At 63.7% G+C, this 57098-nt stretch carries 51 protein-coding genes (2 of these 51 only partly in view); 33 read left to right on the top strand and 18 right to left on the bottom strand.

The features are described 5' to 3' along the window. A protein-coding gene (locus U4Y88_RS32440; protein ID WP_224012189.1) for an AraC family transcriptional regulator crosses the window boundary here: on the bottom strand, positions 1-284 show its 5' end (the start). It extends 754 nt beyond the left edge of the window; the window shows 284 of its 1038 coding nt (coding positions 1-284); the start codon lies at positions 282-284; its stop codon lies off the left edge, out of view. A 119-nt stretch (positions 285-403) separates the two neighbouring features. Here U4Y88_RS32440 and U4Y88_RS32435 point away from each other — a divergent pair, with 119 nt between their 5' ends. The 4 genes from U4Y88_RS32435 (at position 404) to U4Y88_RS32420 (ending at position 4414) form a co-directional block, all read left to right on the top strand. Beyond that, complete coding sequence (locus U4Y88_RS32435; protein WP_321788924.1) at positions 404-1357, top strand: 3-keto-5-aminohexanoate cleavage protein; 954 nt, start codon at positions 404-406, stop codon at positions 1355-1357. 84 nt (positions 1358-1441) lie between these two features. After that, positions 1442-2788 carry an MFS transporter gene (locus tag U4Y88_RS32430; RefSeq protein ID WP_224012187.1) on the top strand — a complete coding sequence of 449 codons (1347 nt, stop codon included), beginning with the start codon at positions 1442-1444 and terminating at the stop codon, positions 2786-2788. A 41-nt stretch (positions 2789-2829) separates the two neighbouring features. Beyond that, positions 2830-3570 carry a 3-oxoacyl-ACP reductase FabG gene (gene fabG, locus U4Y88_RS32425; RefSeq protein ID WP_321788922.1) on the top strand — a complete coding sequence of 247 codons (741 nt, stop codon included), beginning with the start codon at positions 2830-2832 and terminating at the stop codon, positions 3568-3570. A 52-nt stretch (positions 3571-3622) separates the two neighbouring features. Further along, positions 3623-4414 (top strand): SDR family oxidoreductase, encoded by a 792-nt coding sequence (locus U4Y88_RS32420; RefSeq protein WP_321788921.1) that lies wholly within the window; start codon positions 3623-3625, stop codon positions 4412-4414. A 72-nt stretch (positions 4415-4486) separates the two neighbouring features. Here U4Y88_RS32420 and U4Y88_RS32415 read toward each other — a convergent pair whose 3' ends face one another. The 4 genes from U4Y88_RS32415 to U4Y88_RS32400 all read right to left on the bottom strand — a co-directional run bounded on the left by U4Y88_RS32415 (position 4487) and on the right by U4Y88_RS32400 (position 9541). Beyond that, positions 4487-5962 carry an MmgE/PrpD family protein gene (locus U4Y88_RS32415; RefSeq protein WP_321788919.1) on the bottom strand — a complete coding sequence of 492 codons (1476 nt, stop codon included), beginning with the start codon at positions 5960-5962 and terminating at the stop codon, positions 4487-4489. Between the two features lie 81 nt (positions 5963-6043). Then, a complete protein-coding gene (locus tag U4Y88_RS32410; protein ID WP_321788917.1) occupies positions 6044-6781 on the bottom strand; it encodes an MmgE/PrpD family protein in 738 nt (245 codons plus the stop codon). After that, positions 6774-8129 (bottom strand): MmgE/PrpD family protein, encoded by a 1356-nt coding sequence (locus tag U4Y88_RS32405; RefSeq protein ID WP_321788915.1) that lies wholly within the window; start codon positions 8127-8129, stop codon positions 6774-6776. The genes U4Y88_RS32410 and U4Y88_RS32405 overlap by 8 nt, the downstream gene beginning before the upstream one ends. Then, the gene (locus U4Y88_RS32400; protein ID WP_321788913.1) at positions 8126-9541 is read right to left on the bottom strand and encodes an MFS transporter; all 1416 of its coding nucleotides are present in this window, start codon (positions 9539-9541) and stop codon (positions 8126-8128) included. The genes U4Y88_RS32405 and U4Y88_RS32400 overlap by 4 nt, the downstream gene beginning before the upstream one ends. A 234-nt stretch (positions 9542-9775) precedes the next feature. Here U4Y88_RS32400 and U4Y88_RS32395 point away from each other — a divergent pair, with 234 nt between their 5' ends. Together U4Y88_RS32395 and U4Y88_RS32390 are read left to right on the top strand one after the other, a co-directional pair. After that, complete coding sequence (locus U4Y88_RS32395) at positions 9776-10444, top strand: GntR family transcriptional regulator (protein WP_415774528.1); 669 nt, start codon at positions 9776-9778, stop codon at positions 10442-10444. A 45-nt stretch (positions 10445-10489) separates the two neighbouring features. Continuing rightward, positions 10490-11224: an SGNH/GDSL hydrolase family protein gene (locus U4Y88_RS32390; protein WP_321788909.1), complete on the top strand. Its 735-nt coding sequence runs from the start codon at positions 10490-10492 to the stop codon at positions 11222-11224. Positions 11225-11244: 20 nt separating this feature from the next. Here the strand turns inward: U4Y88_RS32390 and U4Y88_RS32385 are convergent, their stop codons facing one another. Beyond that, positions 11245-12564 carry a sensor histidine kinase gene (locus tag U4Y88_RS32385; RefSeq protein ID WP_321788907.1) on the bottom strand — a complete coding sequence of 440 codons (1320 nt, stop codon included), beginning with the start codon at positions 12562-12564 and terminating at the stop codon, positions 11245-11247. Between the two features lie 31 nt (positions 12565-12595). Then, positions 12596-13279, bottom strand: a complete 684-nt coding sequence (locus U4Y88_RS32380; protein WP_321788905.1) for a response regulator transcription factor — start codon at positions 13277-13279, stop codon at positions 12596-12598. 598 nt (positions 13280-13877) lie between these two features. Between U4Y88_RS32380 and U4Y88_RS32375 the strand changes: the two genes are divergently transcribed. The 10 genes from U4Y88_RS32375 (at position 13878) to hutG (ending at position 26013) form a co-directional block, all read left to right on the top strand. Further along, positions 13878-16037 (top strand): TonB-dependent siderophore receptor, encoded by a 2160-nt coding sequence (locus U4Y88_RS32375; RefSeq protein WP_321788903.1) that lies wholly within the window; start codon positions 13878-13880, stop codon positions 16035-16037. A gap of 13 nt (positions 16038-16050) precedes the next feature. Further along, the gene (locus tag U4Y88_RS32370) at positions 16051-16857 is read left to right on the top strand and encodes a hypothetical protein (protein WP_321788902.1); all 807 of its coding nucleotides are present in this window, start codon (positions 16051-16053) and stop codon (positions 16855-16857) included. 725 nt (positions 16858-17582) lie between these two features. Next, entirely contained in the window at positions 17583-18506 is a 924-nt protein-coding gene (dapA, locus tag U4Y88_RS32365; RefSeq protein ID WP_224012174.1) for a 4-hydroxy-tetrahydrodipicolinate synthase, read from the top strand. A 37-nt stretch (positions 18507-18543) separates the two neighbouring features. Further along, the gene (locus U4Y88_RS32360; RefSeq protein WP_321788900.1) at positions 18544-19614 is read left to right on the top strand and encodes an ABC transporter substrate-binding protein; all 1071 of its coding nucleotides are present in this window, start codon (positions 18544-18546) and stop codon (positions 19612-19614) included. Positions 19615-19692: 78 nt separating this feature from the next. Continuing rightward, a complete protein-coding gene (locus U4Y88_RS32355; protein WP_224012172.1) occupies positions 19693-20526 on the top strand; it encodes an ABC transporter permease in 834 nt (277 codons plus the stop codon). Then, positions 20523-21371 carry an ABC transporter permease gene (locus tag U4Y88_RS32350; RefSeq protein WP_321788898.1) on the top strand — a complete coding sequence of 283 codons (849 nt, stop codon included), beginning with the start codon at positions 20523-20525 and terminating at the stop codon, positions 21369-21371. The genes U4Y88_RS32355 and U4Y88_RS32350 overlap by 4 nt, the downstream gene beginning before the upstream one ends. Before the next feature lie 134 nt (positions 21372-21505). Beyond that, a complete protein-coding gene (locus tag U4Y88_RS32345) occupies positions 21506-22564 on the top strand; it encodes an ABC transporter ATP-binding protein (RefSeq protein ID WP_415774527.1) in 1059 nt (352 codons plus the stop codon). A 7-nt stretch (positions 22565-22571) separates the two neighbouring features. Further along, positions 22572-24032 (top strand): FAD-binding oxidoreductase, encoded by a 1461-nt coding sequence (locus tag U4Y88_RS32340; RefSeq protein WP_321788894.1) that lies wholly within the window; start codon positions 22572-22574, stop codon positions 24030-24032. Between the two features lie 8 nt (positions 24033-24040). Next, positions 24041-25213 carry an alpha-hydroxy acid oxidase gene (locus U4Y88_RS32335; protein ID WP_321788892.1) on the top strand — a complete coding sequence of 391 codons (1173 nt, stop codon included), beginning with the start codon at positions 24041-24043 and terminating at the stop codon, positions 25211-25213. Then, on the top strand, positions 25210-26013 hold the full coding sequence (hutG, locus tag U4Y88_RS32330; protein ID WP_321788890.1) for an N-formylglutamate deformylase: 804 nt from the start codon (positions 25210-25212) through the stop codon (positions 26011-26013). The genes U4Y88_RS32335 and hutG overlap by 4 nt, the downstream gene beginning before the upstream one ends. 191 nt (positions 26014-26204) lie before the next feature. On the opposite strand, the gene U4Y88_RS32325 is transcribed toward hutG, so the two are convergent. The 4 genes from U4Y88_RS32325 to U4Y88_RS32310 are packed head-to-tail and all read right to left on the bottom strand — an operon-like array spanning position 26205 to position 29667. Then, positions 26205-27134, bottom strand: coding sequence for an electron transfer flavoprotein subunit alpha/FixB family protein (locus U4Y88_RS32325; protein ID WP_224012166.1), 930 nt, complete (start codon positions 27132-27134; stop codon positions 26205-26207). Further along, entirely contained in the window at positions 27135-27884 is a 750-nt protein-coding gene (locus U4Y88_RS32320) for an electron transfer flavoprotein subunit beta/FixA family protein (protein ID WP_321788888.1), read from the bottom strand. A 33-nt stretch (positions 27885-27917) separates the two neighbouring features. Continuing rightward, positions 27918-28469: a HutD family protein gene (locus U4Y88_RS32315; RefSeq protein WP_321788886.1), complete on the bottom strand. Its 552-nt coding sequence runs from the start codon at positions 28467-28469 to the stop codon at positions 27918-27920. Positions 28470-28479: 10 nt separating this feature from the next. Then, on the bottom strand, positions 28480-29667 hold the full coding sequence (locus tag U4Y88_RS32310; protein WP_253074405.1) for an NAD(P)/FAD-dependent oxidoreductase: 1188 nt from the start codon (positions 29665-29667) through the stop codon (positions 28480-28482). A gap of 352 nt (positions 29668-30019) precedes the next feature. Between U4Y88_RS32310 and U4Y88_RS32305 the strand changes: the two genes are divergently transcribed. Then, a complete protein-coding gene (locus U4Y88_RS32305) occupies positions 30020-31693 on the top strand; it encodes an electron transfer flavoprotein-ubiquinone oxidoreductase (RefSeq protein WP_321788884.1) in 1674 nt (557 codons plus the stop codon). A gap of 79 nt (positions 31694-31772) precedes the next feature. Here the strand turns inward: U4Y88_RS32305 and pruA are convergent, their stop codons facing one another. The 4 genes from pruA to U4Y88_RS32285 all read right to left on the bottom strand — a co-directional run bounded on the left by pruA (position 31773) and on the right by U4Y88_RS32285 (position 36866). Next, positions 31773-33383 carry an L-glutamate gamma-semialdehyde dehydrogenase gene (pruA, locus tag U4Y88_RS32300; RefSeq protein ID WP_224012162.1) on the bottom strand — a complete coding sequence of 537 codons (1611 nt, stop codon included), beginning with the start codon at positions 33381-33383 and terminating at the stop codon, positions 31773-31775. Positions 33384-33600: 217 nt separating this feature from the next. Next, on the bottom strand, positions 33601-34602 hold the full coding sequence (locus U4Y88_RS32295; RefSeq protein ID WP_224012161.1) for a LysR family transcriptional regulator: 1002 nt from the start codon (positions 34600-34602) through the stop codon (positions 33601-33603). Positions 34603-34676: 74 nt separating this feature from the next. After that, complete coding sequence (locus U4Y88_RS32290) at positions 34677-35534, bottom strand: N-formylglutamate amidohydrolase (protein ID WP_321788882.1); 858 nt, start codon at positions 35532-35534, stop codon at positions 34677-34679. Positions 35535-35711: 177 nt separating this feature from the next. After that, entirely contained in the window at positions 35712-36866 is a 1155-nt protein-coding gene (locus U4Y88_RS32285; protein ID WP_321788880.1) for a porin, read from the bottom strand. A gap of 265 nt (positions 36867-37131) precedes the next feature. Here U4Y88_RS32285 and U4Y88_RS32280 point away from each other — a divergent pair, with 265 nt between their 5' ends. Then, a complete protein-coding gene (locus U4Y88_RS32280) occupies positions 37132-38433 on the top strand; it encodes an MFS transporter (RefSeq protein WP_321788878.1) in 1302 nt (433 codons plus the stop codon). A gap of 425 nt (positions 38434-38858) precedes the next feature. After that, positions 38859-40034 carry a porin gene (locus U4Y88_RS32275; RefSeq protein WP_321788876.1) on the top strand — a complete coding sequence of 392 codons (1176 nt, stop codon included), beginning with the start codon at positions 38859-38861 and terminating at the stop codon, positions 40032-40034. A 98-nt stretch (positions 40035-40132) separates the two neighbouring features. On the opposite strand, the gene U4Y88_RS32270 is transcribed toward U4Y88_RS32275, so the two are convergent. Together U4Y88_RS32270 and U4Y88_RS32265 are read right to left on the bottom strand one after the other, a co-directional pair. Beyond that, entirely contained in the window at positions 40133-40936 is an 804-nt protein-coding gene (locus U4Y88_RS32270) for a hypothetical protein (RefSeq protein ID WP_310632114.1), read from the bottom strand. Between the two features lie 100 nt (positions 40937-41036). After that, complete coding sequence (locus U4Y88_RS32265; RefSeq protein WP_321788874.1) at positions 41037-41390, bottom strand: BON domain-containing protein; 354 nt, start codon at positions 41388-41390, stop codon at positions 41037-41039. A gap of 384 nt (positions 41391-41774) precedes the next feature. On the opposite strand from U4Y88_RS32265, the gene U4Y88_RS32260 reads away from it, so the two are divergent. From U4Y88_RS32260 to U4Y88_RS32250, 3 genes are all read left to right on the top strand, one after another. Continuing rightward, on the top strand, positions 41775-42272 hold the full coding sequence (locus U4Y88_RS32260; protein WP_321788872.1) for a lactate/malate family dehydrogenase: 498 nt from the start codon (positions 41775-41777) through the stop codon (positions 42270-42272). Continuing rightward, positions 42262-42444 (top strand): anion permease, encoded by a 183-nt coding sequence (locus U4Y88_RS32255; RefSeq protein ID WP_321788943.1) that lies wholly within the window; start codon positions 42262-42264, stop codon positions 42442-42444. Before U4Y88_RS32260 ends, U4Y88_RS32255 begins: the two co-directional genes overlap by 11 nt. 124 nt (positions 42445-42568) lie before the next feature. Further along, on the top strand, positions 42569-43036 hold the full coding sequence (locus tag U4Y88_RS32250) for a nuclear transport factor 2 family protein (RefSeq protein WP_321788870.1): 468 nt from the start codon (positions 42569-42571) through the stop codon (positions 43034-43036). A gap of 259 nt (positions 43037-43295) precedes the next feature. Here U4Y88_RS32250 and U4Y88_RS32245 read toward each other — a convergent pair whose 3' ends face one another. Continuing rightward, positions 43296-44549 carry a serine hydrolase domain-containing protein gene (locus U4Y88_RS32245; protein WP_321788868.1) on the bottom strand — a complete coding sequence of 418 codons (1254 nt, stop codon included), beginning with the start codon at positions 44547-44549 and terminating at the stop codon, positions 43296-43298. 637 nt (positions 44550-45186) lie between these two features. Here U4Y88_RS32245 and U4Y88_RS32240 point away from each other — a divergent pair. The 11 genes from U4Y88_RS32240 to U4Y88_RS32190 form a co-directional block, all read left to right on the top strand. Beyond that, on the top strand, positions 45187-45909 hold the full coding sequence (locus U4Y88_RS32240) for an IclR family transcriptional regulator (protein WP_224012150.1): 723 nt from the start codon (positions 45187-45189) through the stop codon (positions 45907-45909). Beyond that, positions 45906-47630, top strand: a complete 1725-nt coding sequence (locus U4Y88_RS32235) for a hypothetical protein (protein ID WP_321788866.1) — start codon at positions 45906-45908, stop codon at positions 47628-47630. The genes U4Y88_RS32240 and U4Y88_RS32235 overlap by 4 nt, the downstream gene beginning before the upstream one ends. Positions 47631-47653: 23 nt before the next feature. Then, positions 47654-48382 (top strand): hypothetical protein, encoded by a 729-nt coding sequence (locus U4Y88_RS32230; protein ID WP_321788864.1) that lies wholly within the window; start codon positions 47654-47656, stop codon positions 48380-48382. Then, positions 48376-49341, top strand: a complete 966-nt coding sequence (locus tag U4Y88_RS32225; RefSeq protein WP_321788862.1) for a dipeptidase — start codon at positions 48376-48378, stop codon at positions 49339-49341. Before U4Y88_RS32230 ends, U4Y88_RS32225 begins: the two co-directional genes overlap by 7 nt. A 38-nt stretch (positions 49342-49379) precedes the next feature. After that, positions 49380-50462 carry an extracellular solute-binding protein gene (locus U4Y88_RS32220; protein WP_321788861.1) on the top strand — a complete coding sequence of 361 codons (1083 nt, stop codon included), beginning with the start codon at positions 49380-49382 and terminating at the stop codon, positions 50460-50462. 69 nt (positions 50463-50531) lie between these two features. Then, positions 50532-51434 carry an ABC transporter permease gene (locus U4Y88_RS32215; RefSeq protein WP_321788858.1) on the top strand — a complete coding sequence of 301 codons (903 nt, stop codon included), beginning with the start codon at positions 50532-50534 and terminating at the stop codon, positions 51432-51434. Positions 51435-51438: 4 nt separating this feature from the next. Then, positions 51439-52248: an ABC transporter permease gene (locus U4Y88_RS32210; protein ID WP_321788856.1), complete on the top strand. Its 810-nt coding sequence runs from the start codon at positions 51439-51441 to the stop codon at positions 52246-52248. A gap of 68 nt (positions 52249-52316) precedes the next feature. Then, the gene (locus tag U4Y88_RS32205) at positions 52317-53381 is read left to right on the top strand and encodes an ABC transporter ATP-binding protein (protein ID WP_321788855.1); all 1065 of its coding nucleotides are present in this window, start codon (positions 52317-52319) and stop codon (positions 53379-53381) included. Positions 53382-53450: 69 nt separating this feature from the next. Then, the gene (locus U4Y88_RS32200) at positions 53451-54854 is read left to right on the top strand and encodes an aspartate aminotransferase family protein (RefSeq protein ID WP_321788853.1); all 1404 of its coding nucleotides are present in this window, start codon (positions 53451-53453) and stop codon (positions 54852-54854) included. Then, the gene (locus tag U4Y88_RS32195) at positions 54841-56310 is read left to right on the top strand and encodes an NAD-dependent succinate-semialdehyde dehydrogenase (protein ID WP_321788851.1); all 1470 of its coding nucleotides are present in this window, start codon (positions 54841-54843) and stop codon (positions 56308-56310) included. Before U4Y88_RS32200 ends, U4Y88_RS32195 begins: the two co-directional genes overlap by 14 nt. Positions 56311-56345: 35 nt before the next feature. Continuing rightward, positions 56346-57098 carry the 5' portion of a histone deacetylase family protein gene (locus tag U4Y88_RS32190; RefSeq protein ID WP_321788847.1) on the top strand. 270 nt of this gene lie beyond the right edge of the window, so the window shows 753 of its 1023 coding nt (coding positions 1-753); the start codon lies at positions 56346-56348; the stop codon falls past the right edge of the window.

Raw genomic sequence — 57098 nt, 5'->3', positions numbered from 1 at the left:
ATCAGCGCGTAGCCGTACATGCCATAGGCGGCGAGATGCAGCCGCCTGCCGACCTTGAACGGCGTGGCCGGGTCGCACGACAGCGACACCGCATTCCGGCACACCGTCGCGTACTGGCCGATCGACGTCATGACCGACGCGTCGTAAATCTCGCCGATCTCGACGCCCGTGCCCTTGAGGCTGTCCGCGGGCGCAATGCCCTGTTCCGACAAGACCTCCACCAGCGCGGCGATTTTGTACGGCGCGTAGATGCGTTCGTTGAGCGGTGGCCGCGTCGATGCCATGTCAAAGCCTCAATTTGTCCCCGAGGGACAGCGGGATGTCCGAAAATGACCTTATCGGCGCGATCCTACCTGACTACCATCGCTATCACAAGACAAGCTGAATCGAACCAGGAGACGCAATGATCGAAGCGAGCCGAAAGGTCATCATTTCATGTGCTGTGACGGGCGCAACGCACGTACCGTCGATGTCCGAGCATCTTCCGCTCACGCCCGCATCGATCCGCGAGCAGGCCATCGACGCAGCGCGCGCGGGCGCGGCGATCATCCATCTGCACGCGCGCCATGCCGAAGACGGACGCCCGACGCCGGACCCGGAAGTCTTCGCCGAATTTGTCCCCGAGATCGCCCACGCCACCGACGCCGTCATCAACATCACGACGGGCGGCAGCACGCGCATGACGCTCGAGGAGCGGCTCGCGTATCCGCGCTTGCTGAAGCCGGAAATGTGCTCGCTGAATATGGGCTCGATGAACTTCTCGATTCATCCGCTCGCGCAGAAGATTACGTCGTGGCGCTACGGCTGGGAAAAGGACTTCGTGGAAGGCATGGAGGACATGATTTTCCGTAACACCTTCCGCGACATCAAAAAGATCATGCTCGAACTCGGCGAGCACGGCACGCGTTTCGAGTTCGAGTGCTACGACCTCGGGCATCTGTACAACCTTGCGCATTTCGTCGACGAAGGGCTCGTGAAGCCGCCTTTCTTCATTCAGTCGGTGTTCGGGATTCTGGGCGGCATGGGCCCGGACCCGGAGAACATGAGCGTCATGCGCACGACAGCGGACCGCCTGTTCGGCCGCGAAAACTATCAGTTCTCCGTACTAGGCGCAGGCCGACATCAGATGCCACTCGTGACGATGGCGGCCATCATGGGCGGCAACGTGCGCGTCGGGCTCGAAGACAGCGTGTATCTGTCGAAAGGCGTCAAAGCCGAATCGAACGCGCAGCAGGTCGCGAAGATCCGGCGGATTCTGGAAGAACTGTCGTTCGAGATCGCGACGCCGGCCGAAGCGAGAGCGATGCTGGGTTTGAAGGGCGCCGACAAGGTGTCCTTCGAGGCCGCGTTAGCCTGAGACGCAGGCGCGGACCTCGGTCAAGGCAGTTGGCAATAGCAGTCAGTCACAACAAGAAAAGCCAGTTAATCAGGAGACACGGTTATGACGAGCGCTTCCGGTATTGAAAGCGCCGATGCCTTGCATCGGCTGGCCACGCGCAAGGCAATGGCGCGGCTCATTCCCTTGATGTGCGCGATCTACTTCATGTCGTTTCTCGATCGCACGAACGTTGCGCTCGCGAAAACGCAGCTCGCGATCGACGTGGGCATTCACGCGGCCGCTTACGGCCTGGGCGCGGGCATTTTCTTCATCGGCTATGCGCTGCTCGAAGTGCCGAGCAATCTCGCCGCGCACCGCTTCGGGCCGCGTCGCTGGATCGCGCGCATCGCCGTGAGCTGGGGCGTGCTCTCGACGCTCATGATGTTCGTGCAGGGTCCGTGGTCGTTCTACGTGCTGCGCGTGCTGCTCGGGATCGCCGAAGCCGGGCTCTTTCCGGCCCTCATGTACATGGTGACGCTGTGGTTCGCGACGCAGGACCGGCCGGTTGCCGTGGGCTGGATCTACACGGCGCCGGCGCTCGCGCTCGTCATCGGCAGTCCGCTGGGCGGCGCGCTGATGCAGCTTTCCGGGCTTGGTGGCCTGCATGGCTGGCAGTGGATGTTCATGATCGAAGGCTTGCCGAGCATCGTCGTCGGCGTGCTGCTGTACTTCAAGTTGCCCGACCGTCCGCGCGACGCGCGCTGGCTTTCGCACGACGAGGCCAGCGTGCTGGAAACGCGCGCGGTCATCGACACGCACGGACACGCCGATCTCACGTCGGCCGACTGGGTCGCCGCGCTCAAGCGGCCGAGCACGGTGCTGATCGGCCTGATCTATTTTCTGAATCAGGTGGCGTTCGTCGGGCTCTACTTCTTCGCGCCCGCCATGATTCACCAGATGAACGTGACGTCGCCGTTCATGGTCGGGGTGCTGTCCGCGAGCGTGGGCGTCGGCTTCCTGCTGGGCGTGCTCGTGCTGCCGCGCATTCATCGGCGCGTGTCGAACGATTGCGGCTTCCTCGCCTGGCTCACGACCGGCGCGGTCGTGGGCGCGGCCGCTTATATGAGCGCGCACAGTCCGGCGGCGCGCATCGCGTGCCTCGTCGTCACGGCGTTCTTCGGCGGCGGCGTGCTGCCTTCATACTGGTCGATCGCGATGAAGCGCGTGCAAGGCATCCAGGCTGCGGCGGCGCTCGCCTTCATCAATACGCTGGGCCTGCTGGGCGGATTCGCGGGACCGTATCTGTTCGGTCTCGCGGAAGCGGTCTCGGGCCGTAGCGACGCAGGCTTCACGGTGATACTCGTGGCGTCGATCGGCGGACTCGCGCTCGTGCCGCTGCTCGCCCGCGTGATACGCCAGGAGAGCGGCAGGCCGTCACTGGCGGTGCCGGTCAGCGGCGCGCAACATTGAAATCGGACACACGCAATCCTGATTCAAACAAGGGAACCAGAATGAGATTGAAGGGCAAGGTGGCGATCGTCACCGGAGCGGGGCAGGGAATCGGCGCGGCAACGGCGCTCAAGTTCGCGCGCGAAGGCGCGGTCGTCGCGATCTGCGATCTGAACGCGGACGCCGTGGCGCACGTGGAAAGCGCGTGCCGGGAGGCGGGAGCGCAGGCGCAGGGTTATGTGCTCGACGTCGCGAACCGGGACGCCATGGTGGCGATGGTCGCGGACGTGATCGCGCGTCATGGCCGGATCGACGTACTCGTGAACAACGCGGGCATCACGCGCGACGCGCGTCTGCAGAAGATGACGCTCCAGCAATTCGACGACGTGATCGATGTGAATCTGCGCGCCGTGTTCAACGCTACGCAGATCGTCGCCGACATCATGGTCGAGCAGGGCGCGGGCGTCGTGCTCAATGCGAGTTCGGTGGTGGGCATTTACGGCAACTACGGGCAGACGAATTACGCGGCCTCGAAGTTCGGCGTGATCGGTTTTACGAAAACATGGAGCCGCGAACTCGGGCCGAAGGGCGTGCGCGTGAACGCGGTGGCGCCGGGCTTTGTCGATACGCCGATTCTGTCGACGGTGCCCGATACGGTGCTCGACAAGATGCGCAGCCAGGTGCCGCTCGGCCGCCTCGCGCAGCCCGAGGAAATCGCCAACGTCTACGCGTTTCTCGCGAGCGACGAAGCCAGCTATATCAACGGCGCGGTGCTGGAAGTGTCGGGCGGGATGACGCTTTGAACCGGGCCGCGGTCCGGATCGATTCACAAGAGAACACTGAACGAGGTCATGAATGGGTACGCTGGATCTTCTGAAACCGAGGCCCGGTTTGCGGGTGCTCGTCACGGGCGCGGCGACGGGCATTGGCGCGGCGATTGCCGATGCGTTTCTCGAAGCGCAGGCGCAGGTCACGATCTGTGACGTGGACCCGGTTGCCGTCGAAGCGGCGCAATCGCGCCATCCCGCGTTGCGCGCGCACGTGGCCGATGTCTCGAAGCGCGAGCAGGTCGATCGCGTGGTGGACGCCGCGGCGAGCGCGATGGGCGGCATCGATGTACTCGTCAATAACGCGGGCATTGCGGGGCCGACTGGCGGTATCGAAGATCTGGACTCCGAACAATGGGAGCGCACGGTATCGACCAATCTCGACAGCCAGTTTTATTTTCTGCGGCGCGCGGTGCCGGTGCTCAAGGCGTCGTCGGATTGCGCGAGCATCGTCGCGCTTTCGTCGGTGGCGGGGCGGCTCGGGTATGCGTTTCGGACACCTTACGCATCGACGAAATGGGCGATTGTGGGGCTCGTGAAGTCGCTCGCGGTCGAACTCGGACCGAGCGATATTCGGGTGAACGCGATTTTGCCCGGCGTGGTGGAGGGCGAGCGGATGAACCGCGTGATTGCCGCGCGCGCCGACGCGCTGGGCATTCCCTTCGAAGCAATGCGCGAAGAGTATCTGAAGAAGATCTCGCTACGGCGCATGGTGAGCGTCGACGATATCGCGGCGACCGCGTTGTTTCTCACCTCGCCGGCAGGCCGCAACATTACGGGGCAGGCGATCAGCGTGGATGGAAACGTCGAGTATCTGTGAGACGAAATTTGTGCGGCCGCTTCCGCCTGGATGACGCACGCGCCCGACGCAAGGCGACCGCATGTGACGCGATCAAACGGTGAACAACCCGCGCAAGGCGCGAATATCGCGTACGTCTTCCAGATGATTGATCTGCGCGATCAACCGCTGCGTCTTGTCCTTGCCGAGCACGGGCGCCATCAGGTCGCGCGCCTTGTCGTTCACGCCTTCCACGCTCAATGGATTTTCTTTCGTGCCCGGCGGAAAGCGCGTCGTGTGCGAAAGCGTGCGGCCGTCCGTGAGCGTCACATCCACGCGCGCACCGCGCGGCGCGGCCGGATCATCCAGCGTTTTATCGGCGACGACGCTGATCTTGCTGCGTAGCGCGATCATTTGCGGATCGCGCATCAGCGCCGCGTTGTGGCTGTCCGCGAACGACACCGCGCCTCTGACGAGCGCGACCGCCACCATATGCGCGCAATTCACGTCGGGCATCGAACTGTCGCCGACGATACCGACTGCATCGCTCGGCACATGCACGTCGATCTTGCTGACGTTTTCCGGCGTGAGACCGTTCTGCTTGCGGAGCGTGAGAAAGGCATCGAGCGGCGACTGAATCGGATAACCGACCGAGTACGTTTTAATCGCGGTTTCGGTGACGAAGAAGCGCTGGCCGAGACCGTCGAGCATCGCCTGCGGATTCGGCTGCGTCGAGAGCGCGATGAACAGGTTGTGCGTGCCGTCGAGCACGTCGGCGACACCCGTCATGCCCGATTGCACCATCGTCACCGCCTGCACGCCGTTGCGCGCGCCCATGCCCGCGAAGTCGAAGGCCTTTTCGATGTGGTCCTTGTCTTTCACCCAGCTCCACAAGCCCGATTCCTGCTGCGCGGCATACGAAATGGCAAAGCGCGTTTCGCGTTCGTCGAGTGACGCGAGCGCGGCGGCCGCGCCGACCGCGCCGAATGTCGAGGCCGTGCCTTCGGCGCTGCGATGCGAGGCCCGCACGCGGTCGGGGCCAAGCGCCATCAGCAGGCGGCACGCCATGTCGTAGCCCAGCACGACCGCGCGAATGAAGGCTTCGCCGCTACAGCCCGCGTGTTCGCCGATGGCGAGCGCGGCGGGCACGACCGAGCTGCCCGGATGCGCCTTGGTGACGGGCTCGAAGTCGTCGGTTTCGTCGGAGTGCGCGCACATCGCGTTGGCGAGCGCGGCGTTCACGCAGGTCGTGCGCAGATCCGAGGCGATCACCGACGCTTGCGGCGTGCCGCCGAGGCTGCGGACGTAGCGCGTAGCGAGTTCGCCGGGACGCATGCGCGAGCCGGAGACCATCGCGCCGAAAGTGTCGAGGATGTGGTTCTTGCACGCGGTGGCGACGGCCTCGGGCAGCGCCTGGCCGCGCGACGCCACGATGTAGCGCGCGAGTTGCGCAGTGACGCCGGTGGTGGCGTCGCCGGAGGCGAGGGTATCGTCGGCGGCGAACGCGTTGCGCCAGCCCGGCAGCGACGTGGCGGCGAGCGCCGCCGCTGTTTGTAGAAAGCGCCGCCGTTCGAGCGGAAATCGCGCCATGCTTGTCTCCTGTTGTTGTTTTCGCCGATGCGCGCGCGTCGGCGTGCATCGGCGTGCATCGGCATTGAGCGTGCGATCGTGCTATTGCACGGACATCCAGCGTGAGCCGATACCGTCGACGATACTCGCCGCGTCGAAGCGATAGGCCATCAACGCGGCAAGGCCGCGCCGACCGTCGATGGAAGCGGGCGCGCTCGTAAAGCCGTGCTTCGCGATCAGCGCGGCTTCGATGGCGTCGGCGGCCGCCTTGCCGGTCTCGATCGCGCGCATGGCGTGCGTGCCGTTGTGCGCGAGTCCGGCGGCTTGCGTGGCGGCCACACCCAGCGCATAACGCGCGCGCGTCGCGTCGAGTCCATAGAGCCGCGCGGCGGCGAGCACCGCGCCCAGTATCCCGAGCGACGACGCCACGTTCCAGCGCGCGCGGAATTCGCTGCTGTCCACGGCGGCGAGCACACGCGTGGCCGCTTCGATGCCGATTGCGCTGGCTTCGGCGATAGCCGCTTCGCTTGCGCCTGTCGCTTCGCCAATCGCGATCGCCACGGCGAGCACCGGCGCGTCGAACGTGGACGCTTCGATATGAGCAAGCGTTGCGCCGAGCGTCCACGCACGTACGCGAAGATCGGTGGCTGCGCTGCCTTGCGATTGCAACAGCGCGGACAGTTGCGCAGCGACGGCGCTTTCATCGCGCAGATGCGAGCGGGCTTGCGCGAGCCGTGTATTCGCGGCTTCAATCGCAGCGTTAGCGGAGGCGTCGAGCGAACCGCAGGCCAGCGCGGCCAGCGCATCGGAGACGGCGGAATGGTGTACGGCTTCATGCATGGTTCAGTTCCTCTTGCGGCGCGCAGAGCGCGAACAACGTATCGAGCGACGGCGCGGCGTCGATCGTTTCGACGACCGTGGCCAGCCTAGCAGCAACGCCATCGCCCAGCAGCGGATCGATCAGCAGGCGCACTTTCTCCATCAGTTCTTTGTCGGTGAGCGGGCGGGCGAGACTGCCGCGCGCGTGCTCGACGTGATGTTCGAGCACCTCGCCGCGCTTGAGCGTTGCGCGAATGAAAACCTCGTCGCGATTCACCGAGGCATCGGGTGCGAGCGTCGTCAGCGCACGCACGCGCCGCACGTCGTCCTGCACCACGCGCGCGTCCTCATACTGCGCGAGGCCCACGCGCTTGTCGCACAGCGCGGCGGCCACGCCGTGGATCGCGGAGAAGCGCGCCTGCAAGCCGTCCTTCGGCTGTGGATTGCCCATCAGTTCCGGCACGAGCGGATGGCAGCGCAGCACGATTGTTTCGATATCCTCAGCGTTGTCGATGCGTGGCGCAAGCGCGAGCCCCGCATCGATGGCCGGATGCGCGACGATCCCGCATGGATACGGTTTATACGTGTTGAACAGCAGTTCCCAGCGCTCGCCGAACGCGCCGTTCATCTGCTCGAAATCGACGCGCGTCGACATCGAATGCGCATAACCGCCCGGCGCTTCGAAGATATCGTCAGCCGCCTGCTGACCCGCGAGCGCGAGGCGCGCGGCGGCGATGCCGTTGGCGGCGGCCTTGCCCGGGTGATACGGCTTGGTCATCGTGCCGAAGGCCTCGCGCTGGCCGACGAACATCGACGCCGCAATCGCGACGGCTTGCGTCAGTTGCGTGTCGTTCAGGCCGAGCAGCAGAGCCGCCGTCACCGCGCAGCCGATCACGCCGCAGGTGCCGGTGATGTGCCAGCCGCGGTCGTAATGTTCGGGCGAGATCGACACGCCCACGCGCAACTGCGCTTCGCAGCCGAGCGCGAACGCGCTGAGCGCGGCGCGTCCCGTCGGTTGGGTTTCCGGCGCGAGCGCGGTGATGACTGCGAGAACCGACGCGGCCGGATGAATCACCGTCGCGAGATGGGTATCGTCGAAATCGTCGAGATGCCCGGCGAAACCCGTGGCGAGCGCGGAAAAATGCACGTCCACGCGTTCCGTGCGGCCCGGCACCGGCGCGCGCGGCGCGACGCCGAGATCGCGCGCGGCGGCGAGTATCGCGTCCACGCCCGGATGGCGCGACGCGCCAATCGAGGTGCCGATCACGTTGATGAGAGAACGTTGCGCTTCGCGCGCGACGTTCGCGGGCAGCGGGCGCTGCGCAAGGGCATGGAGACCGTGCGCAAAGGCGGCGGCGATCACACTCATTGGGACAACTCCTCCAGACGGACGCCGTTGGTGCGCGGACCGAGCGCGCCCACCATCACGACGATGACCAACATCGCTGACGAAATCAGCACGAACACGGCGGGCACGCCCGAATGCTTGAGCAGCGCCGCCACCCAGAAGCCGACAAAAATCGAACTGAGCCGGCTCCAGCTAAAGACGAAACCGACGGCGCGTGCGCGAAAGCGCGTCGGGTACAGCTCGGCCTGATAGGTGTGGAAGATGCCGATCAGCCAGTTGTTGGCGATCGTCACGGCTGCGCCGCACAGCAGGATCGGCAGCGGCTCGCGCGCCATGCCGAACAGCACGCCCGCCACCGCCACGACAATCGCACAGCCCACCAGCTGCCATTTGCGCTGCACGCGCTCGGCGAACAGCATCGCGCCGATGGCGCCGAGCGGCGTCGTGAACGCGATCATCATCGTGTAGAGCAGCGAATGCGTGAGCGTGATGCCCTTCGTGAACAGCAGCACCGGCACCCATGCGCCGAAACCGTACACGCCGAACGTCTGGAAGAAGTTGAAGCACGACAGCATGATCGTGCGCGGCAGATAGCGGCCGCGCCACATATCGCGCCACGAAGCCGTGGTGTCGGTCGCTTCGGCGCGCGGCGCATCCGGCGCGGGCGCACTGAGACGCTGGCCCGTTTCCGCGACCACGCGCCGCTCGATATCGTCGACGATCGCGCGCGCTTCGGCGAGCCGTCCCTGGCTTTCGAGCCAGCGCGGCGACTCGGGCAGGCCGCGCCGCACGAACCAGATCAGCACCGCGCCGCCCGCGCCGATGATCATCACCCAGCGCCAGCCTTCGAGACCCAGCGCCGTGTACGGCACGAGCAGATACGAAAGCACGGCGACGGTCGGCACGGACGTGAGAATCACGAGAATGCTGAAGGCCGAATAACGGCCGCGCGTGTGATTGGGCGTCAGCTCGGAAATATAAGTGTCGACAGTAATCAGTTGCACGCCGATGCCGATACCGGCGACGAAACGCCAGGCGTCCATCGCGACCGGCGAAGTCTGGAACGCGGCGGCGAGCGTCGCCACCGAATAGACCAGCATCGCCACGGTGAAGACGGCGCGGCGGCCGAGCCGGTCCGTGAATCCGCCCAGCGCGACGGTGCCCACGAACATGCCCGCGAAGAACGAGCCGAGGAAGCTCGCGAAGCCGTTCACGTCGAACATGCTCGCCGTGGTGGCGCGGTAGAGGCCGCTATGAATCAGGCCGAGCGAGATATAGGCGGCCATGAACATCTCGTAGAACTCGAACCAGCCGCCGATGGCGATGCGCGCGACGAGACCGCGAAAGTAGCGGGTCGGCGGCAGCCGGTCGAGCCGCGCGGATACGCACGCGTCGACCCCGCCGGCCAAGGCGACCTCTTTCTCCAGATACATGAATGTCTCCGATAGTGATGGTGCGTCTTTTTTCTGAGTGTCGACACTTGCTTCAGTGTATGTCGTTTACGAATCGAAATTCAAGAAAAAATCTGATAAGTGTATACACTAGAGGGTGTGGCTGATCCCGGAATCGGGGCCGACGGGTAGTTGGTAGAATCGGCGGGCTGGCGCGCAAGGCGCCTCGTGGAGACAGGAAAGGAAGCGCACATGACGGAAAGCGACGCCGTGCTGATGGATACCGACGACATGCCGGAGGCGGGCAGCGACAGCCCGCGCGTCGCGGAAATCGTGGACTGGGTGGCGCGCGGCATCATCGAAGGCCGCCTGCAGCCAGGCGACGATCTGAATTCGGTCGAACTCGCCCGGCGCTTCGGCGTGAGCCGCACGCCGGTGCGCGAGGCGCTGTTCGTGCTGCATCGCGAACGCATGGTCGACTGGTCGCCGAGACGGCGTCCGCGCGTGGCGGCGATGAGCCTCAAGGACGTGCGCGAGATCTATCATCTGCGTGCGATGCTTTATGCGCAGGTGTCGCTCGCGATCGTCGAGCACGCGACCGACGACGACATCGCGTCGCTCTGGCGCGCGCACGGCGTGCTGGCCGAGGCCGCGGCGAAAGGCGACGTCGATGCGTATTTCTGGGCCAATGTCGCGTTTCGCGACGAGGAACTGCGCGTGAGCCGCAACGCGATCTTCAAGGAAGTGCTCGACTCCATGCGTATGCGCACGAACCGGATGCGCCATCTGAGCACGTCATTGCCGGGCCGCATGCAGCGTTCGTGCACCGATCATCAGCGGCTGTGCGAAGCGTATGCGGAGCGCGACGGCACGCTCGCCGCCGCGCTCAATCGTTCGATCGTGATGGGCGCGTTGAAGTCGATCGAAAATATCTGGGTGGCTTGAGCGATCTGGCGAAGCGGCACCCACGTTGGCAGCGAGGAAGTCGGGATGAACGTCTGGATCGAACGCACGCTCTTGATCATGCTGGCGCCCTTGCTCGCGATACAGGGCGTTTACACGCGGAGGGTGACACCGAAATTGCCAGAACCGCCCGGCCCGCGCGAAGGTCGAGCGGGGCAGGGTTCTGTGCTGAAACTCCTGATCGTGGGGGATTCGGCAGCCGCGGGTGTCGGCGTGGAGCATCAGCACAATGCGTTAGCGGGGCAGCTTGTGGCCGCGTTAGCGCCGCAATTCGAATTGCACTGGAAGGTGATCGCACAAACAGGCTATACGACGCGCGATGTGTTGAGGCGGCTCGAACATGAACCCGGGCAGGCATTCGACCTGGTCGTGCTCTCGCTCGGCGTCAATGACGTCACCAGCGCGGTCCGCACCGGCAAGTGGCTCGCACAGCAACGGGACTTGCTGGCGCTCCTGCAACAACGCTTCCTTGCGCAGCACGTGATCGTGAACGGCGTCCCGCCGATGGAGCGATTTACCGCGCTTGCGCAACCGCTGCGCGCGATCCTCGGCGCGCGCGCCCATCGCTTCAATGCAAGTCTGGCAAGTGTCGTGGATCAATGGCCTGGCTGCGAACTGGTGCGCCCAACGCTACCGTCAGGGCGCGAGGCTCTGGCGGACGATGGGTTTCACCCAGGGCGATCGGCGTACCGCGAATGGGCGCGCCACCTCGCCGAAAGAATCGCCGCGTGGGAGCGTGGCAGGCGGGTAACCGATTTGTGACGGATGCGTTGCCGTCACGGTTAATCGACGATGCCGTCTGCTTGAACCAGCATAACGCGGCAGCCTGCTTCGACGCGATCGAACGCGAGGCTCATGCCGTGCATCGCGGCGACTGCGTTCGCGAGACTCAGACCAAGACCGTTTCCGGGAGTATGGCGGCTAGCCTCACCCCGATAAAAGCGTCGCAACACCGCTTGATGCTCGGCTTCAGGAATGCCTGGACCATTGTCATGAACGGACAAATGAACGCGACCTTGAAGACGGACGAGACTGACCGTAACCGTCCCACCGATCGGCGAAAATTTAATCGCATTCTCAATCAGATTCGCCAGCGCTTCAAACAACAGGTTCGGATCTCCTTCCAAAGCGAATTCACCACCGCCTTCAATTTCGCATCGGTAAATCAGTGCTCTTTCTTCGGCCGATGCTTCGTAGTATTCGTACACATCCTTTACGATGCCGGCGAGATCGACCGGCACGAACGACTGGCGGCGCACACCGCTTTCGATTTCCGAAATTCGAAGCAGGGCGTTGAACGTGTGACGCATGCCGGTCGCTTCGACGAGCGTATCGTCGAGCGCCTGACGATAATCGTCGATCGTCTGGCCACGCCGCTGCACGCGTTCGAGTCCGGCGATCATCGACGTCAGCGGCGTACGCAGATCGTGTGCAATGGCATCGCAAACGCCTTTTACCTCATTCATCAAGCGCTCGATTTCGTCGAGCATGCCGTTGACCACGCGAACCAGACTCTCCAGATCGTCGTGCCGCCGATGCGTCGGCAGACGTTGCGAGAGATCGCCTCCCACGATTTGCCTGATTGTCGCCGTGACCGCATCCAGACGCCGAAGCGAACCCAGTCCGATCGCGGCGGCTCCGATCAAGCCAATCGCGAGCGCGAAAAGCGCGCCAATGAGCAGCACCTTGACGAGGCCGATGTTAAAGCTGTCGAGTTCGAGCGTGTTTTGGCATCGCAGGGCGATTTGATCGCCCGGCAGTTTTGCTGCAATACAGCGCGCAGTCTGATTGATCGGCCCGTCGTGCAAGCGGATGGCGAATGGCTTTCCCACATAAGGAATATCGCGCGGCAATGTTGTCAGAGAGCCGGCAATATAGCGGCCGTCGTTTCCGAACAGGCCGTTTGGCCGTTGCTGGTCGGGATCGCTTTGACGAAGCACGTCAAAGAGCGCGGACAGCCGTTGCGGTGAACTGCGCTGCATGGCGACGTATTCGCGACCTAACCAGTCATCCACACGCTGCGTTTCGAAACCGGAGATCGAAAAATACAGGTAGGCAAACAGCGGCACCGAAATGCCGCCGAAAATGCCGAGGAATAACACCGAAAGCCGAAAGCTCGTGGTCCGTCGAAGATCAATCAGGCGAACGAAGCACATAGCCGGACCCACGAACGGTATGAATGATGGGCGCCGATCCCGTCGGGTCGAGCTTTCTTCTCAGGCGACTGATATGCACGTCGATTACATTGGTGCGCTCGCCGACGCGGTAATTCCAGACCGCTTCAAACAGCATCGTGCGGCTGACCACTTGTCCTTCGCGACGGATCATATATTCCAGAATCCGGTACTCGCGCGGCAACAGTTCGACCTCTTTGCCTGCATAGACCACGGTACGGTTGACCAGATCGACGTTCAGCTCGCCGATGCGATACGCCGTCTCGTGCGCGGAGGTCTGCGAGCGGCGAACCAGGGAATCGAGCCGCGCAGTCAATTCGATGTATTCAAATGGCTTCACGAGATAGTCGTCGCCGCCCGCGCGCAATCCCTTCACGCGCTCGTCGACCGTCGACAGTGCGCTGAGGATCAACACGGGCGTCGTCGTCGCCGCCTCGCGAAGCGCGCTCAGCACGTCGAGGCCTTCCATACCGCCGGGCAGCATGCGGTCGAGAATGATCGCATCGAGCGGGCGCGAAGTCGCCTGCGCGATGCCCTCCGCGCCCGTGGCGGCGGTTTCGACCATATAGCCGTGGTCCTCCAGCGCGACCTTGATTTCGCGAAGTGTTTTTGCATCGTCTTCGACGACGAGTACTGTTGGCATAGCGATCGCTCTTCAAAAATCCTGCAGGAAGGCCCGAAAAGCCCCCCCCCCAAACATTAAATAAAGTTCATTAAACGCAGTTCATGTCATTGATTTTTCGAAGGAATTGCCAAATCTGAATTTTTAAAGTATAAATACGAACCATTCTCATTTTAGCAGCGAGCACGCCTCCATGACAGTTCGTGCAGAGGCGCGCGACCAGAACACGGGGTACCACGCCCGGTTATGTCGTCGCGCATGCGTACCTATGTCGCCAGACATGATGATTAGTATTCCTACTGTGTCAGGCCGCATCTCCGCAGTGGAGATCGACCGGAATATTCGCGAGTTAGCCGATAAGCGGGCCGCTCTCCGCGCGGTGCTTTCCGTCATGCACGCTTCCGGTTAATCGGTTACACGCCCGGCCGATATTCGCCTTCGCGCCTGCCTGGGCGGACGTGTCTCCAGTCCTGGCCGAATCCATTTTCTCGATGTGTCGCCCAGTTCGAATGCCCGGCATTCGATGGCGCAGCTTTGCGCGTTACTTTCTCTTCTCTCCGTCATGAATCGATCTTCTCGCCAAATTCGTCGTGCCGCCTCGGTCCGGCAACGCTCCGCCTTGAAACGACGCCGATCCATCGCCGTTGCGCTGACCGTGGTCGCTTACGGTGGTTTCGTTGATGGCCGCGCTTTCGCGGACGAACCTGTCGCGACGCCGGGCGTGGCCGCGTCGTCGCCCGCTGCCGCGAGCGAGCCGGAAGAGGGCGCGACATTGGCGCCGGTTGTGATCAAGACGGCGAAGGAGCCAGCAGCCAGCACGTACGCGCCGAAAACGGTTCAGACGGGCCAATATCGCGGACTCGACGCGCTCGACGTTCCCGCCACCGTGAGCGTCGTCACGAGCGAGGTGCTGAAAGCACAGGCCGCAACGGGTCTGTACGACGCGCTGCGCAATGTCGCGGGCGTCACACGCCAGCAACTGAGCGGCATTTCGTATGACCAGCTTTCAATTCGTGGCATTGCACTGGACAACCGCCAAAGCTATTACATCGACGGCGTGCTGCCCATCGACAACAACATCTGGATGCCGATGGAGGATAAGGAGCGCGTCGAAGTGCTGAAAGGGGCCTCGGCGTTGTACTACGGCTTCGCGGTGCCGGCCGGGATCGTCAACATGGTGATGAAGCGCGCGGGCGATACGCCGGTGACGTCGGTATCGACGCTGGTCGATTCGCATGGTTCGGTCGGCGCGCACGTCGATATTGCGCGGCGCTTTGGTGTGGACAAGCAGTTCGGCATTCGCGTCAACGCAATGGCGGAGCACGTCGAGACGCCAATCGACGGCGACCGCGGTTATCGCATGTTCGAGAGCGTCGCGCTCGACTGGAAGCCGACGAATCGGTTGACGCTCAAGTACGACCTTGAGCACATCGATCAGCGCGTGGTCGAGCAGGCCGGCATTACGCCGCTCACCGCCGTCAACGGCGTTATCACGCTGCCCTCGCTGCCCGACGCGTCGAAATTGCTGGTGCCGAACGACAAGCCCACCACGTCGACTGCGATCGCACAGATTCTGCGCGCCGATTATCTAATCAACGACAACTGGAGCGCCAACGTTTCGATTGGTCAGTCGATCACGCAACGCAATCGCTGGCTCTGGATTTTCCAGAAGTACAACGTCGATACCGGGACGGGCCAATTGCAGGGCAGCCAGCAGAACGGTCAGTTCTACGAGAACAAGAACGTGCGCGCGGAAATCAACGGCCTTTTCGACACCGGGCCTTTCACGCACGACGTCACGTTCGGCGTTAACGAGAACTGGCTATTCCAGCCTGATTTCACGACTTACTATTACACGGCCACGCAAAACCTGTATGACCCGGTCAGTATCACGAGTTTGACGCGCGGTTCGTCGAAGGCCTTCTACGCGCAACATATCAGTAACCAGGGCGTCTACCTCTTCGATCGCATCGGCCTGACGAAGAACCTCGATTTCACAGCGGGCGTGCGCTATTCGTCGTATCACGCGACGCAAGCGAAAACCGTGACGCAGGATGTGAATCACACGTCGCCGTCGGCGAGCATCGTGTACAAGATCACGCCGCAAACGAGCGTCTATACGAGCTATATCGAAGGTCTGGAGTCGGCTGGCAGCGCACCGGCGACGGCGACCAACGCGTATCAGGTGCTGCCTGCGGCGGTGAGCAAGCAAGTGGAAGTCGGCCTGAGGCATCGCTTCAACAACGGTGCGCTGGCGTCGATCGCCGCGTTCCAGATTCGTCAGCCCTCGGCGAGCACGGATGCAGACGGCGTCTACGCGCTGAATGGCGTCGGTCGCTATCGCGGCATCGAGTTTTCGTTTCAGGGCGACATCACGCGCGATCTCTCGATCGTCACGACCGGCATGTGGCTCGATGCGACGCTCGTCGACAGCACGGATGCCACGACGCTCGGCAAGCGCCCGGAAAATACGCCGCGTTATACCGGCAGCGTATTTCTGAATTATCGCGTCCCGCATCTTTATGGTTTTTCGATTAACGGCGGCGCGTATTTCGTGGGTCAGCGGCCGATCAACGATGCGAATCAGGCCTATATCCCCGGCTATACGCTGTTTTCGGCTGGCGCTCGCTACGAGACGAGTCTGTTTGGACGCAACGCCACGTTCCAGCTGAATGTCGAGAATGCGTTCAATAAACACTACTGGGCATCGGCGGGATCGAGCCAATTGGGCATTGGGCTCGAACGGACCATTTCGCTGACCTCGACAATCGATTTCTGATAGGAAAACCACCATGAATGTGAATCTGTCATTGCGTTCGGTCCTCGCGCCGTCGCGCGTGCCGCGTCGCGCACTGCTGTGCATGGCATCCTTGTTGGCCGCATCCATCGCATTGGGCGGGGTGAGCACGGCTCGCGCGGCTACGCCACGCGTGCAGGACGCGAGCAGCGACGCCGTCACGAGCAACAAGCATGTGCTGTACGTCACCCGGCTCAAACATCGCGATCGCGAAGAGGACGACAAGGTCGTCGCGCATCTGGAACAACGCGGGATGTTCGTCAAACTGGTCGACGAAGATGCGCCGGTTTCGGCGGCGAAGGGTGAAGACCTCGTCATCATCTCGTCGGTGGTGAGTGCGCGCGATATGGTCGGGACGCCGTTTCGCGATGTGCCGGTGCCGCTTTTGACGTGGGAATCGGATCTGTTCGATTCGTTGCGCTTCACCGGTCAGAAAAAGGGCGAGGACTTCGGCGAGATCGCGAAAGAACACTACGTGAACGTTGTGAATGCACCGAGTCCGCTGGCGGGCGGCGTGCCTGCCGGAAAGCGTTGGGTCTATCCGCGAGACGACGAAATGGGTTGGGGCAAACCGGGTCCGGGAGCGACGATCATCGCGACTGTCGCGGGCGAACCAACGCATGCGGTCGTGTTCGCCTACGAGAAGGGCGCGACGATGGACTACGATTTCATCGCGCCGGCACGTCGCGTCGCGCTGTTTCTGGGCAATCGTTCGTTCGAGAATCTGAGCGCTGACGGCAGCGCGATATTCGATGCAGCAGTGAACTGGGCGGTCAGTGAACCCACTGGCGGCGCTCGCTAATCTGGCATCGACGTTTCGCTTGCAGAATTAAAACGTTTCGATGCGCTGCCCGGTGCCGCTGACGTGTTCGTCGGCACCGAGCAGCGATCGTCGATCGTCGATCGCGTGCATCAGTCGGCATCAAGACGGTTGCCGTCCGTCAGGTCCTGCCTGGACCTGTCGTCCATTCCGCGAGCTTGTTCTAGCTCGCCTCCGCCTTTACCGCAACGGACTCTCCCGCTGAGTTCTTGTCGGTTCCCGAATGACGCTTTGCTGAGCCAGCAGGCCGAAATCATTCACATCCAGTCCCCGGAATATCTGCGCGAGATTCACTGAGCACTTCAGGACGTCAAGCGAAGCCGTGAATCCTCGCGGCGGCCTTGCATGGGCTCGTCTCCCCATCATGATGGCTTCGCCGCGCGATACCCGATCGAGCGACAAACGTTCGCATTCGTCTTTTTGTAAGGTGACAATTCGTAGATGGCGGGCTAGCCAGCAGAAAAAAGGGCGGGAAGTAGTGAAAACCCTTGTTTTTGCCGCGCGTTTCGACGCTTGGCTCGCGTTATGCCGGCGATCCGAAGCGTATCGGGCCGCGCGCGTCCCGATTGAATAACGCAGCCTTATAAAGAGGGTAACTGGCACTGATGGTGCGTGCCGGGCTTTTTTGCCTCCTTATCGTTCAAACCACAGAGCGTCATTTACATCTTTCGGCGACCCAGGCCGGATCACTATCAAAGAGCGGATCGATGAGCACGTTGCATCCCTATGCAGGCATTTTGACGGCAGTTCCCACCCCTCTCGACGAGAACGGCCGCTTCGTCGGCGCGCCGCTCGCCGCGCTGATCAAACGGCTCGCCGAAGCCGGCGCGGACGGCGTCGTGCCGCTCGGCGGCACGGGCGAGTACACGGCGCTGTCGTTCGCGGAGCGCGTGCGCGTCGTCGAGACCTCTCTCGAAGCCGCAGCGGGCGCGCTGCCGGTCGTGCCGGGCATTCTCTCGCCGGGACTCGGCGACGCCATCGACAACGCCAAGGCCTTCGTCGCGGCCGGCGCCAAAGCGCTGATGGTCGTCACGCCGTACTACTTCCGCCCGACCCAGGAAGGCATCGTCGACTACTACCAGCGTTTCGCCGACGAAGTCGACGCCGACATCATCCTCTACGAGATCCCGTATCGCACGGGCGTGTCGCTCCATTACGAAACGGTCGCGAAGCTCGCGGCGCTCACGCGCGTGGTGGGCATCAAGGCCTGCAACCCGGATCTCGCCACGCAGATGCGCGCCGCCGAACTCTGCGCCTCGAAGATCGCGATCCTGAGCGGCGAGGAAGACGTTCTGCCGCTGCACGTCGCGATGGGCGCGGTGGGCGGCATCATCTCCAGCTCGAACCTCGTGCCGAAGCAGTGGGCGCGCGTGCTGGCGCTCGCGTCGAGCGGCCAGCTCGATCAGGCCGTCGCGCTGCACGCGACGCTGCGTCCGCTGATCGACGCCGTTTTCGCCGAGCCGAATCCCGCGCCGATCAAGGCCGCGCTCTCGCTTCAGGGCTTGCCGTTCGGCGACGTGCTGCCGCCGCTCAAGCCGGCTTCGGCGGCGCTGCGTCAGCGTCTGGCCGACGTCATGGCGCCGCTCGTCGCGCGCGAGGACGCGTATTCCCCCGCCGCCGCAGGCGTTTGAGCCGCACAGAGACCATCGCTACCCACCAGAGGATCCCATGTCATCCGATAACAACATCATCCTTCCGCGCCGCCGCTTTCTTCAGGCGGCCGGCGCCACGCTCCTGTCGGGCGCCGTTGCCGCGCCGATGATCGTCACCTCGCGCAAGGCGGCGGCGGCGAGCAATCTCACGGTCGTGAGCTGGGGCGGCAACTATCACCAGGGCGTGGAAGAGGCGCTGGCGAAGCCGTTCGAGAAGGAGTTCGGCGTTCACGTGACGCTGGTCGACACGCCCGATCTCGCCCGCGTCAAGGCGCAGGTGATGACGAACAATGTGCAATGGGACGTGTTCGACGCGGTCGGCCCGATGGCGATGACGGGTGCGAAGAACGGCTATTGGGAACCGCTCGATCCCGCGCTGTTCGACCAGAGCGACCTGATCGCGCCGATGACGAAGTTCGCCGTGCCGTTTTACGGTTTCACTGGCGGCATCTGCTGGGACAACAGCAAGTATCTGGCCGGCAAGCACCCGGAAACCTTCGCCGATTATTTCGATGTGAAGAAATTTCCCGGCCAGCGCACGCTGCGCAATCGCGCGAGCGAGACGCTCGAAATCGCCTTGCTCGCCGACGGTGTGCCGCCGGAAAAGATCTATCCTCTCGACGTGCCGCGTGCGTTCCGCGCGCTCGACCGCATCAAGCCGTTTATCGGCAAGTGGGTCGACCAGACGCCGCAGACCGTCTCGCTCGTCGAAACGGGCCAGGTCGATTTCAGCTACACGTATTCGACGCGCGTGAAGGCCGCGCAGGAAGCGGGCAAGCCGATCAACTTCTCGTTCAAGCAGACGCTCACGGGCCTCGAATATCTGGTTGTTCTGAAGAATGCGCCGAACAAGGCGAACGCGATGAAGTTCGTGCAGTTCGCCATGCGCCCCGATCGCCAGGCCGCGCTCATGGACTATCTCGGCAACACGCCGGCCAGCAAGAAGGCGCTGCCGCTCGTCAAGCCCGACGTGCGCAAGTGGCTCTCGGACCCGGGCAACAAGATGAACCTCATCAGCAACGACGTCTGGTGGGCGGAGCACTACGACGAACTCACGCTGCGCTTCAAGGAGTGGGTGCTGTCGTAATGGAGTGTTGAAGATGGCCGTCGCGCAAGCGGCGGCCGTGTGGTTCGCGGTTGCGCATGTCAGTAGTGGGGAGGAGTGATGAAAGGCAGAAAAGAGGGCTTGCTGTACGTCGGCCCAGCAACGGTATTTTTATTTCTCGTGGTGTTCGTACCGCTGATGTACGTGGTCTACACGAGTGTCTGGGTGAATGACGGCCTGTCGCTTTCGGCCTACGAGCGCCTGTTCGGCAGCGCACTCTTCCTGCGCACGTTGTGGTCGACGTTCCAGATCAGCATTTGCGCCTCGGTGTGCAGTCTGCTGCTCGGTTATCCCATCGCCATGCATCTCGCGAAGCAGACGCCGAAGAAGCGCGCGCTGTATATGGTGCTCGTGCTGGTGCCGTTCTGGACCAGCATTCTGGTGAAGAGTTACGCGTTCACGGTGCTGCTCGGCCGCGACGGGCTCGTCAATCAACTGCTGTCGTTTGTGTTCAGCACGCAGGTGCAATTGCCGATGCTGTTCAACCGGTTCGGTGTAATGGTCGGCATGACGAACTATCTGATTCCGTTCATTGTGTTCCCGGTGCTCGCGAGCCTGCTCGCCATCGACCCGTCGCTGTACCGCGCCTCGGAGATCATGGGCGCGAAGCCGCCGCGCATCTTCTTTCGCATCACGCTGCCGTTGTCCATGCCCGGCGTGGCGGCGGCGGCGCTGAGCACCACGGTGATGTCGATGGGCTTCTTCGTGATTCCGGCGCTGCTGGGCGGCCGCAAGGACGCGATGATGTCCAACCTCGTCGACTTCTACACACGCGAAACGATGGACTGGAACATGGCCTCGGCCATCGGCGTGATTCTGCTCGGCATCGTCACGCTCGCGGCGCTCGGCGCGGAACGCTTCCAGAAGCGCGATTCGAAAAAGGTGATGGCATGAGCACGTCTGTATCGAGTTTGCCGGCAGTCCGGCGCGGTGTCGTCGTCGATGGCCTGGCGCGCCGCTATGCGCGCTTGCGCAACGTCGTCGCGATTCTGGTGTACGCCTTCATTCTAGTGCCGTCGCTGATCGTCATTCCGATTTCGTTCGGCGGCGACGGCGAACTGACGTTCCCGCCGCGCGTGTGGTCGATGTCGCTTTACGTGCATCTCTTCACCTCGACCAGCTGGGTCGCCCCGATCTTGCAGAGCGTGAAGGTCGCGACGCTCACGATGGTGGTGGCGGTCGTGCTGGGCGTGCCCGCCGCGTATGGGCTCGTGCGCCATGAATTTCCCGGCAAGCGCCTCGTGATGCTGCTGCTCATGAGCCCGATTCTGGTGCCGGTGATCGTGATGTCGCTCGGTCTCTATCTGTATTTTTCGCGGCTGCATCTGGTGGGCTCGACGCTCGGCCTCGTCGTGAGCCACGTCGCCTACGTCACGCCGTTCATGATGATGACGGTGATGGCCGGTGTGAAGAAGCTCGATCCGGCGCTCGAATTCGCGACCACGATCATGGGCGCGAAGCGCAGCACCGTGTTCGTGAAAGTCGTGTTGCCGCAGCTTCGTCCGTCGATTCTCGCCGGTGCCTTGTTCGCGTTTCTGGTGTCGTTCGACGAAGTCGTCATCGCCTGGTTTCTCACGAGCCCGTCAACGACCACGTTGCCGGTGCGGATGTACAGCAGCATTCAATGGGATATTTCGCCCGTCATCGCGGCGGTGTCCGCGTTGCTTACGCTGCTTTCGCTGATTTTCTGTTGCGTGTCGGTTTGGCTTCAGCCGGCTGCGCCCGAGTCGTCGCATTGAGGTTGGAGAAAAACATGTCACACGTTCTACTGGATAACGACGGCCGTCCGCAGGCCACTGCCGCGCAGTCAGGCAAGCACGCGAGCCGCGACGCAGCAGGCAGCGCCGCCGCCGCGCAGCGCAGCGCCGACGACATGATCGTCTTTCGCGGCGTGAGCAAGCAATACGGCAGCGCGGTGGCGCTGCACAGTACCGATTTTTCGATCCGCAAGGGCGAATTCCTGAGCCTGCTCGGACCGAGCGGATCGGGCAAGAGCACGATCCTCAACATCATCGCGGGTGCCGTCGCGCCGAGCGAAGGCACCATCGTGCTCGACGGCAAGGACGTGTCGACCGTGCCGCCGCGCGAGCGCGGTCTCGGCATGGTGTTCCAGAACTACGCGTTGCTGCCGCATCTGAATGTGTTCGACAACGTGGCGTTTCCGCTGCGCATTCGCGGCGTCGCGAAGTCGGAAATTCAGCAGCGCGTGCGTAACGCGCTGGAGCGCGTCGGCCTCACGGGCTATGAGCATCGCAAGCCGCGCGAGATGTCGGGCGGTCAGCAGCAGCGCGTGGGCATCGCGCGCTGCATCGTCTATTCGCCTTCGGTGATCCTGATGGACGAGCCGCTCGGCGCACTCGACAAGAAGCTGCGCGACCAGTTGCAAGGTGAGATCAAGCGGCTGCATCGCGATCTCGGCACGACGCTCGTCTACGTGACGCACGATCAGGAAGAGGCGCTGAATCTTTCGGATCGCGTGTGTCTGATGAACGGCGGCCGCATCGCCCAGCTCGGCACGCCCGACGAACTGTACTTCGAGCCTGTGAACGAGTTCGTCGCGGACTTCGTCGGCGAGTCGAACCTGATCGAAGGCGTGGTGCAGGCCGACGGTGTCGTGCGCGTGTCGGCGAACCGCGTGCTCAAGGTGCGCAGCACGGAAGGTCATGCGCTGGGCGCGAAAGTGAAGGTGCTCGTGCGGCCGGAGAAGATCGACGTTGTCGAAGCGATGAATGCGGACGACGACAACACCTGCACGGGCACGATCTCGCAGGTGTCGTTCGTGGGCGGCATGACGCGCTTCGAATTGACGCTCGCCGACGGCGCGACGCTGCTCGTGAAGGGCATTTCGGCGCGTGCGTCGGAGCGCGCGAATGTGGGACAGCAGCAGGCCGTGCGCTGGTCGGCGCGCGACGCCGTCGTTTTGAGGAACTGATCGAATCATGAATTCCACCCTGATTGTCGAGGCGATGCACGAACTGGTGGGCGCAACCGGCGTCCTGGACAGCGCTCCCGACATGGCGCCGCATCTGATCGACTGGCGCAAGCGCCATACGGGCCGCGCGGCCTGCGTGGTGCTGCCGCGCGACACCGCGCAGGTATCGAAGGTGCTCGCATGGTGCAACGCGCATGGCGTGAAGGTGTTTCCGCAAGGCGGCAACACGAGCGTGTGCGGCGGCTCGGTGCCGGACGCGTCGGGCAACAGCATCCTGCTGAATCTCGCGAAGATGAACCGCATCGTCGAGGTGAACGCCGATAACAATTCGATGACCGTCGAGGCGGGCTGCATTCTCGCCGATCTCCAGCAGGCCGCGCTCGACGTGGACCGCATCTTTCCGCTCACGCTCGGCGCGGAAGGCTCGTGCCAGATCGGCGGCAATATCGCGACGAATGCGGGCGGCACCAACGTGCTGCGCTTCGGCAATACGCGCGATCTCGTGCTCGGCCTGGAAGTCGTGCTCGCCGACGGGCGCGTGTGGAACGGCATCCGCACGCTGCGCAAGAACAACAGCGGCTACGACCTGAAGAATCTGTTCGTCGGCTCGGAGGGCACGCTCGGTGTGGTCACGCAGGCGTCGCTGAAGCTGTATCCGCGTCCGCGCGCGACGGCCACCGCCATGATCGGCGTGGACACCGTGCAGGCCGCCGTGCAGGAAGGGTTGAAGTTGCAGGCGGCTTTTCCGGGCGAACTGGTCGGGCTCGAACTGATCTCGCGCAGCGAATTCGAGATCTCGCTGCGTCACGCCGCGAAGGGGCGCAATCCGTTCGCCACCACGCCGGAGTGGATGGTGCTCGTCGAACTCGCGGCATCGTCGGGCGACGACGAGGCCATCGCCACGCGCTTGACGGACGCGCTCGCGCCGTCGTTCGAGGCGGGCGTGATCGTCGACGCGGTGGTGGCCGCAAGCGCGCAGCAGCGCGCGGACCTCTGGCACATCCGCCATCACGTGACCGAGGCGAACGGCCGCGAGGGCATGGGCCTCACGCACGACATCGCCGTGCCCACGTACCGCATTCCCGACTTCATGGACGCCGCCAACCAGACGCTCGCCGAGCATTATCCGGCGGCCACGCAGGTCGTGGTCGGCCATATGGGCGACGGCAATCTCCACTACATCGCCATGTTTTCGCACGAATACTGGGCGAGCGTGGAGGACAAGGCCGGCACGCAGCTCGCGCTGAGCCATCGGCTTTACGACATCGCGGCGGGCATGGGCGGCACGTTCAGCGCGGAGCACGGCATCGGCTCGCTGCATGTGCCCGAAATGTCGCTCTACAAGGACGCGAACGAGATCGCGCTGATGCAGCAGATGAAGCAACTGCTCGATCCGAACGACACGATGAATCCGGGGCGCGTGCTGCCGGCGCGCGCGCCGGCGGCTTCGGCTTCCGCTGCGCACTGATCGCGACGATGGTGCATTCCAACGTTGCCGACTATCGCGAGTCGGCCCGGCGCTATCTGCCGGACTTCGCCTGGTCGTATCTCGAAGGCGGCGCCGAAGACGCGGTCACGATGCGCCGCAATCGCGCCGCTTACGAGGCGATCGCGTTCGCGCCGCAAGTGCTGGTCGACGTCTCGCGCATCAGTACGCAAACGACGCTCGCGGGCAATCCGGCGGCGTGGCCCGCAGTGATCGGGCCGACGGGGCTGAACGGGCTGTACTGCCGTGGCGCCGAAGAGACGCTCGCGCGCGCGGCGCACGCGGCGGGGCTGCCGTTCGCGCTCTCGACGGCGTCGACGAGTCTGCTCGAAGACGTGCGCGCGGCGTCGGACGGCGATCTCTGGCTGCAACTCTATGTGCAGCAGGATCGCCGTATCGCCGAGGACATCATGGCGCGCGCGCAGGCCGCGCGCTTTTCGACGCTGCTGCTCACGGTGGACACGCCCGTCACCGGGCAGCGCGATCATTACGCGCGCACGGGCTTCACCTTGCCGCTGCGCTGGACGCCGACGCTGCTCTGGGATATCGCCCGGCATCCGCGCTGGCTCGCGACGGTCGGCGTTCACGGCGTGCCGCAACTCGTGAATCTCGCGCGCAGCGCTCAACTCGGCCCCGGCATCGAGGCGCAGGCTGCGGCGCTCGGCAGGCAGATGGATACGTCGCTGGACTGGCGCGATATCGCCTGGCTGCGCCGCCACTGGCACGGCAAGATCTTCATCAAGGGCATCCAGACCGCCGCGGATGCCGCGAGTGCGTTCGCGCACGAAGCCGATGGCGTCGTGCTCTCGAATCACGGCGGGCGGCAACTCGATGGCGCGCAAAGTCCGCTCGACATCCTCGCGCACACGGCGTCGATTGCGCCGCGCGGCGCGGACATTCTCGTCGACGGCGGCATCCGGCGCGGCAGCGATATTGCCAAAGCCGTGGCGCTGGGCGCGCGCGGCGTGCTGCTCGGCCGCGCGCCGCTCTACGGACTCGCGGCCAACGGCGGCGACGGCGTACGCGGCGTGCTCGCGCTGCTGCGCAACGAACTCGACATCTGCATGCGTTTGCTCGGCTGCACGAGCATGGCCGCGCTGACCGCGGACCGGCTCGCCACGCATGCGGCTCCTCTCAACGTCACCACGACGACTCCCGCATGACTGCTCCGATCTTCGATTTCCAGCCCGGCACGGTGCCGCTGCTCGTTTCCATTCCGCACCTCGGCACCGCGATTCCCGACGAGGTGCGCACGCAATTGACCGATGTTGCGGGCGAAGTCGCCGATACCGACTGGCATCTCGACCGTCTCTACGCGTTCGCGCACAAGCTCGGCGCGTCGGTGCTGGGCGCGCGCGTGTCGCGCTACGTGATCGACCTGAACCGGCCGCCCTCGGGCGAAAGCCTTTATCCCGGCCAGACGACCACGGGCCTGTGCCCGACCGAAACGTTTCGCGGCGAGCCGCTTTATCGTCACGGCAGCGGCCCGGACGCCGCCGAGATCGCGCGACGTCTCGACCATTACTGGCGCCCGTATCACGCGCAGTTGCGCGCGGAACTCGATCGACTGAAGGCCGAATTCGGCGCCGTGCTGCTGTGGGAAGCGCATTCGATTGCGAGCGTGCTGCCGCGTCTGTTCGACGGCAAGCTGCCGGACCTGAACCTCGGCACGAACAGCGGGCTTAGTTGCGACGCGAGCGTGCTCGACGCGATCACCGCGACGCTCGGCGATCAGCCATTCACGTGGATCGCCAACGGGCGCTTCAAGGGCGGTTACAACACGCGTGCGTATGGCGAGCCGCAACAGGGCGTGCATGCGGTGCAGCTCGAAATGTGTCAGTCGACGTATATGAGCGAGACGTCGCCGTTCGCTTACCTGCCCGAAGCGGCAGACGCGGTGGAGCCTGTGGTCGAGCGCATGGTGACAGCGGGATTCGAAGCGGTGCGCAAGCTGGGGCGCTGAACGCGAGCCTTCTTTCAGGTTTCGAAACACAAGCGGGCATGGCCCGCTTTTTTATTGCGCCGGGCAGTCGCGCATAAAAAAACCGTCTTCGCGACGACATCGCGAAGACGGCAATCCTGCTTCTGCGTGAGGCAGAGAAACGGAGAACGAGAAACGGAGAAAGAGAAACGCGGCGCGCGGGCCGCGAGATATCAGAGCGCTTGCGCGAGCGCGGGAACAGCTTCGAACAGATCGGCGACGAGGCCGTAATCGGCCACACCGAAGATCGGCGCATCGGCGTCCTTGTTGATGGCGACGATGACCTTCGAGTCCTTCATGCCCGCGAGATGCTGGATCGCACCCGAAATGCCGACCGCCACGTACAGTTCTGGCGCGACGATCTTGCCGGTCTGGCCCACTTGCAGATCGTTGGGCGCGTAGCCCGAGTCGACGGCCGCGCGCGATGCACCGATGGCCGCGCCGAGCTTTTCGGCGAGCGGATCGAGGCGTGCGAAGTCCTCGGCGCTGCCGAGGCCGCGTCCGCCTGCCACCACGACGCGCGCCGAGGTCAGGTCGGGCCGGTCGCTCGTGGCGATCTCGCGGCGCACGAACGAGGAGCGGCCGCTGTCGGGCAGCGCGGGCGCTTCGGCGACCGTTGCGTTGCCGCCTTCGCTCGCCGCCGCTTCGAACGCGGTCGTGCGGATCGTCGCGACCTTCACGGCGTCGGCGGATTGCACGGTGGCGATGGCGTTGCCCGCGTAGATCGGGCGCTGGAACGTGTCCGGCGAGTCGATTGCGATCACGTCGGAGATCTGCGAGGCGTCGAGCTTCGCGGCCACGCGCGGCGCGACGTTCTTGCCGAATGCGGTCGCGGGAAAGAGCACATGCGTGTAGTCGGGCGCGAGCGCGAGCACCTGCGCGGCGACGTTTTCGGCGAGCGCATCAGCCAGATGCGGTGCGTCGATCAGCACGACCTGGCCGACGCCCGCCACGCGGCTCGCGGCTTGCGCCACGGCGCTGGCGGCGTGACCCGTCACGAGCACGTGCACGCCGTTACCGATCTGTTGTGCGGCCGCGATCGTATGCAACGTCGCGGGCTTGAGCTGGCCTTCGCCGTGTTCGGCGATCACAAGAGTGGTCATTCAAATCACCTTCGCTTCGGTTTTCAGTTTGTCGACGAGCGCCGCCACATCCGGCACGATCACACCGGCCTGGCGCACGGGCGGTTCGACGACCTTGAGCGTCTTCAGACGCGGCGCGGGATCGACGCCGAGCTGCTCGGGCGTCAGCACGTCGAGCGGCTTTTTCTTGGCCTTCATGATGTTGGGCAGCGTGACGTAGCGCGGCTCGTTCAGGCGCAGATCGGTCGTGACGATGGCGGGCAGGCGCAGCGACACGACTTCGAGGCCGCCGTCGACTTCGCGCGTCACGGTCGCCGTGCCGTCGCCGATTTCGATGGCGCTCGCGAACGTCGCTTGCGGCCAGTCGAGCAGGGCGGCGAGCAACTGGCCGGTCTGGCCCGCGTCGTCGTCGATGGCCTGCTTGCCGAGAATCACCAGTTGCGGCTGCTCTTTCTCGATCACGGCCTTCAGCAGCTTCGCCACGGCGAGCGGCTGGAGTTCCACGGCGGTTTCCACGAGCACGCCGCGATCCGCGCCGATGGCGAGCGCCGTGCGCAGCGTTTCCTGGCTTTGCGCGACGCCGCACGAAACGGCCACGACTTCGCTCGCGTGGCCCGCTTCCTTGAGCCGCGTGGCCGCTTCGGTGGCGATCTCGTCGAAGGGGTTCATCGACATCTTGACGTTGCCGATATCGACGCCGCTGCCGTCCGCCTTCGCGCGAACCTTCACGTTGTAGTCGACGACGCGCTTGACTGCGGTAATCACTTTCATGCTTGTTTCCTCGGAAAACTCAAATGCATTCGTTCATTCATGCGTGGGCGCGAGCGTCACGAGAACGACGCGGGCCTGCGGCGTATCGGGGACGATGTCGAGCGCAGTGGCGAGTTCGGTGAACGTGGCGAAATCGCCGGGCCGAAGCTCGCCGCTCGCACCGCAACGGCATGCGCCGTCGAGCGCGATCACCAGTGCGGTGAGGCCGGCAGGCACGCGCGCGGGGCCGTCGAGCAGCCGCGCGGCGACGGCGTAACGTCCGGTCGCGCTCATCACGTTCAGCACGCTGACCGCGCCGCCGACGAGACGCGCGTGCCACTCCGCATCGCCCGTGTAGGCCACCGCCTCGTTCGGCGCGAGCGAGACTTCGAGCGCGCCTTCGCGCAGCACGACGCCCGCGCCGCTCAGCACGAGCGACAGGCGCGTCATGCCCGCGAAGCGCGAATAGGGGCCGTCGTGTTCGACGTCGGCGAGGCTCACGCGCCACGCGCCCGCGCGCGCGGCGAGCGTGCGGGTCTTGCCGCGGCCGTTGCGCCACGCTTCCAGTGGAAGCGCCGCGAGCGCGCGCACTGCGGGCTGGGTCATCGGCGCGTCTTTACGAGACGGCGCCGAGGCCGTACTTGCCCGTGAGCAGCGCGCCCGTGGCGAAGCGCTCGATCGAATACGGAGCGAGCGAGACGTCGGTGGGCAGGCCGAGCGCTTCCTGGGCGAGCACGCGGCCCACCGTCGGCGAAAGCTTGAAGCCGTGGCCCGAGAAGCCATAGCCGACCACGAGGCCCTCGATGCCGGGCAGACGGCCGAGCACGGGATTCCAGTCGGGCGTGACGTCGTAGACGCCGGTCCACGACGAGGCGATGCCCGCCGTCTCGTAGGCGGGGAAGCGCTCGGCCACCTGTGCGCCGACTTCGACAACGTAGTCCATCGGAATGTCGCCTTGTTCGGTTTCGGCGGCGCCGAGCTTTTCGCCGACGATGCCTTCGCTCACCAGCATCTGGCTGCCGCCGTAGCTGCGGTAATAGAGCATGCCGGGCGAGGCCAGATCCTTGAAGACGGGCATCGAGAACGTGTACTTCGCCGCGTCGCATTCGAGCGCGAGCACGGCATGGCGCTCGGGCATCACCGGCAGGTCGCGGCCGGTCCAGCCTGCGAGTTCCGGCGTCCAGATGTTCTGCGTGCTGATGACGGTGCCTGCCGCGAAGTCGCCCGCGCTCGTCGACACGCCGACCACGCGATTGCCTTCGAACAGGATCTTGTTGACGCTGACGTTTTCGCGAATGGTCACGCCGCCGCGCCGCGCGGCGCGCGCGAAGCTGGTGGCGACGAGGTAGGCGTCGGCGAAACCGGCTTCGGGCTCGTAGCCGATCAGCGCCGCGTCGTCGAAACGGGCGATCGGCAGCAGTTCGTGCGCGGCCTTCGCATCGAGCAGTTCGAGCGGCACGCCCTGGGCCTTTTGCTGGTCGAGCGACGCGCGCAGCGGCTCCAGCTTGTCGCCCTCGCTCGCCACGATCATGTAGCCGCACTTGACGAGTCCGCAGGACGCTTCCTCGTCGCCGAGATAGGCGGAGAAGTTGTTGAAGACGTCCCAGCTCTTGAGCGCGAGTTCCACGTTCTCCTTGACGGAGTAATGGGTGCGCAGGATGCCGGACGACTGCGACGTCGTTCCCGCCCCGATCGTGCCGCGATCGAGCACGAGCACGTTTTTCGCGCCGAGCTTCGCGAGTTGAAATGCAACGGAGCTGCCGATCACGCCAGCGCCGATCACGACCACATCATATTTGTCCACGGTTTCCTGTCCTTTTCTGACAAAAGCGTATGGGCGAAGTGTGGAGCGCCATAAACCGCGGGCCGGGAATATAAGCAGGATCGATGATTAGTAAAAGTGGGCGTCGAGCTGGCGGGGCGAAAGGGGCGTTTTTCGGGCGTTGCGGGCCGTTTCCGTGGTCGCGAGACTAACGTCAGCTTGATTGCTGCATAAGCGATGGTGATGCCGCGCGCATCCGGCACCCGGCGACGTACGATGGATCGCAGTCCGGCCGTGCCGTTTCGCGCGGCGCGTGCCGGGACATCCACAAGGCCGCGGCGCGCGTGTCGATGCGCGCGTCGCGGCTGTCCCGCACAGTCACATATCGGTCGAAATGAACACGAATAACTTCGCAGCGCAGTTTGGCCCGCGCGAATCGATGGAGTACGACGTCGTCATCGTCGGCGGAGGGCCGGCCGGTTTGTCCGCCGCCATTCGTCTCAAGCAGATGGCGCAGGAACGCAACGCCGAAGTGAGCGTGTGCGTGCTCGAAAAGGGCTCGGCCATCGGCGCGCATACGCTCTCGGGCGCGGTCATGGACCCGCGCGCGCTCGACGAACTGATTCCCGACTGGAAGGAACGCGGTGCGCCGCTCGACGTGCCCGTGACCGAAGACCGCTTTCTGTTTCTCTCCGAAAGCGGCGCGAAGCCGGTGCCCAACTGGCTGCTGCCCGACAACTTCAAGAACCACGGCAATTATGTCGTGAGCCTCGGCAATGTCACGCGCTGGCTCGCGGAGCAGGCCGAAGCGCTGGGCGTGGAAATCTTCGCGGGCTTCGCGGCGGCGGAAGTGCTGTACGGCGAAAACGGCGCAGTGCGCGGCGTGGCCACGGGCAACATGGGCGTGGGCAAGGACGGCGAGCCGACCGGCAATTTCCAGCTCGGCATGGAACTGCATGCGCGCTACACGCTGTTCGCGGAAGGCGCGCGCGGCCATCTCGGGCGCGAACTCATCGCGCGTTTCAAGCTCGACGAAGACGCCGATCCGCAGGTCTATGGACTCGGCATCAAGGAACTCTGGGAGATCGATCCGGCTTTGCACAAGCCGGGGCTCGTGATTCACACGGCGGGCTGGCCGCTCGAAAGCGATACCTACGGCGGCTCGTTTCTCTATCACCTGAACGACAATCAGGTGGTGGTGGGTTTCGTCGTCGGGCTCGGGTATACGAATCCGTATCTGTCGCCGTTCGAGGAATTTCAGCGCTACAAGACGCATCCCGCGATCCGGCGTTCTCTCGAAGGCGGGCGGCGTCTATCGTATGGGGCACGCGCGATTGCGGCGGGCGGGATCATGTCGATGCCGAAGCTCGTGTTCGCGGGCGGCGCGCTGATCGGCTGCGAGGCGGGCATGCTCAACGCCTCGCGCATCAAGGGCAGCCATGCCGCCATCGCTTCGGGCAAGATGGCCGCGCAAGCCGCGTTCGACGCACTGCAAGCGGGCCGCAGCAACGACACGCTCGACGCGTATCCGCAAGACTTCGAGCAATCGTGGCTCAAGGAAGAACTGCATCGCGCACGCAATTTCAAGCAGTGGATGAGCAAGGGGCTGTACGTCGGTACCCTGATGGTGGGCGTCGAGCAGAAGCTGCTGGGCGGACGCGTGCCCTGGACGCTTCATCATCATCATTCGGATAACGAAACATTGCGTCCCGCAGCGCAATGCAAGCCGATCGAGTATCCGAAGCCCGACGGCAAGCTCACATTCGACCGGCTTTCCTCGGTGTTTCTCTCGAATACGAATCACGAAGAGAATCAGCCCGCGCATCTCACGCTCAAGAATGCGGCCATTCCCGTGAGCGTGAACCTCGCGCGCTATGCCGGGCCGGAAGCGCGCTTTTGCCCGGCGGGCGTGTATGAGTTCACGCAGGAGCAAAACGGCGAGAGTGCGCTCGTGATCAACGCGCAGAACTGCATTCACTGCAAGACCTGCGATATCAAGGACCCGACGCAGAATATCGTCTGGGTCACGCCCGAAGGCGGCGGCGGTCCCAACTATCCGAACATGTAATGCAAAAGGGCTCATCGCACGATGAGCCCTTTTTTTGGGGACGTCCCGGCGAGGCCGGGACATTGAGGCTAGCGCGCGATCACGCGCCGAAGCGCCACTCGCGCGTGGGCAGATATGTTTCCTTGACGACGCGAGGAGACGCCCAGCGCAGCAGGTTCAGATACGAACCGGCCTTGTCGTTCGTGCCGCTCGCGCGGCCGCCGCCGAAGGGCTGCTGGCCGATCATGGCGCCCGTGGGCTTGTCGTTGAGATAGAGATTGCCCGCCGCGTTGACCAGCACGTCCTCGGCCTGATGCAGCGCGAAGCGGTCGGTGCAGAAGATCGAGCCGGTGAGCGCGTAGGGGCTCGTCGAATCGATCAGCGCGAGCGTGTCGCTCCACGCGTTGTCTTCGTAGACGAACACCGAGAGAATCGGCCCGAACAGTTCTTCGGTCATCAGCGCGTGCTTCGGATCGCTCACTTCGAGCACGGTCGGCTCGACGAAGTAGCCCGGCTCCGACCAGGTCTTGCCGCCGCTCACGAAGCTCACGCCCGTGTCGTCCTTCGCGGCGGCCAGTACGCGGCTCAGCTTCTGGTGCGAGGCTTCGGAAATCACCGCGCCCATGAACGTGCTGAAATCGGCGACGTCGCCGACTTTCAGTTCCGCGAGACGCGCGCGCAGTTCCTCGCGCACCGCGGACCAGAGGCTGCGCGGAATGTAGGCGCGCGAGGCGGCGCTGCACTTTTGGCCTTGATAGCCGAATGCGCCGCGAATCAGCGCGATGGCCACTTCGGACGGATGCGCCGAGGCGTGCGCGAGCACGAAGTCCTTGCCGCCCGTTTCGCCGACGAGACGCGGAATCGTGCGGAACGAATCGACCTTCGAGGCGACGCCTTTCCAGAGCGACTGGAACACCGCCGATGAACCGGTGAAGTGAATGCCCGCGAGATCCGGCGAGGCCATCGCCACGCGCGTGGTGAGTTCCGCTTCGCCCGGCACGAAGTTGATGACGCCCGGCGGCAGGCCCGCTTCTTCGAGCGCTTCGAAGAAGATGTAGTTGGCGAGCGCCGACTTTTCCGAGGGCTTCCACAGCACGGTATTGCCCATGATCGCGGGCGCCGTGGTCAGATTGCCGCCGATGGCCGTGAAGTTGAACGGCGACACCGCGTAGACGAAGCCTTCGAGCGGACGCCAGTCGGCGCGGTTCGCGGCGGTCGCGACCGACATCGGCTGCTCCGCGTACACGCGCTGGGCGTTATAGGCGTTGAAGCGCAGGAAGTCGATCAGTTCGCAGGCGCTGTCCGGCTCGGCTTCCTCGACCGTCTTGCTCTGGCCGAGCATCGTCGCGGCGTTGATCTTCATGCGCGAGCGCGTCGCGATGATATCGGCGGCGCGATGCAGGATGGTCGCGCGGCTGGCGTGCGTGAGTCGGGCCCAGTCTTTCGCCACGCGCTTGCCGCTCGCGATCGCTTCCTGAATCTGCGATTCGGTCGGGCGGTGGATACGGGCGAGCAGGCGTTGCGTGTCGTGCGGCGCGCGCACTTCGACGACATCGTTCGAGTAATAGCGCTTGCCGTCGATCACGGTCGGAATCTCGACGACGTCGCGCTGTTCGAGCGCCTTGCGCAGTTCCGCTTGTGCCTGCGTGCCCGTGCCGAAATGCACTTCGGCTTCGTTCGCGGGCAGCGGGAATTGAGGACCTGAAATCACACTGGCTCCTTAAGGAAGGGGATTCGAAAACACCGCCGGCGCTGGGTTGCTCGACCGGTGCCGCGCTGGGCGCCGGTTTCCGCCGAAGGCGAGGCTCAGTGTCCAGACTAGTGGCCAGGCGGCAAACCGGGCGTTGCTAAACCGCGACTTATGCTTTGGATCGGCGCGTGTTATGGAACGGCCCTGCGCCGGGCGACTGCGCGGCGCGCGGCGCGTCTCACTCGTCGTCGGCGATACAGACTTCTTCGGGGGTGAGCGCGAGCGCCTTGGCGATGTCGCGCGAGACCTGGCGCTCGAAGGCGCGCTTGAGCAGATCGTAGAGATCGGCGGGCAGATGCCCGAGTTCATTCTCGCGCGAGGCGAGAAAGAACGAGCGGCTCAACCCTTGATACGGCCGTCCGTGCCGCGAGAACGACGAGAGCGCGACCACGCGCAGATCGGGCACGTAATGGCGCGACTGCCACAGGCAGAGCGGCGTGGTCACCGCGAAGCCGAGCCCGGCCGCGACGAGACTCAGCATCGGATCGGTGGCGTCGAATTCGCAGGTGCGCTCGATGTTTTCGGCATTGCCCGCGAGATAGGCGTCGACGTGCTGGCCAATGACCGAACGCGCGCTATAGCGGATCAGCGGGAGCTGGCGGCTCAGTTCCGTGAGCGTCGTGAAGCGGTCCACTTCGAAGCTGCGCGGCAGCACGACCACATACGGCTCCGAAAACAGCTTCTGGCGGCGGATGCCGGGCGCCTGCGAAAGCTCGGTGGTCGTCACCGCCATGTCGAGCTGGCGCGCTTCGAGCTGCGCGTCGAGCGTGGGCGTGATGCCCGACCACAAGCGGATTTGATGCGAGGTGCCCGCAAGCGCCTTGATGATGATCGGACCGATGGTCGCTGCGAACGAATCGACGCAGCCGAGGCGCACGACGACGCGCTTCGCGCGCGTGACGTTGCGCACGGCTTCGACCATCTGGTCGGCGCCTTGCAGCAGCACCGTCGCGTGTTCGAACAGACGCTGACCGGCGGCGGTGGGGCGCGCGGGGCGCGTGGCGCGATCGAGCAGCGTCGTGTCGAGAATGTTTTCGAGCGCCTTGATCCGCTGCGAAACGCCCGCTTGTGAAATGGCGAGGCGGCTGGCCGCGTCCGAGATGGAACCCGATTCGACGACGGCAACCCAGCTCGCGAGCAGGTCCCAGTCCGGGTAGTGTTCAGGTGCGCTTTCTTTCATGGTCGCCTGCGACGTGACAGCCAAAATGTTAACACGGGCGCTCGGGCGTCCCTATTAGGAATGGTACGCGTGCGTCACCTCGAAAAGCGGTCGGCCTGCATCGGATCCAGCCGCGCAGACGGGGCGGAACGCGCGGCCGGCAAGCGCGCGACGGCGCGCTCCAGCGCGTCGAGCAAGGCGTCGAGCGTGGCCGTGGCTTCGGCGGTCTCCGGTTGCTCGCTCTCGTACTCGAGCGCGGTGCGCCAGCGGCCCGCGATCTCCATTTCGATCGCGTGGATGCCGTCGCCGGGCGCGCCATAGTGCTGCGCGGCGAACACGTCCGCGACCTTGCCGTTGACGACCCACGAGCGCCCATGCTCGCCGACGGTATCGGTGAGCGCGGAAACGAGCTGCCGGTCGCATGAATGGCCGCGATGGCTGCCGATGTTGCAGTCGAGCGCGCCGCTCTGGTTGCGGTACGGCGAGAGCCAGTAGCTCGCATGCGAGACGAGCAGCAGCACGTTCGCGTGCAAGCCGCGCAGGCGCGCGACTTCCTCGGCGACGGCCGCATGAAAGGGCTGCCAGTATTGGTCGACGCGGGCTTCCACTTCACGCTCGGACGGCGGATGCGCGCCGTCGTACAGCGGCTCGCCGCGCGACGTATGCGTGCGGCACAGCCCGCTGCGGCTCAGGCGCAGCGAGAGCGGCCGGTTTTCCGTCGCCACGTTGAAGTCGATGACGCAAGGGTGATAACGTGCGCCGATCGTCGTGATGCCGCGCTTCGCGGCCAGGGCTTCGAGCGCGAGCCCGGCCGGATCGGCCCTGCGTCCCTCGACGGCCGCCCATGCCGCGTGGGACAACAGGTCGGCGGGAATGCGCGTGCCGCTATGCGGCGTGACGAGAACGACGGGAGAATCGGCACGAAAAACGTGCCCGAAAGCCTGGCTCTGCATGTTCAATACCCTCGGGTTCGCTTGTGCGATTGATTCGCCTCGCGGCGCGCGCCAGCCGTGGGCGCGGCGCGCGTTAGCCCACGGTAGCTCAACCCGATGCAAAACGCCGGTGCCTAAGCGCGCCTGTTCCTATCCATAAGCGTTGCTTACGCAAATGCGCCGACGTTCGCGCCGCGACTAGAAACGGTGACGCATGCCGACGATCGCCATGACCTGGTTTTGCGTCGTCGAGGCCGTGAGGAAGTTGATGTTCGCCACGGCTTTTCCGCCCGTGGAATCGGTGCCGGATGCGTGCTGGTAGACGGCGTCCGCGTAGACGTCGGTGCGCTTCGACAGGAAGTAATCCGCGCCGATCACGCCTTGCTGATATTGCGCGTCGTTCACGCCATAGCCCTTGGTGTAGTCGTAGGCGGCGCCGAGCAGCAGCGTCGGCGTGAGTTGATAGCGGAAGTTCGCTTCGACGTTGTGGAACTTCGCCGTGCCGCCTGCGCCCGTGGCGGGCAGGCCAGCCAGCGTGCCGATGTCCTTGAACTGCGTGTTGCTGTACACGACGCCGAAGGTCGCCGACTGATACGTGTACTGCGCGCCGGCGACGATGACCTGTTGCGACTTCGCCGAAGCGTAGCCGGAATACACGCGGCTGGCGGTCATGTTCGAGCCGGTGGTGCTCGACGTCGAGTTGTTGCCGAAGTACGAATAGTTCGGGTCCTGCACGTTGAGGTAGGAGACGCCGAGCACGAGCGGCCCGTGCGCGTAGTTCGCGCCGAGCGACCAGATCTGGTTGCGGTTGAACTGGCCCGCCACGCCGCCGAGGCTGTAGAGGCCGCCGAACGTCAGGCCGCCATACGAGAGGCTCTTGTACTTGATCGCATTGTTGACGCGGTTGGTGCCGTTGAGGTTGTCGAGATCGCCGGGGTGGGCGCCGAAATAGGGCGACCAGACGTTGGCGGCTTCGAACATGTACGTGAAGTCCGTGACGGAATCGTACTGGCGGCCGAACGTGAGCGTGCCGAGTTTCGAGGAAGACAGGCCCACGTACGCCTGGCGTCCGAATTCATCGCCGCCTTGACCCAGTTTGCCCGTGGTGATGCTGAAGCCGTTTTCGAGCACGAACAGCGCCTTGAGTCCACCGCCGAGATCTTCGTTGCCGCGCAGGCCCCAGCGGCTGCCCTGGATGTTGCCGCTGCTCATCTGATACTGGCTGTGGCCGCCCGCATTGTTGGTATAGGCGATACCGACGTCGATCAGGCCGTACAGCGTGACGGAGCTTTGGGCGTGTGCGGCCGTCGCGAAGGCGAGCGAAATAGCCGCTGCAAATAGGGTTCTTTGCATGTGTTGGTCTCTGCGATTGAAGTGGAAGGACGCCGGCGACGCCATGGGCGAGGTCAGCCGATCTCAGAGTAGGGAAGTCAAAATAGTGCGCCGTTCAAGGCCGCGTGACACTTATTCTGAAGATAAGCGCGTGTGATATTCGCGTGACAGTGCGTCTTCTCGACGAATCTCGCGAAGGGCGACGCAGCGCGAAACACCGCGCGGCGCAGCGCTCTATTCCGCGGGGCGCGTGCGCCCATTCGCATCAGCACGACGGACGGGGACGATGAGGGAAGCAAAAACGGACGCCGGCGCGTTATCGCATCGCGCGTCCTTCGATCTGGCGGAAAACGCGGTGTCCGACGCAAGCGGCACGGTGATCGCTACACTGGACGAGCGCGCTGCGCCACGAACCGATGCGCCGCCGAAAACGCCTGATGAATACCGCACGCTTGCAGGACTGCTGATTGGCGCGGCGATGCTCATTCTCGGCAACGGGCTGTTTCAAACGCTGATTCCGCTGCGGCTGGTTCAGCATGGCGCGTCGACGCTTGCCGTCGGGCTCATCCAGTCCTGCTATTACCTCGGCTTTCTGCTCGGCGCATTCACGGCGCGCCGCTTGATTGACCGCTTCGGTCAGCACCGCGTGTTTATCGCCTTCGCCGCCACGGCCACCATTCTCACGCAGGCGTTCGGCGCCTTCGATTTCGTGCCCGTACTCGCGATGATTCGCCTCGCGACGGGTTTCGCATTCATGGGCCTGTTTTCGTCGATCGAAAGCTGGATTCAAGGCACGGCGTCGAATCTCAATCGAGGACGGATATTCGGTACCTATTCGACGATCAATTATTTTTCATTGTGCACGGGGCAATTGCTGCTCAATATCTCGGACTCGGGCGGTACGACGCGATTCGCCCTGGCATCGGTGCTGTTTGCCGCCGCCATCATTCCTGTGGCGCTGCTCTCCAATTGGCCCAAAACCCAAAGTCACGATGCGATCAATCCCTCGCGCGAGCACACCTGGTTCGAAATCCTGAAGTCGTTGACGAGGGCGACGCCGCTCGCGGTCCCCGGTTGCATCCTCACGGGCTTTCTTTACAGCGGCTTTTACTCGCTGATGCCGGTATTCCTCGTTCGTGCGGGCTTTTCGACATCGCATCTCTCGCTGTTCATGGGCGCGTGCCTGCTGGGAGCGTTGATGACGCAACGGCCGATGGGACGGCTTTCCGACCGCTACCATCGGCGCGTGCTCGTGTCACGCCTCGCGCTTATGTCGACGGCATTGAGTCTGGCGCTCGTCATCTTTCATGAGGGCGTGTTTCTCTGGATTGGCGCGATTGCGTATGTCGCGGTGACGTTCACGCAATATGGACTCGTGGCCGCCGATACCAACGACCGCATCGACCCGACATTGCGCGTGGCGATTTCGTCGCTTCTGCTCGTGATGTTTTCGATTGGCGGCATGACCGGACCGGCGATCGCGTCGGTATTCATGACCGTGCTTGGCACGAAGGGGATTTTCGTTTTCAACGCGTTGTCGTGTCTGATGTTGGCATGGGCGGGTAGATGGGGCGAAAGGTCCGTATGACGCTGGCTAGCTGGCGATGGACAATTGCACCACGTGGGTAGACGACAAATCGCACACTTTGCGAAATACATATTCTCTGAACGTACCGCGATCTCGCTCACCCGCAATGGCCCGCGGGCACGATGAAGTACCACATATGTGCACTGGTTGCGTATGCACCAGACGTACAGACGCATCCGTCACGGTTCTTTCTATCGATCCGCCGAAGATGCATGGCGGTACAGACGAATATTTTGGCGACATTGACAAACTGTCGCGAGCTATATTTTGTTCGACGAAAGCGCATCCTGTCTGGTTGGAAATATGACTTTCAGCTATCCGAAATAGATGAGTCATGGGAGCGGGACGTTTATTGTCTCTTCGAGACAAAATTCATTTTGCATGAATGGTTTCTACAAAATCAGATATCCATCTAGTGTGAAAAAATGCAATATAAGATCTCCACCGCCGCGCTAATCTATGTCACCTTCGTGACAGTGTCCCATGCGCAAAGCAGCGTCACTTTGTATGGCTTGATTGACGCAGGTATCACGTACGTGCGTGGGGGCGACGAGAATGCCTGGCAAATGAGAAGCGGGGCCGTCAACGGCAGCCGCTGGGGGTTGCGTGGTTCGGAGGATCTTGGCGGTGGGTTGAAGGCCATCTTCACACTGGAGAATGGCTTTAGTATCACAAACGGCAGTGCATCCCAATCCAGTCGTATGTTCGGCAGACAGGCCTTTGTGGGCGTCGCGAGTGATCAATATGGCGCGCTTACACTTGGGCGGCAGTACGATAGTGTGGTTGACTACCTCGCACCGCTCTCGATTACCGGTACCCAGTTCGGTGGCACGACCGCAGCACACCCTTTTGATAACGATAATCTCAACAATTCAATCAGATTCAACAATACGGTCAAATACGCGAGCATCGACTATGCAGGATTCAGATTCGGCGCTACGTATTCGTTTTCAAACAGCACCGAATTCGCGAACAATCGGGCCTATAGTTTCGGTGCGTCGTACGTCTGGAGCGGTTTCACGGTGGCAGCCGGCTACCTGCAACTGAACAACGACATCACCTCGACGGTATTCTCGAATAACGGACCGAGTTCAAGCGCAAGTGGTGCGCAAACCGGGGAGTGGACCTTTCTCGCCGGGCGGCAACGTACTTTCGGCGGCGGATTGAGCTACGTCTACGGCCCCTTGACGGCTGGCCTTGTCTACACGCAGACGAATTTATCGGATGCGCTTGGCGGTGGGGTTTCTTCGGGGGCATCCGGCACGTCGGCAGGTATAGCCTTTCGCGCCAATAGCGCACGTTTCCAGAATTTCGAGGGTAACGTCAGATACGTATTGACACCGGCTATCACGCTTGCCGCGGCGTACACCTATACGCGATCTGACTTCGGAGGAGGCGTCGCCCCGATTTTCAATACTGTCTCCGCGCAAGCTGACTATGTGGTGTCAAAGCGTACGGATGTCTATTTGCAAGGCAATTATCAGCATGTGAGCCGAAATTTCGGCAACGTGCCCGCTTATCTGAACGGTCTACCCGCCACATCCAATACAACTCCAGAAAAGCAGGGCGCGGTGACGATCGGCATGCGGCATCGCTTCTGAGTCGGGTAGTTGCGAGAAAGAATCCGCGGGAAAAATGCGGTGATCTTCTCATTGACCTTGATTGAGTATCCAGACGCGCCACGTATCCCTTGCGAATTCTAATGCGCAAGCGAGGCGAGTGCGTCGCGCAGCGGCTGACTGGAGACGACGATTATTCCTCGAAAGAGCGTGTCGAGGTCCACGATCACATAGGCGACTGAGGCGATCGAAATTGCGCCCAGAGTGATGGAGACCAGCACTAAGGGGTTGCGCGGCGCCATCAATCCGAAGCTCAGAAAAATCACAAACAGCCAGAACGCAAGCGTCATGAAAAACGGCATTGAAATCGAGCTGTGGACTTCCTGTATGAGTTTCCAGTGTGCCTGCACAATGCGCCCAAACTGATCCCGGCCTTCGTCGAGTAGATCCTGATGGCTGCGGTCGTGCGCGACCAGCCGTCGCCAGGCGACGCCCGCTGACCTGAGCATCCGGTCCAGATCGACATCATCGAGATTTTCGCTCACGTCCTTGGCGGGCAGGCTCCGCGGGTAGTCGTTGCCGGGCGGTGGCGTTTCATGGCGCCAGGTGCTGGCGATAGTCGCCGCGAGATAGGCCTTCATCAGGTGACGGATAGGGTCGGCTTCGGCGCCGTACTCATACGCAGTGGCGTCGAATTGAACGATGTCGGCGGCAAGCGCCCTGAAATCATCGGACGCATTGTCGAACGTGCCCTTCGCCGAAGCGGTCATCAGACCGAGCACGAGTGCAGCGAAGGTCACGAGCATGCCGTCGACGAGTTGTACGAGCTGGACGGTCTGCTGGGCCTTGTGCTCCTCGGGCAGTAGCGGTCGTGCGAGCACACCGAGCAGCGTGCCAAGCAGCAGGAGCGACAGGACCATGATTGCGGAAGAAAACGGATACATGGCACTCCTTCCGAAAGATGCAGCATTCCCTTACTTTCGCTGATTCGTACGCATTGACCATCATTGCGCTGGGCGGATCATCACGCTGTGCCGGGACGCGCTAATACCCCCTCGTATAGATATTCAGATGGTTATTCACCGACGTGACACCCGGCACGCGCATCGCAACATCCGAGGCCTGCTGAATCTGAGGGCCGTCCGGCACGCTGCCGGACAAGGTTACGACACCGCCGCGCGCCGTGACGAACACGTTCGAGACGGCGAAATGGGGGGCTTTCGACAATGCCTTGCGTACATCGCGCGCCAGTTGCTTGTTCGTTGGCGCGGGCTGGCCAGGGCCAGCAACTGAACTCGACGTCATTGGCCCGGCACTGGCAGCTTGTGCGTGGACGTTTGGCGCCGACGTCACGCATCCCACGACGACAATCAGACTCGCGAAGCTGCATGCTTTCATAATCGTCCCTCCTGTTCGGCGGCGCCAGGTGTGAGTCAAAGATAGTCAACACTGCGCTTCAAGCAAAGTACCCCTGGTCGATTTGATATGAGCGTTTAACTACGAAACTGCTCCGCGATGAAGCACGTACATAGCGAGAAGCGGTAATACGGCTCGACCTGTCGCGACGACTGCTCAGCACTATTGGACCAAGGTCCAATATCCCGCTTTGAATGCGCGGCATATGATGGATTTGACGCTTTTCCTGCTAGCGGATTGCAGGGAGAAAGCTGATCGCGTCGCAATGGATGCTTTCGACGCGATTACGCGTTCGGCACGACGAAGTCTGCTGCCGGAAGACCGGGTTCAAACGTACGAAGTATCGGGATGCGGAAGGGGCACACCATGCACCAACCGAAAATCGTCATTGTCGGCGCGGGACTGGTTGGCGGGTCCGCTGCACTGTTTGTGGCCGTGACCATCCCCAGTGCGGAAATCGTCATCATCGACGTCGCGCGAGTGCGGGCGGAAGGGCAGGTCATGGACCTCGCTCATGCCGCTGCGTTCTGGGGGCATAACCGCTTCCATGCCGGAGACTATGACGATGCACGCGATGCGGACGTCGTCGTCATCACGGCTGGCGTCGGCGTGAAACCCGGGCAGACGCGCCTCGATCTCGCGCGTATCAACGCGGATATCGCGACGGAGATCGTGGATCGCATCTCGCCACATGCTCCTCACGCGATCTACATCATCGCCAGCAACCCCTGCGACGTATTGGCGGGCATCGTCCTCGACCGCCTTCGCTGCGCGAAGGAGCGGGTGATCAGCACGGGCACTTCGCTCGACACGGGGCGATTGCGCTCGCTTCACGGCGGCGGTTTCGCTCGGTATCCTAAGTAATATCAACGGTTGCCTGACCCAGTATGGGATCGGTTCGGGGCCGGTCATGTTCGGAGCGGGTTACGTCCCGCAGGGCCAGTGGTGGAAGGCGGGCTTTCTGATGAGCCTCCTCTATATGTTCATCTGGCTGGTGGTCGGCCCGCTTTGGTGGAAGCTGCTCTGTCACGTTTGAGAGCTATGAGCGGCGCGACCGGGCGAGTGAAATCCGCCACATCTCGCGGCGCGCATGCCTGGCGCGGAACAGAGGCGCGCGGATCTATGCGATGGGGATCTTCATTTTCCAAACGAGGTGAGCCATGAAATTCTGCCTGTCGAGTTCGTTAGCGGCGGCTGTGGCGCTCGGTGTCGTTGTCCACGCGAACGCGTACGCGAAGACCGAAGCTTGCCATCCTGCAACGGAAAAGCAGATAGCGTCACTCTTCGATCGCTGGAACGATTCGCTGAAGACCGGCGACGCGGCGAAGGTCGTGGCGAACTATGCGCCGCGTTCGATCCTGCTGCCGACCGTATCGAACAAGCCACGCGTGACCGCCGAAGAAAAGGAAGACTATTTCAAGCACTTCCTCGAACACAAACCCGTCGGTGCCATCGATTTCCGTTTCGTCATGATTGAATGCAACAGCGCTATCGACGCGGGGCTATACACCTTCAAGTACGCGGACGGTACCGTGGTCAAGGCTCGTTATACGTTTACCTACGGCTGGAACGGCCACCGTTGGCTGATCACCAGCCATCATTCGTCGGCGATGCCCGAAGGGAATTGAGCACGACTCGCGGCCTGAAACTTATCTCCGCAGAGTGATGGGCAACCGCATCGGTTGAAGGATTGGAGAAGAACAAGTCGAGCAGCGGCGCTGTTGAAAAGAGTGCTTGTTTCGCTGCACGCTGACAAATCGTATGACGGGCCGGTCGGGGTGTCAGCGAACGGACAGCAACCGGGCATCTTCGGGAGCGCCCGTGTCGACGCTCTCGTTCGTATCCGCACTTGCATATCGTCAACGGCAGCGAGCCGCTTCACTTCAACTAGGGCCGCCCCTCGCTCGGTACTTCCGATGCCTTGCTGAGTTCTCCCATGAGGATCCTTGCGATCTCGTTCGCGGGCGCGTGGCCATCGGGCGCCGACGCCGTCGTCGCCCACGTGACGATCGTCGTTTTCGTCGCCGGATCGTAGCCCATGAACGTATTGAATCCAGGTATTTCGCCTGTGTGTCCGTAAAACGTCCCGAATTTGGCAAGGCCGAGGCAGTAACTGGCGGCCGTCGGGTCCGACGGCTCGACCGACACGCAACTGGCGAGCCGTTGTGCTTGCAGATCGGCGTTCAGATAGCCACCGCCCACCATCCGTTGTACGTAGGCCGCGAGTTCCTTCACGGTCGAGATTCCTGAGCCGGCCGTCCAGGCCCAGGAGGTGTTCACGGACGTGACATCGGTGGGTTGCAGCGTCCCGTCCTTCGCGGCCGCCTGACGTTCAGGGGAGAGCGCCTCGCTATTAGTCGTCTCGGCATTGGTGCCCCACTGGTAGCCATGCGGTGCCGGCGCGGGCAGCGATGTATCGTCCTGCGGCGGAAGAAACGTATCGGTCAAACCCAGTGGCGCAAAAAGACGCGCCTTCATTGCATCTGCGGCGCTCATGCCGGTTAGCTGCTCGATGATGAGTCCGAGCAACACCGTGTTCGTATTCGAGTAGCGAAATTCGGCACCCGGCGCGAAGTACACCGGCTGGCTGAACCCGATGTCCAGCAGTTCCGTGGTGGTCCACACTTTGCCCGGCTGCGCATCGAGCGTCTGATTGAACGCGAGACTCGTCGAGTAGTTGTAGAGGCCGCTGCGCATCGTCAGCAACTGCTCGATCGTGATCTCGTCTCCGTTAGGCACGTTCGCGATGTATTTGCTGACGGGATCGCTCAGGCTCAGCTTGCCTTCCTGCACGAGTTGCAGAATCACCGTGCCAGTCCAGGTTTTCGTCACGCTGCCGACGCGAAAGTGAGCGGTCGTCGGTATCGGCGTGTTCGTGCCTCGCACTGCCGTTCCGAACGATTCGAGCCAGTCGCCGTTTGGCGATTGCACATACACGACGGCACCCGACGTCATCGTGTCTGCGAGCAAGGTGTTGATCTGGGGGCGCGCTGCAGTGGCAAATGCCGGCTCGCTCGATGTTGACGTGACGTTGCCACCGCAACCTGGAACCGTCACGCCGATTCCGGTTGCCAGTGCAATTGCGCACAAGCCACGCGAAAGCGCACGCGCGGGATACGTAGTAAAGGGCGGCATTGTCATTGCTTTTTTCCCTTCCTGATCGTGACGCTATGTCATGGTGGCCAGTCGAGCGGCTGGTTCTGCATCGCTGAATATCGGCTGCTTCACGGGCGCGCACAAACCGAACTGGGCGATGTCAGGAGATCGCGCTGCACTTCGATCTTCTTTGCGGCCGTGCTGAAGAACTATAGGAGGTGAATTGCGTATCTGGCGTGTTATTTGCAGAATCAGCTGATGCGTGCGCCGCCGTCACTCTGCAGCAGAAACTTAAGATGGCATCGTATGTGAGCGAGGGAGATACAAGAGATAGTCGCAGACGTAAAACATACAGTTGCGATCGCATCCGGGCAGTACCGGCCCGATCCGAACGTCCTGATCTCCGCGTTAAACGCGGCCTCAAATTCAGGACCCGATACGTTGCACGTTTGCCTCCCCAAACACACCTTGCTTATCGGCAGCGCCCAGCTCGCCCGAGCCCACATCCCCCTCACCACACACCATCCCAGTCGCGGCCCGACCTCGCAGGCCAATTGCCCGTCGCCGGATCGGCGCTGGTAAACCCGCAAATTGAAACCTTTGACACGCTTTTTTTTGATCTATAGCATGTATTTCATAGAAGACAGCGTCTTCTAATAGAAGACAAAAGGAGAAAGCAAGCATGGCAGTGCGTGCGTTGTCGTCAGTGCTGAAGTCCCTGGACGTGCTCGATGCGGTCGCCGCCGCTTCGCGTCCCATGTCGTTGTCCGAGATCGCGCGCGTCGTCGGCGAAGCGCGCGGCGCGACGTTGCAGCGGCTCGTTACCCTCGCGGAAGGCGGGCTCGTCGAGCAGACCGAAGCCGGCGGTTATCGGCTCACGCTGCGCATGGTCCGCTATGCGAACGCGGCGATGGAGCAGGCCAACCTGGGCGCGCGCGTCGCCGATGTGCTTCAGGACCTGGTGTCCGACAGCAACGAAACGGCCTCGCTCGCGGTGCTCGACGGCCCCGAGGCGGTGATCGTGCGGCGCGTGGAATCGCGCGGCGTGCTGCGTGCCGATCTGCGTGTGGGTGCGCATCTGAATCTCGAACTGACCGCGATGGGGCGCGTCCTCGCGACCTATGCATCGCCCGCGCAGCGCGAACGCTGGCGCGAAGCGGGCACGGCGCTGCCCGACGACGCAATGATGGAGCAGATTCGCGCCGACGGCTACGCCATCAACGGCATGACCGGCCCGCGCAGCGTGTCGGCGGTGGCGGCGCCCGTGTTCGACGAACGCGGCGACTGCGTCGCGACGGTCGCGCTTTCGGGCCCGACCGCCGGTTTCGAAATGGACGATTGCGCCGCGCTCGTCACGGCGGCCGCGCAGAACATCAATGCACGTTTGAAAGGAGACGCACAATGAGCCTCGTGCTCGATCCGCCCGCGCCGACCGGGCTGCAAGACCTCGTCAGGCAGATGCGCGCACCCGCTGAACTGATGCTGCCCGAGCGGCTGGCCGCCATTCAGCCCTCGCGCGTGAGCGCGTCGCGCTCGCTGATGACGCGCGCGCTGCGCGAACGCTGGTCGATTGTCTGCACGCGCTTCGACATCGACGCGCGCGGCAACGGCATCGCACGCTACCGCATCGACATCGGCAGTTGGCGCTTCACGTTTCCGGTGTTCTCGAAAGAGCCGTCGGCGGCGGGGCGGACGGGCCGCATCATCGGCCGCTCGTGGGACATGATGGCCGCGCTCGTCGAAGGCGACATGAGCGACGCCGCGCTGGCCGAAACGCAGCAGGAAATGCCGAAGCTTTACGAAGGGCGCGCCACGCCCGGCACGCTGATCTGGTGCCGCTCGAATCGCAGCGGGCGTTTCTTCGATCACGCGTTGCAGGCGCTGGCGGCGGGCCGTCAACCCGATGTCGCCGAGCTGGCGCAGACCTGCTATCTCATGCGCAACACGGGGCTGGATGGCAACGGCACGTTCGGCACGCGCTCGTTTCTCTCGCTGGAGGCCGATCATCCGCTGCGTGCGTCCCTGTCCGCGCAGATGCTGTGCGCCTACATGATGCGCGTGTTCGCGCAGGATCTGCTCGCGCATCTCGCGCGTGCGGCGTCGTCGAGCGCCGTCGAACTGGCCGCGCCGCTGCGTCGTTTCCTTGGCGTCGGCAACGGCTCGGCGCTGGGTCTCATGCTGTTCGTGAACAACCATCCGCGGCTCATCGACCGCTGGCTGTGGATACGCGAAGAAGCGCTGGCGCGTGCGCGCGTGCTGAAGCCGGACGCCGCGCAAATCGAAACGCTGCTGCGCCTGATCGACAAAGCGATCGTATTCCGCCGCGAAGATCGCGCCGCTTACGAACAGGTGGCGTCGAGCGACGTGGTGGCGGACGCGCTCGTCACGATACGCGCCGAGGTGCAGTTGCTGCTCGATCGCGCGCGCGCCAACGCACCGCTCGGCGCCGCGCCTTTCGCCACGCTGTGCGCGTCGCTGGCGGGCCGCGTGCATCAGGAAGGGCTGGAAACGCTGCATTCGCTGCTGATCGAACTCGTGCCCGACGAAGCGGACGCGCTCGCGCAAACGCTCGTGATCGACGAGGAACTGCGGCTCGAACCGGCCATGCGCGTAGGCCGCCTGCGCGAGATGCTGCGCCACGACTACGCCTGGGCATTCGCGATGGATCTCGACGACGAAGCCGCGCGCTACGTCTGGTACAAGTCGGTGACGGCGGAGGAACCGCGCCGCGGCCCGCGCGAGGAAGTCGGCGACGCGATCAATCTCGCGCTCGATCTGCCGCGCCAGGTCGTGCGCCTCGACGCGGAACTCGCACGCTTCGACGCGACGGCCAGCACGGCATCGTTTCTCGCCCAGCAGCCGTGGCACCGCGCCATCGTCACGCGCGTGCAGGCGCTGCACGGCACGCATTTCCATTCGCCGCACGCCGACATCATGAGCGAAGGCTTCGTGCCCGCGCACATCACGCGGCTTCTGAACGTGGGCGTGCACGGCATCGACAAGACGCGTGACTTCCTCAACCGGAACCTGCGCGGCGTGCTGTTTCATGGCGCGCCGACGCCCGAAGATCTCCAGTCCGGCCACGCCGATCCGCACTGGTTTTATCCCGCCGAACCGACTTTGTGAGCGACCCCGTGAGTAGCGAACCGATGCAATCCGATCTCATCACCGTCAGTCTGCGCGAGAGCCGCATGGTGCTCGAACGTCTCATGCAGGTGGCGCGCGTGGACGAAGGCCTGGTGCCCGCGCTGCGCGACTGCGCTCTGTATTCGACCGCGCTGGCCGACGACGGCTTTATTCATTTGACAAAACATTTAGGACAGCTTCCAAACGAGAAGGTGTCCGCTGTTTCAATCGACACGCTGAATGATGGCGTGAGGCGAGTGCGCTGCGCGGGGCTGCATGCGTGGATCGTGGCGCTCACGCTCGTCGATCTCGCCGTCGATGCGGCTCAGGCTGGTCGCGATGCCTGCTTCGTCGTGGAAGGCGCGAGCGAAGCCGGGGAACTGCGTGTGGCCAAAGCGCTCGCCCAGCCGCATGGACTCGAAGCCACGGTCGAGGTCAATGGCGACGCGCAGCGCGTGTCGTTTCGCACGGTGTTGTCGCCGGGCCAAAGCACACTCGCACGCATCGTGCAGGAAGGCCTGCGCGTCGAGCGCGCGTATTGGTGGACGCTCTTTCATCGCGCCAACGATGCGCTTGCGCCTGACTCGTACGAATCGCGCCGTCACGCGGGACCGATCATCGTCGATGCTCAAGGCCGCGTGATCGGCCGCACCGACGAGGACGAAACCGATCTCTCATTGCTCTACACCGGCGCGGCGCAGGCTGGACCGGACGCCACGTCCACTCAGGAAAACAAGGAAATCTCATGCTGATCGACGCCCTGCAATGCGGCCATTTCACACGCGAAGTCTTCGAAGACCTGCGCGCCAGCGGCTATACCTGCGTCACGCCCACGCTCGGCTTCTGGGAAGGCACGCTCGAATCGATGGACGCGATCGGACGCTGGCGCGACTTCGCGCGCGAATGCGCGGATCTCATCGTCATCGCACGCAAGAGCGCGGATATCCGTCGCGCCGATGAAGAGGGCAAGCTCGCCGTCGTGCTCGGCTATCAGAACAGCAATCTGTTCGAGGACCGACTCGCGTATGTCGAACTGTTCGCGGACATGGGCGTGCGCGTCGTGCAGCTCACCTATAACAACCAGAACGAACTCGGCGGCAGTTGCTACGAGGCGCAGGACAGCGGGCTTGCGCGCTTCGGCCGCGAAGTGGTGCGCGAGATGAATCGCGCGGGCATCGTGATCGATTGTTCGCATGTCGGCGATCGCACGACGCTCGACGCCATCGAATGGTCGGAAAAGCCGGTCGCGATCACGCACGCCAATGCACGCTCGATTTTCGATCACAAGCGCAACAAGAGCGATGCCGTGCTGCGCGCGCTGGTGCAGAACGGCGGTGTGATCGGCTGCGTGGCGTATCGCAACATCACGCCGCAGGACGCCTGCACGACCGTCGATGCGTGGTGCCAGATGGTCGCGCGCACGGTCGAGCTTACGTCGATCGACAGCGTGGGGATCGGCACCGACTACAGCCACAACACCGGCCAACCCGATCTCGACTGGATGCGCAAGGGCCGCTGGACGCGTTCGGTGCAGTACGGCGCGGGGTCGGCGGCGAATCCGGGCAAGACGCCGAAGCCCGACTGGCTCAAGAGCGCGGGCGAACTGAACAAGGTGCACGACGGCCTGCGCCGCGTCGGCTTCAACGCCGAGGAAGTGCACAAGCTCACGGCAGGCAACTGGCTGCGTCTCTATCAGGCCGTGTTCGGCTGAACGCAACACGATCCACCTTCCAATCAAGGGGTTTCAGCATGAAGAGTGACGACGACAAGGCGTTCGATCCGACCATCTCGCGGCGCGGTTTTCTGCGCGCCGCCGCCGCGGGCTCGGCGCTCGTGGCCGCGCCGTGGGTGCGCCGCGCGGCAGCCGCCGACGACAACATGCTCTACGTGAACACGTGGGGCGGAAACTGGGAAGCGGCCGCGCGCCAATACCTGTTCGACCCGTTCACGAAGGACACGGGCGTGCAGATTCGCACGGTCTCGCCGATCTCGTTCGCGAAGCTCGCGGCGCAGGTGCGCAACGGCACGTATCAGTTCGATGTGACGACGCTCGGCGTCACCGACACCGCGCGCGCCAATGCCGCGAAACTGATCGAACCGGCCCAGGGCAATCTCGACGAACACGCGCTGTGGCCCGGCGCGATCTACGAAAACGGGCTAGCCACGCATGCGTTCGCGAACCAGATCGCGTATCAGAAGGATGCGTTCGGCGGCGGGGCGATCCGCAACTGGACGGACTTCTGGAACATCAAGGCGTACCCCGGCGCACGCAGTCTGCAACGCTATCCGACGCGCGTGCTGGCCTACGCGCTGCTCGCCGACGGCGTGCCGTCCGAGCATCTGTTTCCCTACGATCTCGACCGTGCGTTCCGCGCGCTCGACCGGCTCAAGCCTGCGATTCGCGTGTGGTGGACCGAAGGCCCGCAATCGCAGCAGTTGCTGCGCGACGGCGAGGTGAAGGCCATCGCCATCTGGAACGACTACGCGAAGACGGTGAAGGACACGTCGAAGACGCCGATCGAAATCGTCTGGAATCAGGCCGTGATCGACAAGGGCTGCTGGGTGGTGGCGAAGGGCACGCCGCGCGCGAAGAACGCGTGGCGTCTCGTGCAGCACATCGCCAACAATCCCTCGGGTCTTGCGCATTTCAATGCGACGGATGGCTCGGGGCCGCTCAACCCGAAGGCGTTCGACTACATGGATGCCGCGACGAAGCAAAACGCGCCGACGCTGCCCGAGCACATGCAGCAGGCCGTCGTGCTCGACGGCGTGAAGCTGCTGCCGCAACTCGATCAGATCGCGTCGCGCTTCGACCGCTGGATGACGCTCTGACGCCGGCCTGGCCTTTCCTTGCGCGCGCGTCACGCGTCGCGCGCGCAATCTTCATCCTGGAGTTCAACCTTGGCTGACTCGACCCTTTCGACCATGCCGATCGTCGACGAAGCGGCGCAGGCCGCCGCCACGCAAGCGCAGCGCGAGCACGCGGACCGTCGGCCCAATCCGTGGCTGCTGTACGTGCCCGCGCTGGTGTTTCTTGCCGTGTTCTTCGTCGTGCCGCTCGGCTATGTGATTTATATGAGCGTGAGCGAGCCGACCTTCGGCTTCGGCAATTTCGTCGATCTGCTGGGCTCCGCGCATTTTCGCAGCGTGCTTGTGCATACCTTCCTCACGTCGGCGTTCGTGACGGTGTGCGCGCTCGTCTGCGCGTATCCGCTCGCTTATGTCGCGGCGACGGGTTCGGCCTTCGTTTCGCGGCTCATGCTGACCGTGCTCGCGCTCAGTTTCTGGACGAGCTTTCTCGTCAAGACCTACGCGTGGATGGTGATCCTCGGCGTGAGCGGGCCACTCTCCGCACTGCTCGAAACCTTCGGCTGGCGGCCCGCGCCGCACATGCTGTTCACCTCGTTCAGTTCGACGCTGGCGATGACGCATGCGCTCGTGCCGTTCATGGCCATGGCGCTCTACGCGGTGATGAAGCGTATCGACGTGCGGCTCATGCGTGCTGCCGAAAGCCTCGGTGCACGACCGTGGCGCGCGTTTCGCGAGGTGTGGCTGCCGCTGAGCGCGCCTGGCATCGTCAACGGCTGCACGCTCGTATTCATCACGTCGCTGGGCTTCTATGTGATGCCTGCGTTGCTCGGCAGTCCGCACGACCAGATGATCTCGGGCGTGGTGGGCGACCAGATCGAACAGGTGCTCGATTTCGGCATGGCGTCGGCGATGTCGATCGTGCTGCTCGTGGTCACGCTCGCCGTGTTCGCGTTGTACCACCGTTTTGTCGGCCTCGACCGGCTCTGGAAGTGACGCCATGAAAAAGCCTGTGCAGATTCTCGCCTGCCTCATCGCGCTCGTGCTGCTTGCACCGCTCGCGATCGTCGTGCCGATGTCGTTCAGTTCGGCGGCGTCGCTCGAATTTCCGCCGCCGGGCTGGTCGGCGGCCAGCTACGCGCGCTTCTTCGCATCGCCCGACTGGATGGGCTCGCTGTGGCACAGCGTGTTCATCGCGACGTGCGCGACGCTGATCGCACTGACGCTCGCGATTCCCGCTTCGTTTGCACTCGTGCGCCACACATTTTTCGGGCGCGGCGCGTTCAACCTGTTGCTCATGATGCCGATGATCGTCCCGCAGATCGTCATGGCGCTCGGCTATTACACCTATTTCGGAGAACTGCGCATGAGCCAGAGTTTCGCGGCGCTGATCATCGCACATGCGTGCCTGGCGCTGCCGGTCGCGACGCTGATCCTGACGGCCGCCATTAAATCGTTCGATCGCAATCTCGAACGCGCGGCGATGAATCTCGGCGCGCGACCGCTGCGCACGTTCTTTCTCGTCACGCTGCCCGTGCTGCGTCCGGCCGTGCTGGTCGCCGCGTTGTTCTCGTTTATCCAGTCGTTCGACGAAGCCGTGATCGCCGTGTTTCTCTCCGGCCCCGACACCGGCACGCTGCCGCGCCAGATGTTCAACAGCTTCCGCATGGAAGCCGATCCGGTGATCTCCGCGGCGTCGTCGTTTCTGCTCGCGCTCGTGTGTGCCGCGATTTTCGCGCCGCTCGCGGTGCGGCTCGTGCGCCGCCGCCTGCCAGGCGCGGCGGTCGTGCCGCAAGCCGCACGCTCCTGAAGCGCCGATTCGAAGCTCGCTCAAAAAACTGATTCAAAGCTGTTCGCCCTTTATTCGTTGAGGTCCCCATGCAAGCCCGCTCCCTCACGCTCGATCAGGTCAGCAAGACCTACGATGGTCAGCATCGCGCCGTCGATCGCGTATCGCTCGACATTCAGCCTGGCGAGTTCGTGTCTTTTCTCGGGCCGTCCGGCTCGGGCAAGACCACCACGCTGATGATGATCGCCGGCTTCGAGCACGCCAGTTCCGGTGCGATCCGCATCGCCGGACGCGCGATCGACAACGTGCCGGCCTATGCGCGCAACATCGGCATGGTGTTCCAGAACTACGCGCTGTTTCCGCACCTGAGCGTGGCCGATAACGTCGCGTTTCCGCTGCGCATGCGCGGCGTGGCGAAGGCCGAGAAAAAGCGCCGCGTAACGACCGCGCTGGAGATGGTCGGTCTGGGCGCTTACGCGTCGCGTCATCCTGCGGCGCTGTCGGGCGGCCAGCAGCAGCGCGTGGCGCTCGCTCGCGCGCTCGTGTTCGAGCCCGACGTGGTGTTGCTCGACGAACCGCTCGGCGCGCTCGACAAGGCGATGCGCGAACACATGCAGATCGAACTCAAGCGCATCCACCGCGACCTGGGCGTGACGATGATCTACGTGACGCACGACCAGACCGAGGCGATGACGATGTCCGACCGCATCGCGGTCTTCAACGCGGGCCGTATCGAGCAGATCGGCACGCCCGACGAAGTCTATTTCGAACCGGCGACGCGCTTCGTTGCGTCGTTCGTCGGCGACAGCAATCTGTTCGAGGGCCACGCGCTCGGCGAAGGGCGCTTCGCGCTGCCGGGCGGCGACTTCACCGGCCGCAAGCGCTTCGACGCCGCGCCGGGCGCGAAGGTCGACGTGCTGTTGCGTCCCGAGATGATTCATTGCGGCGAAGCGGTCACGCGCAATCAGTGCGATGTGCAGCGCCAGTTGCTGATCGAAACGATGGTGAATTACGGCGACAGCGTGCTGCTGAGCGGCCGTTGCGACGACACCGCCTTGCGCGTGCGCGTGCGGGGTCCTGAAGCGCGCGAACTGGCACCCGGCGCGCGCTGCGCGGTGGGCTGGAAGTCATCGGATCTGCACGTGGTGGTGTGACGCCACTGGCGCGTGCTGTCCGCATCGATCGAATCTCCCTGTTTTAGCGAAGTAAAAAAGGAATCGCGTATGAACGCCCCTCACGAAACGCTCGCGCAAAGCGCGCTCCAACGCAGCGACGCCGCGCACCTGCTGCATCCCTACACGAACCTGAGCCTGCACGAAAGCGTGGGCGCGCACGTCATCACCGGCGGCGACGGCATTCATGTGATCGACGAGCAGGGCAACCGCTATATCGAAGGCCTGGCGGGTCTCTTTTGCGCGGGCCTGGGTTTCAGCGAGGAACGTCTCGTGGAAGCCGCCGTGCGCCAGATGCGCGCGATGCCGTTCTATCATTCGTTCGCGCACAAATCGACGGCGCCGACGATCGAACTCGCCGAAAAGCTGCTGGCGCTCGCGCCCGTGCCGATGGCGAAAGCCTTCTTCGCGAACTCCGGTTCCGAGGCCAACGACACCGCCGTGAAGCTGATCTGGTATTACAACAACGCGATCGGCCGTCCGCAAAAGAAGAAGATCATTTCGCGGCTGCGTGCCTATCACGGGGTGACCGTGGCATCGGCGAGTCTCACGGGGCTGCCGCTCAATCATCGCGATTTCGATCTGCCGATTCAGGGCGTTCTGCACACGATGTGCCCGCATTACTATCGCCATGGTCTGCCGGGCGAGAGCGAGGAGGCCTTTGCGAGCCGCTGCGCCGACGAGCTCGAAGCGCTGATCCTGCGCGAAGGCCCGGACACCGTGGCGGCGTTTTTCGCGGAGCCGGTGATGGTGTCGGGCGGCGTGATCGTGCCGCCGAAGACCTACTTCGAAAAAGTGCAGGCGGTCCTGCGCAAGTACGACATCCTGTTTGTCGCCGACGAAGTGATTTGCGGCTTCGGGCGCACGGGCAACTGGTTCGGCTCGCAGACGTTCGGCATCGAACCGGACATGATCAGCGTGGCCAAGCAGCTTTCGGCCGCTTATATGCCGATCTCGGCGCTGCTCATCAACGAGAAGATCGAGCGTGTGCTCGTCGCGCAGAGTGCGAAGCTCGGTTCGTTCTCGCATGGCTTCACGTATGGCGGTCATCCGGTTGCGGCGGCCGTGGCGCTCGAAGCGCTGAAGATTTACGAGGAGCGCGATATCGTCGGCCACGTCCGGCGAGTGACGCCGCGTTTCGAGCAGGGCATCGCGCGGCTGGGCGCGCATCCGCTGATCGGCGAAGCGCGCGTGAGCGGACTCGTGGCAGGGCTCGAATTCGTGCGCAACAAGGACACGCGCGAGAACTTCGCGCCGCAGGCGGGCGTGGCCGCGTTCGCGGGCCAGCGCGCGCGTACCCACGGCGTCATCACGCGCGCGCTCGGCGACACGCTGAGCCTGTGCCCCGCGATGATCATCGACGAGACGCAGATCGACGAACTGATCGGACGCATCGAACGCGCGCTCGACGACGCGCTGGTCTATGCACGCGAGCGCGGCCATGTCGACTTCTGAACGCGTGCTTCACCCGTCGCCCTACGAAACGCTCGCGCTGTTTATCGACGGGCAATGGAAGACGGACGCGCGCGAAGGCGAGGAGGTGTTCGATCCCGCGACGGAGCGCGCGATCGGCTGGCTGCCGCACGCCGACGATGCCGACGTGAGCGCGGCGCTCGCCGCAGCGCAACGGGCATTCACGCAGTGGCGTGACACTTCGGCCTACGAACGATCGCGTGTGCTGCGCCGATTCGGCGAGCGCGTACTCGAAACCGCCGCGGACATCGCGGTGAACGTCGTGCGCGATCAAGGCAAGCCGCTCGATGAGGCGCTGGCTGAAGTGCGCTTCGCCGCTGATCACATCTTCTGGCATGCGGAGGAGTGCCGCCGCATTTACGGACGCGAGATTCCCTCGCGCGACGTGCGTGTGCAGCAGCGCGTCGTGCGCGAGCCTGTGGGCGTGTGCGTCGCCTTTACGCCATGGAATTTTCCGTTCAGCCAGGCGGTGCGCAAGGTGTGCGCGGCGCTTGGCGCGGGCTGCACGCTCGTGCTCAAGGGGCCGGAGGAGGCGCCTTCGGCCGTGGTCGCGCTCGCCCGCGCATTGCAGGAAGCGGGCTTGCCCGACGGCTGTCTGAACCTGCTGTGGGGACGGCCGCCGGTATTGTCCGCGCGGCTGATTGCCGACGACGTGGTGCGCAAGGTCTCGTTCACCGGCTCGGTCGAAGTCGGCAAGCAGCTTGCGGCGCTCGCGGGCCGTCACATGAAGCGCTCGACGATGGAACTGGGCGGGCATGCCCCCGTGCTCGTGTTCGCCGATGCCGACATCGACGCCTGCGCACGCGCGCTCGCGGTGCAGAAGCTGCGCAACGCGGGGCAGGTCTGCATTTCGCCGACGCGCTTTTACGTCGAGCGGCCCGCGTATGCGCGGTTCGTCGACGTCTTCACCGAGGCGATGCGGAGCACGCGCGTAGGTGTCGGCGACGAATTTGGCGTACAGATGGGCCCGCTATGCCATGCACGCCGCGTGCACGCAATGCAGAGTCTCGTCGACGACGCGCTCGCTCAAGGCGCCACGCTTGCGATGGGCGGCACGCGACTGCGCGAGCGCGGCCATTTCTATGCGCCGACCGTGCTGTGCGGCGACTTGAGCCGGGCGCGCGTCATGCGGGAGGAGCCGTTCGGCCCGCTCGCGGCCGTGGTGCCGTTCGACAGCGTCGACGGCGTGATCGAGGCGGCGAACGCGCTGCCGTTCGGCCTTGCCTCCTATGTGTTCACGCGATCGGCGGCGCATGCGCAACATACGGCGCGTCGGCTGAAGGCGGGCATGGTGAGCGTGAATCACTTCGGCCTGGCCTTGCCGGAAACGCCGTTTGGCGGCCTGCACGACAGCGGCTACGGCAGTGAAGGCGGTAGTGAAACATTCGATGGCTATCTCGCTACGCGCTTTATCACGCAGTTCGAATCCTTGCCGTAATTTTTTCGCCGACACTATTCAGGTATCCGAATTTAATGAAAGCCTTCTATTCGCCAAGGCAGACGGGTCATATGCCGAGCCGCTCGTTTTATCGCGGGCGCTTTACGCCCGCGCATGAAAACCCTGAGCGCGTTGCGTGTCTGCTGCGTGCGCTGGAGCGGGCAAGCTGCATCGCCAGCGAACCCGCGGACGCCGGACTCGCGCCAATTCTCGCCATACACGACGCCGACTACGTCGAGTTCGTGCGGGATGCGTGGTTGCGCTGGCGTACCGACGACGCAAGCGGCGACGTGATTCCCAATGTGTTTCCGCCGTCGCGCGCCAGCGTGCGCGAGCGCGCCGCACTGCCGGTGCTCGCCCAGGCCGGCATCTTCATGGGCGACCTGAGTTGTCCGATTGGAAAGGGCACATTCGAGGGCGCGTACTGGTCGGCGCAGACCGCCGTTGCTGCCGCCGATGCCGTGCTCGCGGGCGAGGCCCTCGCGCTCGCGCTGTGTCGACCGCCCGGTCATCACGCGCAGCGCGACCGCGCATCGGGCTACTGCTTCTTCAACAACGCGGCGATTGCGGCGGCGCGCCTGCGCGAGCGCGTCGAGCGTGTGGCGATCATCGACTTCGACATGCATCACGGCGACGGTACGCAGTCGATCTTCTACGCACGCGGCGATGTGCTCACGGCTTCGGCCCACGCCGATCCGCGCGACACGTTTCCGTTCTTCAGCGGCGCGGCGGATGAATGCGGCGAAGGCGCGGGCCTCGGCGCGAATCTGAACATTCCACTGCCTGCG

Source organism: Paraburkholderia sp. J94 (assembly GCF_905220285.1).
GTDB lineage: Bacteria > Pseudomonadota > Gammaproteobacteria > Burkholderiales > Burkholderiaceae > Paraburkholderia > Paraburkholderia tropica_A.
The sequence above is the reverse complement of the archived record's forward strand: the minus strand, read 5'-3'. Positions and strand labels throughout refer to the sequence as shown.

Excerpts from the sequence above, each read along its gene's own strand:
- U4Y88_RS32435 (WP_321788924.1), top strand. The coding sequence starts at position 404 with ATGATCGAAGCGAGCCGAAAGGTCATCATTTCATGTGCTGTGACGGGC.
- U4Y88_RS32430 (WP_224012187.1), top strand. The coding sequence starts at position 1,442 with ATGACGAGCGCTTCCGGTATTGAAAGCGCCGATGCCTTGCATCGGCTG.
- fabG (WP_321788922.1), top strand. The coding sequence starts at position 2,830 with ATGAGATTGAAGGGCAAGGTGGCGATCGTCACCGGAGCGGGGCAGGGA.
- U4Y88_RS32420 (WP_321788921.1), top strand. The coding sequence starts at position 3,623 with ATGGGTACGCTGGATCTTCTGAAACCGAGGCCCGGTTTGCGGGTGCTC.
- U4Y88_RS32415 (WP_321788919.1), bottom strand. The coding sequence starts at position 5,962 with ATGGCGCGATTTCCGCTCGAACGGCGGCGCTTTCTACAAACAGCGGCG.
- U4Y88_RS32410 (WP_321788917.1), bottom strand. The coding sequence starts at position 6,781 with ATGCATGAAGCCGTACACCATTCCGCCGTCTCCGATGCGCTGGCCGCG.
- U4Y88_RS32405 (WP_321788915.1), bottom strand. The coding sequence starts at position 8,129 with ATGAGTGTGATCGCCGCCGCCTTTGCGCACGGTCTCCATGCCCTTGCG.
- U4Y88_RS32400 (WP_321788913.1), bottom strand. The coding sequence starts at position 9,541 with ATGTATCTGGAGAAAGAGGTCGCCTTGGCCGGCGGGGTCGACGCGTGC.
- U4Y88_RS32395 (WP_415774528.1), top strand. The coding sequence starts at position 9,776 with ATGGATACCGACGACATGCCGGAGGCGGGCAGCGACAGCCCGCGCGTC.
- U4Y88_RS32390 (WP_321788909.1), top strand. The coding sequence starts at position 10,490 with ATGAACGTCTGGATCGAACGCACGCTCTTGATCATGCTGGCGCCCTTG.
- U4Y88_RS32380 (WP_321788905.1), bottom strand. The coding sequence starts at position 13,279 with ATGCCAACAGTACTCGTCGTCGAAGACGATGCAAAAACACTTCGCGAA.
- U4Y88_RS32370 (WP_321788902.1), top strand. The coding sequence starts at position 16,051 with ATGAATGTGAATCTGTCATTGCGTTCGGTCCTCGCGCCGTCGCGCGTG.
- dapA (WP_224012174.1), top strand. The coding sequence starts at position 17,583 with ATGAGCACGTTGCATCCCTATGCAGGCATTTTGACGGCAGTTCCCACC.
- U4Y88_RS32360 (WP_321788900.1), top strand. The coding sequence starts at position 18,544 with ATGTCATCCGATAACAACATCATCCTTCCGCGCCGCCGCTTTCTTCAG.
- U4Y88_RS32355 (WP_224012172.1), top strand. The coding sequence starts at position 19,693 with ATGAAAGGCAGAAAAGAGGGCTTGCTGTACGTCGGCCCAGCAACGGTA.
- U4Y88_RS32350 (WP_321788898.1), top strand. The coding sequence starts at position 20,523 with ATGAGCACGTCTGTATCGAGTTTGCCGGCAGTCCGGCGCGGTGTCGTC.
- U4Y88_RS32345 (WP_415774527.1), top strand. The coding sequence starts at position 21,506 with ATGATCGTCTTTCGCGGCGTGAGCAAGCAATACGGCAGCGCGGTGGCG.
- U4Y88_RS32340 (WP_321788894.1), top strand. The coding sequence starts at position 22,572 with ATGAATTCCACCCTGATTGTCGAGGCGATGCACGAACTGGTGGGCGCA.
- U4Y88_RS32335 (WP_321788892.1), top strand. The coding sequence starts at position 24,041 with ATGGTGCATTCCAACGTTGCCGACTATCGCGAGTCGGCCCGGCGCTAT.
- hutG (WP_321788890.1), top strand. The coding sequence starts at position 25,210 with ATGACTGCTCCGATCTTCGATTTCCAGCCCGGCACGGTGCCGCTGCTC.
- U4Y88_RS32325 (WP_224012166.1), bottom strand. The coding sequence starts at position 27,134 with ATGACCACTCTTGTGATCGCCGAACACGGCGAAGGCCAGCTCAAGCCC.
- U4Y88_RS32320 (WP_321788888.1), bottom strand. The coding sequence starts at position 27,884 with ATGAAAGTGATTACCGCAGTCAAGCGCGTCGTCGACTACAACGTGAAG.
- U4Y88_RS32315 (WP_321788886.1), bottom strand. The coding sequence starts at position 28,469 with ATGACCCAGCCCGCAGTGCGCGCGCTCGCGGCGCTTCCACTGGAAGCG.
- U4Y88_RS32305 (WP_321788884.1), top strand. The coding sequence starts at position 30,020 with ATGAACACGAATAACTTCGCAGCGCAGTTTGGCCCGCGCGAATCGATG.
- U4Y88_RS32295 (WP_224012161.1), bottom strand. The coding sequence starts at position 34,602 with ATGAAAGAAAGCGCACCTGAACACTACCCGGACTGGGACCTGCTCGCG.
- U4Y88_RS32290 (WP_321788882.1), bottom strand. The coding sequence starts at position 35,534 with ATGCAGAGCCAGGCTTTCGGGCACGTTTTTCGTGCCGATTCTCCCGTC.
- U4Y88_RS32285 (WP_321788880.1), bottom strand. The coding sequence starts at position 36,866 with ATGCAAAGAACCCTATTTGCAGCGGCTATTTCGCTCGCCTTCGCGACG.
- U4Y88_RS32280 (WP_321788878.1), top strand. The coding sequence starts at position 37,132 with ATGAGGGAAGCAAAAACGGACGCCGGCGCGTTATCGCATCGCGCGTCC.
- U4Y88_RS32275 (WP_321788876.1), top strand. The coding sequence starts at position 38,859 with ATGCAATATAAGATCTCCACCGCCGCGCTAATCTATGTCACCTTCGTG.
- U4Y88_RS32270 (WP_310632114.1), bottom strand. The coding sequence starts at position 40,936 with ATGTATCCGTTTTCTTCCGCAATCATGGTCCTGTCGCTCCTGCTGCTT.
- U4Y88_RS32265 (WP_321788874.1), bottom strand. The coding sequence starts at position 41,390 with ATGAAAGCATGCAGCTTCGCGAGTCTGATTGTCGTCGTGGGATGCGTG.
- U4Y88_RS32260 (WP_321788872.1), top strand. The coding sequence starts at position 41,775 with ATGCACCAACCGAAAATCGTCATTGTCGGCGCGGGACTGGTTGGCGGG.
- U4Y88_RS32250 (WP_321788870.1), top strand. The coding sequence starts at position 42,569 with ATGAAATTCTGCCTGTCGAGTTCGTTAGCGGCGGCTGTGGCGCTCGGT.
- U4Y88_RS32245 (WP_321788868.1), bottom strand. The coding sequence starts at position 44,549 with ATGACAATGCCGCCCTTTACTACGTATCCCGCGCGTGCGCTTTCGCGT.
- U4Y88_RS32240 (WP_224012150.1), top strand. The coding sequence starts at position 45,187 with ATGGCAGTGCGTGCGTTGTCGTCAGTGCTGAAGTCCCTGGACGTGCTC.
- U4Y88_RS32235 (WP_321788866.1), top strand. The coding sequence starts at position 45,906 with ATGAGCCTCGTGCTCGATCCGCCCGCGCCGACCGGGCTGCAAGACCTC.
- U4Y88_RS32230 (WP_321788864.1), top strand. The coding sequence starts at position 47,654 with ATGCAATCCGATCTCATCACCGTCAGTCTGCGCGAGAGCCGCATGGTG.
- U4Y88_RS32225 (WP_321788862.1), top strand. The coding sequence starts at position 48,376 with ATGCTGATCGACGCCCTGCAATGCGGCCATTTCACACGCGAAGTCTTC.
- U4Y88_RS32220 (WP_321788861.1), top strand. The coding sequence starts at position 49,380 with ATGAAGAGTGACGACGACAAGGCGTTCGATCCGACCATCTCGCGGCGC.
- U4Y88_RS32210 (WP_321788856.1), top strand. The coding sequence starts at position 51,439 with ATGAAAAAGCCTGTGCAGATTCTCGCCTGCCTCATCGCGCTCGTGCTG.
- U4Y88_RS32205 (WP_321788855.1), top strand. The coding sequence starts at position 52,317 with ATGCAAGCCCGCTCCCTCACGCTCGATCAGGTCAGCAAGACCTACGAT.
- U4Y88_RS32200 (WP_321788853.1), top strand. The coding sequence starts at position 53,451 with ATGAACGCCCCTCACGAAACGCTCGCGCAAAGCGCGCTCCAACGCAGC.
- U4Y88_RS32195 (WP_321788851.1), top strand. The coding sequence starts at position 54,841 with ATGTCGACTTCTGAACGCGTGCTTCACCCGTCGCCCTACGAAACGCTC.